At 75.2% G+C, this 57671-nt stretch carries 22 protein-coding genes (2 of these 22 cut by a window edge); 7 read left to right on the forward strand and 15 right to left on the reverse strand.

Going from position 1 to position 57671, the window contains the following annotated elements; genetic code table 11:
• From ACFY32_RS21740 to ACFY32_RS21755, 4 genes are all read right to left on the reverse strand, one after another.
• Nucleotides 1-16988: the 5' portion of a non-ribosomal peptide synthase/polyketide synthase gene (locus ACFY32_RS21740; RefSeq protein ID WP_390675004.1), read on the reverse strand. Its footprint begins 2938 nt before the window's first position; 16988 of the gene's 19926 nt are visible here — the first part of the coding sequence; the start codon lies at nucleotides 16986-16988; its stop codon lies off the left edge, out of view.
• A gap of 13 nt (nucleotides 16989-17001) precedes the next feature.
• A complete protein-coding gene (locus ACFY32_RS21745) occupies nucleotides 17002-35688 on the reverse strand; it encodes a non-ribosomal peptide synthase/polyketide synthase (RefSeq protein WP_390675005.1) in 18687 nt (6228 codons plus the stop codon).
• Between the two features lie 354 nt (nucleotides 35689-36042).
• On the reverse strand, nucleotides 36043-37398 hold the full coding sequence (locus ACFY32_RS21750; RefSeq protein ID WP_390675006.1) for a serine hydrolase domain-containing protein: 1356 nt from the start codon (nucleotides 37396-37398) through the stop codon (nucleotides 36043-36045).
• Nucleotides 37399-37486: 88 nt separating this feature from the next.
• On the reverse strand, nucleotides 37487-38611 hold the full coding sequence (locus ACFY32_RS21755; protein WP_390675007.1) for a cytochrome P450: 1125 nt from the start codon (nucleotides 38609-38611) through the stop codon (nucleotides 37487-37489).
• Between the two features lie 1724 nt (nucleotides 38612-40335).
• Between ACFY32_RS21755 and ACFY32_RS21760 the strand changes: the two genes are divergently transcribed.
• Entirely contained in the window at nucleotides 40336-41247 is a 912-nt protein-coding gene (locus ACFY32_RS21760; protein WP_390675008.1) for a YceI family protein, read from the forward strand.
• 28 nt (nucleotides 41248-41275) lie between these two features.
• Here the strand turns inward: ACFY32_RS21760 and ACFY32_RS21765 are convergent, their stop codons facing one another.
• On the reverse strand, nucleotides 41276-42157 hold the full coding sequence (locus ACFY32_RS21765) for an AraC family transcriptional regulator (protein WP_359195330.1): 882 nt from the start codon (nucleotides 42155-42157) through the stop codon (nucleotides 41276-41278).
• A gap of 129 nt (nucleotides 42158-42286) precedes the next feature.
• Here ACFY32_RS21765 and ACFY32_RS21770 point away from each other — a divergent pair, with 129 nt between their 5' ends.
• The 4 genes from ACFY32_RS21770 to ACFY32_RS21785 all read left to right on the forward strand — a co-directional run bounded on the left by ACFY32_RS21770 (nucleotide 42287) and on the right by ACFY32_RS21785 (nucleotide 45928).
• Nucleotides 42287-42883 carry a non-oxidative hydroxyarylic acid decarboxylases subunit B gene (locus ACFY32_RS21770; protein ID WP_390675009.1) on the forward strand — a complete coding sequence of 199 codons (597 nt, stop codon included), beginning with the start codon at nucleotides 42287-42289 and terminating at the stop codon, nucleotides 42881-42883.
• Nucleotides 42884-42943: 60 nt separating this feature from the next.
• The gene (locus ACFY32_RS21775; RefSeq protein WP_390675010.1) at nucleotides 42944-44368 is read left to right on the forward strand and encodes a non-oxidative hydroxyarylic acid decarboxylases subunit C; all 1425 of its coding nucleotides are present in this window, start codon (nucleotides 42944-42946) and stop codon (nucleotides 44366-44368) included.
• A 26-nt stretch (nucleotides 44369-44394) separates the two neighbouring features.
• Entirely contained in the window at nucleotides 44395-44640 is a 246-nt protein-coding gene (locus ACFY32_RS21780) for a non-oxidative hydroxyarylic acid decarboxylases subunit D (protein WP_390675011.1), read from the forward strand.
• Nucleotides 44641-44989: 349 nt separating this feature from the next.
• Nucleotides 44990-45928, forward strand: a complete 939-nt coding sequence (locus ACFY32_RS21785) for a TauD/TfdA dioxygenase family protein (RefSeq protein ID WP_390675012.1) — start codon at nucleotides 44990-44992, stop codon at nucleotides 45926-45928.
• Here the strand turns inward: ACFY32_RS21785 and ACFY32_RS21790 are convergent.
• From ACFY32_RS21790 to ACFY32_RS21825, 8 genes are all read right to left on the reverse strand, one after another.
• Nucleotides 45922-47088: an alanine--tRNA ligase-related protein gene (locus ACFY32_RS21790; RefSeq protein ID WP_390675013.1), complete on the reverse strand. Its 1167-nt coding sequence runs from the start codon at nucleotides 47086-47088 to the stop codon at nucleotides 45922-45924. The two genes, ACFY32_RS21785 and ACFY32_RS21790, sit on opposite strands and share 7 nt — an antisense overlap.
• 268 nt (nucleotides 47089-47356) lie before the next feature.
• Nucleotides 47357-48907 (reverse strand): carboxylesterase/lipase family protein, encoded by a 1551-nt coding sequence (locus ACFY32_RS21795; RefSeq protein WP_390675014.1) that lies wholly within the window; start codon nucleotides 48905-48907, stop codon nucleotides 47357-47359.
• Nucleotides 48908-49115: 208 nt separating this feature from the next.
• Nucleotides 49116-49319, reverse strand: a complete 204-nt coding sequence (locus ACFY32_RS21800) for a cold-shock protein (protein ID WP_190203608.1) — start codon at nucleotides 49317-49319, stop codon at nucleotides 49116-49118.
• A gap of 183 nt (nucleotides 49320-49502) precedes the next feature.
• The gene (locus tag ACFY32_RS21805; RefSeq protein WP_359195313.1) at nucleotides 49503-50471 is read right to left on the reverse strand and encodes a threo-3-hydroxy-L-aspartate ammonia-lyase; all 969 of its coding nucleotides are present in this window, start codon (nucleotides 50469-50471) and stop codon (nucleotides 49503-49505) included.
• Between the two features lie 10 nt (nucleotides 50472-50481).
• Nucleotides 50482-51120, reverse strand: a complete 639-nt coding sequence (locus ACFY32_RS21810; protein ID WP_359195310.1) for a PAS domain-containing protein — start codon at nucleotides 51118-51120, stop codon at nucleotides 50482-50484.
• A gap of 140 nt (nucleotides 51121-51260) precedes the next feature.
• Entirely contained in the window at nucleotides 51261-52262 is a 1002-nt protein-coding gene (locus tag ACFY32_RS21815) for an MASE1 domain-containing protein (protein WP_359195306.1), read from the reverse strand.
• Between the two features lie 163 nt (nucleotides 52263-52425).
• Nucleotides 52426-53262 carry a PP2C family protein-serine/threonine phosphatase gene (locus ACFY32_RS21820; protein ID WP_390675015.1) on the reverse strand — a complete coding sequence of 279 codons (837 nt, stop codon included), beginning with the start codon at nucleotides 53260-53262 and terminating at the stop codon, nucleotides 52426-52428.
• A 132-nt stretch (nucleotides 53263-53394) separates the two neighbouring features.
• Entirely contained in the window at nucleotides 53395-53835 is a 441-nt protein-coding gene (locus ACFY32_RS21825; RefSeq protein WP_359195300.1) for a hypothetical protein, read from the reverse strand.
• Between the two features lie 543 nt (nucleotides 53836-54378).
• Here ACFY32_RS21825 and ACFY32_RS21830 point away from each other — a divergent pair.
• Together ACFY32_RS21830 and ACFY32_RS21835 are read left to right on the forward strand one after the other, a co-directional pair.
• On the forward strand, nucleotides 54379-55254 hold the full coding sequence (locus ACFY32_RS21830) for a helix-turn-helix domain-containing protein (protein WP_390675016.1): 876 nt from the start codon (nucleotides 54379-54381) through the stop codon (nucleotides 55252-55254).
• 93 nt (nucleotides 55255-55347) lie between these two features.
• Complete coding sequence (locus tag ACFY32_RS21835; protein ID WP_359195294.1) at nucleotides 55348-56163, forward strand: SAM-dependent methyltransferase; 816 nt, start codon at nucleotides 55348-55350, stop codon at nucleotides 56161-56163.
• Nucleotides 56164-56185: 22 nt separating this feature from the next.
• On the opposite strand, the gene ACFY32_RS21840 is transcribed toward ACFY32_RS21835, so the two are convergent.
• Nucleotides 56186-57043, reverse strand: a complete 858-nt coding sequence (locus ACFY32_RS21840; protein WP_359195291.1) for an MBL fold metallo-hydrolase — start codon at nucleotides 57041-57043, stop codon at nucleotides 56186-56188.
• Nucleotides 57044-57085: 42 nt separating this feature from the next.
• Nucleotides 57086-57671 carry the 3' portion of an ANTAR domain-containing protein gene (locus tag ACFY32_RS21845; protein ID WP_359195288.1) on the reverse strand. It continues 260 nt past the right edge of the window, so only the last 586 of its 846 coding nucleotides appear in the window; its start codon lies off the right edge, out of view; it ends in the stop codon at nucleotides 57086-57088.

The following is a 57671-nucleotide window of genomic DNA, read 5'->3' on the forward strand; positions in this document are numbered from 1 at the left end:
CGCTCGGGGCCGACGCCCCGGGCGATGAGGTGGTGTGCCAGCCGGTTGGCGGCGCGTTCGACGTGTGCGTACGTCAGCTCCCGGCCGTCGGCGTCGGCCAGGGCGACGGCGTCGGGGGTGCGGGCGGCCTGTCGTTCGAACAGCTCGGGCAGGGCGGCCGGCGGGACCGGGCGGGCGGTGGCGTGCCCCTGGTCGAGCACGGCCTTGAGCGTCTCGTCGGTGGCCAGGGGCAGGGCGCCCAGGGGCCGGTCGGGGTCCTCGGCGACGGCGGTCAGGAGGGTGCCGAGCTGGTCGGCCATGCGTTCTGCGGTGGCCGTGTCGAACAGGTCGGTGTTGTAGGTGAGGACGCCGTGCAGTTCGCCGGTGTCGGTCTCGGCGAACTCCAGGGTGAGGTCGAACGCGGCGTGCCGCAGCTCGGTGTCGACGTCGGTGACCTCCAGGCCGGGCAGGTCGAGGGTGGCGGCCGGGGCGTTCTGGAGGACCACCATGACCTGGAACAGCGGGGTGCGGCTGGTGTCGCGCACCGGCTGGACCTCGTCCACGACCTGCTCGAACGGTGCCTCCTGGTGGGCGAAGGCGTCCAGGACGGTCTCGCGGACCTCGTCGAGGAACTCGGGGAACGGGCGGCCGGGCGTGACGCGGGAGCGCAGCACGAGGGTGTTGACGAAGAACCCGACGAGGTGCTGGACCTCGGCGCGGTCGCGGCCGGAGGTGACCGTGCCGACGGTGATGTCCTCGCCGCCGGTCAGGCGGGCCAGGTACGCCTGGGTGGCGGCGACCAGCGTGGTGAACAGGGTGGCCTGCCGTTCCCGGCCCACCCGGGCGAGGCGGCGGGTCGTCCCGCGGGGCAGGGCGAGCCGCACGGAGGCGCCCTGGTGGGTGCGCACCGCGGGACGGGGCCGGTCGGTGGGCAGGTCCAGTGTCTCCAGGCCGGCCAGGTGCTCCTTCCAGTACGTGAGGTGGTCGTCGGTGCCCCGCCCGCGCTGCCAGTGGGCGTAGTCGGCGTACTGCACCGGCAGCGGCGGCAGCGTGCCGGTCTCCGTGCCGAGTCGGCTCCGGTAGAAGTGGGCGAGGTCGCCGGTGAGCACGCCGGTGGACCAGCCGTCGGTGACGATGTGGTGCAAGGTCAGCGTCAGGACGTGCTCGTCGTCCGTGAGCCTGATCAGGCCCATGTGCAGGAGGGGGCCGCGCCGCAGGTCGAAGGTGCGGGCGCGCTCGGCGTCCAGCAGGTCGGCGAGCCGGGCGTCGCGTTCACCGCCGCCGAGCTGCGACAGATCGTGCAGGGTCAGCGGCACGTCCCCGGCCGGGTGGACGATCTGCACGCCGCGGCCGTCGACCGCGTCGAAGGTGGTGCGCAGCGTCTCGTGCCGCTCGACCAGGGCGTGCAGGGCCGCGGTGAGGGCGGGCATGTCGAGCCGGCCGCACAGCCGCAGGGCCAGCGCGGTGACGTACTCGCCGCTGCCCGGCGCGAACTCCTCCAGGAACCAGAGGCGTTGCTGGGCGTGCGACATCGGGGCGGGCGTGTCGCGGGCGACGGGGACGATCGGCGCGGGCGTGGTGCCGGCGGGGCGTTCCTCGGTGAGCAGGGCGGCGAGGGCCTCGGGGCTCGGGTGGGTGAACACCGCGCGTGGGGACAGCTCGGTGCCGAACGCCTCGGCGAGACGGACGGCGAGGCGGATGCTGAGGATGGAGTCGCCGCCGAGCCGGAAGAAGTCGTCCCGCACCCCGGGGCGCGGCACGGACAGGACGTCGGCGAAGATCTCCAGCGTGCGGCGCTCGGCGTCGGTGCGCGGCTCGGCCGGCGCGTCCTGCGCCGCGCCGCTCGCGGGTTCCGGCGCGGGCAGGGCCGCCCGGTCGACCTTGCCGTTGCGGCTGAGCGGCAGCGCGGGCAGGACGACGAACGCCGACGGCACGAGGTAGTCCGGCAGGGAGCGCCGGGCGGACTCCCGCAGCGACGTGACGTCATCGGTGCCGACCACGTAGGCCACGAGGCGGCGGCTGCCGGGGCGGTCCTCGCGGGCGAGCACGGTCACGTCGGTGACGCCGGGGTGCGTGGCGAGGACCGCCTCGACCTCGCCGGGTTCGACGCGGAAGCCGCGGATCTTCACCTGGTCGTCGGCGCGGCCCAGGAACTCCACGGTGCCGTCGGGGCGGCGGCGGGCCAGGTCGCCGGTGCGGTACATGCGACCGCCGGGCGGGCCGGCCGGGTCGGCCAGGAAGCGGGCCGCGGTGTCGCCGGGGCGGCCCAGGTAGCCGCGGGCCACGCCCTCGCCCGCCAGGTACAGCTCTCCCGGGCAGCCGGGGGGCACGGGCCGCAGCCGGCCGTCGAGGACGTGCACGCGCATCTCGTCGAGCGGGTGGCCGATGGGCACGGTGTCGGGGACGGTGGCCGCGTCGGTGAGCGGGAACGACGTGGCGAACGTCGTCGTCTCGGTGGGGCCGTAGCCGTCCACGACGGTCAGGTCCGGGCAGGCGGCCAGGACGCGGCGTACGGCCGCGGCGGGCACGACGTCGCCGCCGGTCCACACCTGGCGCAGACCGGTGAAGCAGTCCGGCGCGTCCTGTGCCAGCAGCCGGAACAGGCCGGCGGTCAGCCACAGCGTGCTCAGGCCGGTGTCGCGGACCAACCGCCGCAGCACCGCGGCGTCCAGCGGCCGCGAGGGGGCCACGACGACGCAGCCGCCGGTGAGCAGCGGCGCCCACACCTCGAAGGTGGCGGCGTCGAAGGCCACCGGGGAGTGCAGCAGCACCCGGTCGCTCACGCCCGCGGTGAAGCGGCCGTCGGTGGCGAGGGCGGCCACGTCACGGTGGCGTACGGCGACCGCCTTCGGCTCGCCCGTCGACCCGGAGGTGAACATGACGTAGGCGAGCCGGTCGGGGTCCGCCGGTACGGCGACGGGCGCGTCCGGCACGGGGACGCGGGCGGCGGTGACGTCCTCGGCGGACAACCGGACCGTGGCGCCCGCGCGTTCGATCAGCGTGCCGCGCCGGTCCTCGGGGGCGCGGGTGTCCACGGGCACGTAGGCGCCGCCCGCCTTGAGGACGGCGAGCTGGGCGACGACGAGGGCGGCGCAGCGGTCCATCAGCAGGGCCACCCGGTCCTCGGCGCGCAGTCCGCCGGCCACGAGCCGGGAGGCCACCGCGTCGGACCAGTCGTCGAGTTGGCGGTACGTCAGTTCCGTGTCGCCGTCGCGCAGCGCGGTCGCCCCGGGGGTGCGCCGGACCATCTCGGCGAAGAGGTCGACGGGGCTGCGCGGTTCGGTCCGGCGGGCGGTGGTGTTCCACCGCTCCAGCAGGGCGCGGTCGTCCTCGGTCAGCGCGTCCAGGCCGGTCGCGTCGGCGTCGGTCTCCAGGGCGTCGGCGAGGGCGCGCAGGACGACCGTGAGGCGGTCGGCGAGGCGGTCGGCGGTGTCCGCGTCGAACAGGCCGGCGTCGTAGGCGAGGTCGAGGCCGAGGCGGTCGCCGAGGTGGGCGCGCAGGCACAGCGGGAAGGTCGGCGCGTCCTCGGCGCGCACCTCCTCGACCTGGACGCCCGTGCGGGCGGTGGCGGACTCGTCGACGGGGTAGTTCTCGAACACCACCATGCTGTCGAACAGCGCCTCGCCCGCCGGGATCTCGCTCAGCGCCTGGATGCGGGGCAGGGCGAGGTGGTCGAAGCGCCGGGTGTCGCTCTGGTGCTCCTGCACCGCGCGCAGCCAGGACGCCGCTCCCCCGCCCGTGACCCGGACGCGGGTGGGGACGGTGTTGATGAACATGCCGATCATCGACTCCACGCCGGGCAGTTCGGCCGGGCGTCCGGAGACGGTGGTGCCGAACACGACGTCGTCGCGGCCGCTGTGGCGGGCCAGCAGCAGCGCCCAGGCGCCCACGATGACGGTGTTCACCGTGAGCCCGGCGCGGGCGGCGCTCCGGCGCAGTCGCGCCGAGAGGTCCTCGTCCAGTTGGCGGCCGGTGAGGGCGGCGGCGCGGGCGCGGTGCTCCTCGGCCGGGGTGCGGTCGTAGGGCAGCGGGGTGCGGGCGGGGAAGCCGTCGAGGGTCTCGGCCCAGTGGGCCTCGGCGGCGGCCTCGTCCTGGTCGTGCAGCCAGCGCAGGAAGTCGGCGAAGGGGCGCCTGGCGGGCGCGGGGGCGGCCGGGCCGCCGGTGAGGGCGGCGTAGCGTTCGCACACCTCGGTGAGGAGCTGGCCGGTGCTCCAGCCGTCCAGGATCAGGTGGTGGGAGGACCACAGCAGCAGGACCTCGTCCCCGGGCAGCGCGGCCAGGGTGACGCGGGTGAGGGGTGCGGTGGTCAGGTCCATGCCCGCGGCGCGGTCGGCGGCCAGCAGGTCCTCGGTGGCCGCCGCGCGCTCCTCGGGCGTGAGCCGTCGCCAGTCCAGGTGGGTGACGGGCAGTTCCACGTGCCGGTGCACGACCTGCACGGGGTGCGGCAGGCCCTGCCAGTGGACGCTGGTGCGCAGGGCCTCGGTGCGGTCGGCGACCTGCTGCCAGGCGGTGGCGAAGCGCCGCGGGTCGCTCACCCCGGACAGGCGGACGGCCACCCGGTCCGAGTAGGCGCCCGCCATGTCCACCAGGCCGTGGAAGAGCATGCCGGCCTGCAACGGGGTCAGCGGCAGCACGTCGGCCACGTGCCGGCCGTCGCCCACCAGGCGGTCCAGCTCCGGCTGGCCGAGCCCGGCCAGCGGGAAGTCGGACGGGGTGCGGCCACCCGCCTCCGGAGAGGCGCAGTGGGCCGCGATCTCGCGCAGCGCCGCGCACATCTCCTCGGCCAGCGTGCGGACGGTGGACTCGTCGTAGACGGCCGGCGGGTAGGTCCAGCCGAGTTCGAGCCGGCCGTCCTGCACCACGCCGGTGATGTCCAGCAGGTAGGGGCGGGGGGCGTCGGGGTCGGTGTCGGAGCCGGCCGGGGGCAGGGCGGCGGCGTACAGGCCGTCGCCGCCCGCGTCGGCGTCCCACCGGCCGTGGTAGTTGAAGCCGACCCGGGGTGCCGGGGCGCCGGCCAGCGGGCTGTCGGGCAGCAGGTGGCGCAGCGCGCCGTGGCTCAGGCCGTGCAGGGGCACCGCGCGCAACTGCTCCTTGACCGAGCGCAGGGTGTCGTGCCAGTCGGCGTCGGGGGCGGCGGTCAGCGCGAGCGGGAACTCGGCGGTGAACCAGCCGACCGTCCGGGACAGGTCCAGGTCGTCGAAGAGGTCCTCGCGGCCGTGGCCCTCCACGCCGACCAGCACACTGTCACGTCCGCACCAGCGGGCCAGGGTGCGGCCGAGGGCGCTGAGCAGGACATCGTTGACCTGCGTGCGGTAGACCTCGGGTACCTGCCGCAGCAGGGCCTCGGTGGTCTCCGGCTCCAGTTCCACGGTGACCGTGGCGGCGGTGCCGTGGGTGTTGGGGCCGGTCCGGCCCGCGGGCAGGCCGGCGGGGGCCTCGGCGGTGCGCCGCCAGTGGCCGAGATCGCCGTCCAGGGCGCCGGAGCGGGTGTGGGCCTCCAGCCGGGCCGCCCAGTGACCGTAGGCGGTGGTGGCCGGGGGCAGCTCGACGGGGTGTCCGGCGGCGGTCTGCCGGTGCGCGGTCTCCAGGTCGCCCAGCAGGATGCGCCAGGAGACCCCGTCCACGACCAAGTGGTGCACGATGAACAGCAGTTGGGCGGGCGCGTGCGGGCCGCGGTCGAGGAGGAGAACGCGCGCCACCCGGCCCTCGGCGGGGTCGAGGGCGGCGCGGGCCTCGTCCGCGAGACGGGCCGCCCCGGCCTCCAGGGCGGGGCCGTCGAGGCCGGTCATGTCGTGCCGGGTGACGGTGCCGTCCGGGACGCCGGGCAGGACCTCCTGGCGCCAGCCGTCCTCGGTGCGGCGGAAGCGGGTGCGCAGCGCCGGGTGGTGGCGTACGACGGCGTCCGCGGCGGTGCGCAGGGCCGGCAGGTCGGTGCCGGGGGCGAGTTCGAGGCGCTGCGACATGGTGAAGCGCAGCGGGTCGCCGGGGGCGCGGCCGTCGAGGTACCAGCGCTGGATGGGCGTGAGCGGTGCCTCGGCGGGGGCGGTCGTGCCGGCGGCGACCGGCGTCGACTCGGTGACGCGCAGGGCGAGTTCGGCGACGGTCTGGTGGCGGAAGACGTCCTTGGTGGTCAGCGCGAGACCGGCCCGGCGGGCCCGGGAGACGATCTGGATGCTGAGGATCGAGTCGCCGCCGAGGGCGAAGAAGTTGTCGCGTGCGCCCACCCGTTCGACGCGCAGCACGTCGGCCCAGATCGCGGCCAGCGCCTGTTCGGTGCCGGGGCGGGGTGCCACGTAGCCGGTGGTGGTGTCGGGCTGGGCGGGCGGGGCGGGCAGGGCGCGTCGGTCGGTCTTGCCGCTGGTGGTGCGCGGGAGCCGGGTCAGCGGCACGAACGCCGCGGGCACCATGTGGTCGGGCAGGGTGCGGCGCAGCGCGAGACGCAGCGCGTCGGCGGCCGGTGCGGTGTCCCCGGCGGGCACCAGGTAGGCCACGAGCATCAGGCGGCCCGCGTGGTCGCGTGCCGTGACCACGGCGTCGGCGACGTCCGGGTGGGCGAGCAGCGCGGCCTCGATCTCGCCGGGTTCGACGCGGAAGCCGCGGATCTTGATCTGTTCGTCGGCGCGGCCCAGGAACTCCAGCAGCCCCTGTGCGTCGCGGCGGGCCCGGTCGCCGGTGCGGTACATCCGCTCCCCCGGCGCGCCGAACGGGTCGGCGAGGAACCTGGCGGCGGTCAGGCCGGGGCGGCCCAGGTAGCCGCGGGCCACCTGGGCGCCGGCGAGGTACAGCTCGCCGGGCGTGCCGGGCGGTACCGGGCGCAGGGAGCCGTCGAGGACGTAGGCGCGCAGGTTGGCGCCGGGCCGTCCGACGACCGGCCGGTCGGGGCGGTCGGTGACGCGGCCGTAGGTGGCGTCGACGGTGCACTCGGTGGGGCCGTACATGTTGTAGGCGGTGACGCCGAGGTCGGCGGCGGCGCACAGCTCGCGCCAGGTGTCGGGGCCGGTCGCCTCGCCGCCGACGAGCAGGACGCGGGGGTGGTGGCGGCCGGGGGCGAGGAGGCCCGCGGCGAGGAGTTCGCGCAGGAAGGACGGGGTGACGTTGACCAGGTCCAGGTTCCGTTCGGCGATCTGCGCGCAGAACGCCTCGGGGTCCAGGCGCACGTCCTCGTCGATGAGGTGCACCTCCTGGCCGAGGGCGAGCAGCAGCGGGCCCTCCCAGGAGGTGTCGAAGGAGAACGAGGCGCTGAGCGCGGCGCGCAGCCGCCGCCCGTCCGCGGTGTGCGGGGCGACGAGCCCGTCGCGGTGGTCGTGGCAGAGGTTCACCAGGTGGCGGTGTTCCACGACGACGCCCTTGGGGCGGCCGGTGGAGCCGGAGGTGTAGATCATGTAGGCGGCGTGCTGCGGGAGCAGCGGGGCCGGGCGGTCGCGGTCGGTGGGGTCGTGGGCGGGCAGCCGGTCCCACGGGGTGGCGCGCAGCGTGTCGGTCGTGAGCACCAGGCGCGGGGCGGCGTCCTCCAGAAGCCCGGCGGCGCGTTGGGCGGGCAGGTCGGGATCGAGGTGGAGCAGGGTGGCGCCGGCCTTGGCGACGGCGAGGACCGCGACCACCAGTTCGGAGGTGCGCGGCAGTCGGACGGCGACCACCCGCTCGGGGCCGGCGCCCAGGGCCAGCAGGTGGTGGGCGAGGCGGTTCGCGCGGTCGTTCAGGGCGGCGAAGTCGAGGGTGGTGTCCCGGGCGACCAGCGCGGTGGCGTGCGGGGTACGGGCGGCCTGGGCCTCGAACAGGGCGGGGAAGGTGGTGTCCGGGACGGTGAGGCGCGCTCCCCGCCCGTCCTCCAGCACCCGCCGCCGCTCGTCGGCGGTCATCAGCTCCAGCGCCCTGACGTCGCGGTCCGGGTCCCGCACCGCCGCTTCCAGCAGCAGGCGCAGGCGGGCGGCCAGGCCGCGGACGGTGTCCTCGTCGAACAGGGCGGTGTCGTACTCCAGGTGGCCGGTGACGCCGCCGTCGCCCTCCACGAAGTCGAAGGCCAGGTCGAAGGTGGCGTGCCGGACCGGCGGCAGCAGCGGCTCGGCGTCCAGGCCGGGCAGCGCGGGTGCTTCGGCGCCCAGGTTGTGCAGGGCGACCATGACCTGGAACAGGGGGGTGCGGCTGGTGTCCCGTTCGGGCTGGAGGGCGTCCACCAGCCGTTCGAAGGGCACGTCCTGGTGGGCGAAGGCGTCCAGGACGGTGCCGCGCACCCGGGCGAGCAGCGCGCGGAACGACGTGCCGGGCCGGACCTCGTTGCGCAGCACCAGGGTGTTGACGAACATGCCGACGACGTCGTGCAGTTCGGGGCGCTCGCGGCCCGCGGTGACGGTTCCGACGGCGAAGTCGTCCTGGTCGGCCCAGCGGGACAGCAGGACCGTGCAGCCGGCGAGCAGGGTCATGTAGAGGGTGGCGTCGGCCTCCCGGCCCCGCTCGCGCAGCCGGTCGGTCAGCTCGGCGGGCAGGGTGAAGGTCACGAGCGCGCCGTCGCGGGTGCGGACGGCGGGACGCGGCCGGTCGGTCGGCAGCTCCAGCGGCGGTACGCCGGCGAGCTGCTCGCGCCAGTGGGCGAGTTGCCGCTCGACCTGGTCGGTGCGGGCGCGCTGCCAGGCGGCGTGGTCGGCGTACCGCACGGGCAGGCCGGGGAGTTCGGGCCGCCGGCCTTCACGGGCGGCCCCGTACAGTTCACCGAGGTCCCGGCCGAGGACGCCGAGCGACCAGCCGTCGGTGACGATGTGGTGGACGGCGAGGGCCAGGACGTGTTCGTCGGGTGCGGTACGGGCCAGGCGGGCGCGCAGCAGCGGTCCGGCCGCCAGGTCGAAGGGCGTGGCGGCCTCGCGTTCCAGCAGCTCCTCCAGCGCGGCCCGCGGATCGGGGGCGGCGGTGAGGTCGTCCGCGGTCAGGGCGGCCGGGTGCGGCGGGTGCACGATCTGCCGGGGCTGTCCGTCGTGTTCGGCGAAGGTGGTGCGCAGGGCCTCGTGGCGGGCGACGAGGCCGTCCAGGGCGGTGCGCAGGGCCGGCTCGTCCAGTGGGCCGCGCAGGCGCAGCACGGACAGCGTCGTGTACTCGGTGCTGCCGGGCTCGAACCGGTCGAGGAACCACAGGCGTTGCTGGGCGTACGACAGCGGCGCCGGGGCCCCCGGGGCGGTCGCCGGGATCGCGTCGGCGGGCGCGGCGGGGACCTCGCCCACCGGTTCGCCCAGTTCGGTGGCGAGCGCGGACACGGTGCTGTGGGTGAACAGCACGCGCGGGGACACCTCGGGGCCGAACGCGGCGCGCAGCCGCGCGGTGACGCGGACGGCGAGGATGGAGTCGCCGCCGAGTGCGAAGAAGTCGTCCCCGGCGAACACCTCCTCGACGCCGAGGACGTCCGACCAGGCGGCGGCGACGGCCCGTTCGGCGGGGGTGCGCGGTGCGGTCCGGGCGGTGTCGGCGGCGTATCCGTCCGCCGTCGGGGCGGGCAGGGCGCGGCGGTCGAGCTTGCCGTTGACGGTGAGCGGGAGGGCGTCCATCGGGACGTAGGCGGCGGGCACCATGTGGGCGGGCAGCAGCCGCTCCAGGTGGGCGCGGAGTTCGGCCGCCGGGGGTGTCGCGCCGCCGGTGCCGACGACGTGCGCCACCAGGCGGCGGGTGCCGGAGGTGTCCTCGAACACGCCGACGGCGGCCTCGGCGACACCGGGGTGGGCGTGCAGGGCGGCCTCGATCTCGCCGGGCTCGATGCGGTAGCCGCGGATCTTCACCTGGGCGTCCGCGCGGCCCAGGTACTCCAGGGTGCCGTCGGGCCGCCACTTGGCCCGGTCGCCGGTGCGGTACATGCGGCTGCCGGCCGGGCCGAACGGGTCGGCGAGGAACCGGGTCGCGGTCAGGCCGGGGCGGCCCAGGTAGCCGCGGGCCAGGCCCTCCCCCGCCACGTACAGCTCGCCGGTCGCGCCCGGCGGCAGGGGTGCCAGGTCCGCGTCGAGCACGTACACCCGGAGGTCGGGTATCGCGACGCCGATGGGGCTGGCGGGGCCGTGCGCGGCGGTGGCGGGGTCGAGCGGGGCGTGGGTGACGTGGACGGTGGTCTCGGTGATGCCGTACATGTTGACCAGGCGCGGGGTGTCGGCCGGGTGGCGGGCCCACCAGTCGGTGAGCCGGCCGACGTCGAGGGCCTCGCCGCCGAAGATCACCGTGCGCAGGGCGAGGCGGTCACCGGTGTCGGGGAGTTCGGCGTCGGCGCGCACGAGCGGGTAGAACGCGGACGGCGTCTGGTTGAGGACCGTGACCCCTTCGTCGGCCAGCAGCCGCAGGAAGTCCTCCGGGGAGCGGGCGGTCCCGTCGGGCACGACGACGAGCCGGCCGCCGTGCAGCAGCGGGCCCCACAGCTCCCACACGGAGAAGTCGAACGCGTAGGAGTGGAACAGCGTCCACACGTCGTCGGGGCCGAAGCCGAACCACGGGCGGGTGCGGGTGAACAGGCGCACCACGTTGGCGTGCGGGATCACCACGCCCTTGGGGCGGCCGGTGGAACCGGAGGTGTAGATGGCGTAGGCGGGGCTCTCCGGCAGGGGGCGGCGGGCCGGTTCGGGTCCGGTCGCCGGGCGCCGGGCCAGGCCGGCCTGCTCGTCCGGGGCGTCGAGGAGGACGACGGGCACACCGGTGCCGTCGACGCGGGCCGCGGTGCCGGTGGTGGTGACCAGGGTGACGGGGGTGGCGTCGGCGAGGAGGTGGGCGATGCGTTCGGCGGGCGAGTTCGGGTCGATCGGCAGGTAGGCCGCGCCGGTCTTCAGCACCGCCAGGACCGCGACGACCTGGTCGGTGGAGCGGGGCAGCGCGAGGGCGACGAACCGCTCGGGTCCGGCACCGAGTCCGGCGAGCCGGTGGGCGAGGCGGCCGGCGCGGGCGTCGAGGCCCGCGTAGTCCAGGTGCTCGGTCCCGCAGGTGACGGCGACGGCACCCGGAGTGCGGGCGGCCTGCGCCTCGAACAGGTCCACCAGCGTCTCGGCGGGACGGCCGGACGCGGTCCCGTTCCAGTCGGTGAGGATGCGGTGTCGTTCCCCGGCCGTCGTCCAGGCCAGGGCGCGCAGCGGCCGGTCGGTGCCGTCGGCGAGCCCGGTCAGGAGCAGGCGGAGCCGGTCGGCGAGGGCGTGCACGGTGGCCGCGTCGAAGAGGTCCGGGTCGTAGGCGAGGTCGAAGCCGAGGCGTTCGCCGTGGTAGGCGCGCAGGACGAGGGGGTAGTTGGTGGCGTCGCGGGAGGACACGTCGGCCAGGCGGACCCCGGACCCGGCCGTGCGGGCCTCGTCGAAGGGGTAGTTCTCGAAGGCGACCATGCTGTGGAAGAGCGGGCTGCCGGACGGCACGTCGCTGAGCTGGGTCAGCTCGGCGAGCGAGGCGGCGGCGAACCGTCTCGACTCGGCCTGCGCGTCCTGGAGCCCGCGCAGCCAGTCCCCGGCGGGGCGGGCGGGGTCGACGCGGACGCGGGCGGGCACGGTGTTGATGAACATGCCGACCATCGACTCGACGCCGGGCAGGTCGTCGGGGCGCCCGGAGACGGTGGTGCCGAACAGCACATCGTCCTGGGCGGCGTAGCGGGACAGCAGCAGCGCCCAGGCGCCCTGGACGACCGTGTTGAGGGTGAGTCCGGCCTCGCGGGCGGTGCGCGCGAGGCGGGCCGACGCCTGCGCGTCCAGGCCGGCCGTGTGCACGGCGGCGGAGCGGGCCCGGTGGGCCTCGCGCAGGGGGCGGTCGGCGGGCAGCGGGGTGGGTTCGGCGAACCCGGCGAGGACGCCCTGCCAGTGGGCGCGGGCGGCGTCGGGGTCCTGGTCGGCGAGCCAGCGCACGTAGTCGCCGAAGGGGCGCCGCAGCGGCGGCCGGGCCTCGGTCCCCGCGGTGAGCGCGGCGTACTCCTCGCACACCTCGGTCAGCACCTGGGCGAGGCTCCAGCCGTCCAGGATGAGGTGGTGCGACGTCCACAGCAGGTGCAGGCGGGCGTCGGGCAGCCGGACCAGGGTGAGCCGCATCAGCGGCGCCGCGGCGAGGTCGATGCCCCGGGCCAGGTCGTCGGCGCGCAGCCGGGTCAGGCGCTCGGCGCGTTCCACCTCGTCCAGCTCCCGCCAGTCGAGGTGGGTGACCGGCACCCGTACGTCGCGGCACACGACCTGGAGGGGCACCGGCACGTCCTCCCAGACGACGCGGGTGCGCAGGGCGGGCGTGCGGTCGGTGACGCGCTGCCAGGCGACGGCGAAGGCGTGCGGGTCGGCGACGCCGTCGAGGAGCAGACCGGCCTGGTCGACGTAGACGTCGTCGGGGCCGCCGACCAGCCGGTGGAAGAGCATGCCCTCCTGGAGCGGGGTGAGCGGCAGCACGTCCTCCACGTCGCGGCCGTCGCCGACGAGGCGGTCCAGGCGGTCCTGGCCGAGGCGGGCCAGCGGGAAGTCGGAGGGGGTGCGGCCGCCCGCGCCGGGCTGGGCGCAGTGCTCGGTGATCGCGGCGAGCGCGCCGGTCATGCCGTCGGCGAGGGCGCGGACGGTGGCCTCGTCGTGCACCTGGTCGCTGTAGTGCCAGGTGAGGTGGAGTTCGCCGTCGGTGACCACGGCGGAGACGTCCAGCAGGTGGTCCAGCGGTGTGTCCGGGGCGATGTCGCGGCCGGGCGTCTCGCCGGCCGGGGCGAAGTCGCCGCCGTCGGCGGCCTCCCACTGGCCGTGGTAGTTGAAGCTGATCTGCGGCAGCGGTACGTCCCGCAGGGCGCGGGCGGCCGGGTCGGGCGAGCCGAGGCGGGCCAGGGCCTCGTACGTCAGGCCGTGCCGGGGCACGGACCGCAGCTTCTCCTTCACCGCCTTGAGGGTGGCGCCCCAGTCGGGCGCGCCGGACGGCCCGGCGGGCGCGAGGGTGACGGGGTACTGGGCGGTGAACCAGCCCACCGTGCGGGACAGGTCCAGCGTGTCGTCCTCGCGGCCGTGGCCCTCCAGCAGGACGGTCACCCGCTCGGCGCCGGTCCAGTCGGCGAGGACCCGGCTCAGCGCGCCGAGCAGCACGTCGTTGACCTGGGTGCGGTAGACGGCGGGCACCCGGCGCAGCAGCGCCTCGGTGGTGGCGCGGTCCACGCGGGTGCCGAGGGTGCGGACCGAGCCGGCCGGCGGGGTGCCGGGGCGGTCCACGGGCAGCGGGGTGCGGGGCTCGGCGGCCTCGGCCGTCCAGTGCGGCAGGTCGGCGTCGAGGGCGCCGTCGCGGACCCGGCGCGCGAGGTGCGCGGCCCAGTCGGTGAACGGCGTGGCGACGGGCTCCAGTCGGACCGCCGCTCCCCCGGCCGCCTGCCGGTACGCCGCGGCGAGGTCGGCGAGCAGTATTCGCCAGGAGACGCTGTCCACGGCCAGGTGGTGAGCGGTGACGAAGAGCCGGGGCCGCTCGCCGGAGCGGGTGAACAGGGCGGCGCGCAGCAGGGCGCCGGTCTCGGGGTCGAGTGCGGCGCGGGCGGCCTCGGCGGCCCGTTCGCGCTCCGCCGCCGGGTCGGCGGCGCCGGAGAGGTCGTGGCGGGTGAGCAGCCCGGTGGCCGGGCCCTCGCCGGGGTGCTGCCGCCAGGTGTCGCCCGAGCGGGCGAACCGGGTGCGCAGCGCCGGGTGGTGGGCGGCGAGCGCCTCCAGGGCGCGCTCCAGTGCCGGGGCGTCGAGGTCGTACGGCAGGTCCAGCAGCATCGACATGGTGAAGTGCCGCAGCGGGCCGTGGGTGGCGAGGAACCACTCCTGTACGGGGGTCAGCGGCGCCGGGCCCTCCGCGGCGGGCGGCCGGGGCGCGGGCTCCCGCGCGGTGCGCACGGACGCGGCGGCGGCGAGGTCGGCGACGGTCTGGTGGCGGAAGACGTCCCGCGAGGTCAGGTGCAGCCCGGCCGCGCGGGCCCGGGAGACGGCCTGGATGCTGAGGATGGAGTCGCCGCCCAGCTCGAAGAAGTTGTCCGTCACGCCGACCCGGCGCGCGCCCAGCACCTCGGCCCAGATGCGGGCGAGGGTCTCCTCCTCGGGGGTGCGCGGGGCGACGAACTCCCGTTCCCGTTCGGCGCCTTCGGGGTCGGGCGCGGGCAGGGCACGCCGGTCGACCTTGCCGCTGACGGTCATCGGCAGGGCGTCGAGCACGGTGAAGGAGGACGGCACCATGTGGTCGGGCAGCACCTGCCGCAGGGCCGTCCGCACCTCGCCCGCGGCGGGCCGGGCGCCCGGGTCGGCGGGGACGAGGTAGGCGGCGAGCCGGACGTGGCCGTGCGGGTCGGTGACGGCGACGACCGCGGCGGCGGCGACCTCGGGCAGGTCGGTCAGGGCCGCCTCGACCTCGCCGGGCTCGATGCGGTGGCCGCGCACCTTCACCTGGTCGTCGGCGCGCCCCAGGTAGTCCAGGCGTCCGTCGGCGCTCCAGCGGGCCAGGTCGCCGGTGCGGTACATGCGGGTGCCGGGCGGGCCGAACGGGTCGGGCAGGAACCGGGCGGCCGTCAGTCCGGGCCGCCCGCTGTAGCCGCGGGCCAGTTGCACCCCGGCCAGGTACAGCTCGCCGCCGACGCCGGGCGGGACGGGCCGCAGGCGGTCGTCGAGGACGTAGGCGCGCACGTTGGGCAGCGGCCGGCCCACGGTCGGCCGGCCGTCGCCGGCTATTCGGCAGGCCAGCGCGTCGACGGTGCACTCGGTGGGCCCGTAGAAGTTGTACGCGGCCACGTCCCGCCGTGCCGCCAGCTCCCGCCACAGGGCGGGTCCGACGGCCTCGCCGCCGAGCATCAGGACGCGCGGGTGGTGGCGCGGATCGGTGAGCAGCCCGGCGGGCAGGAGCTGGCTCAGGTAGGTGGGGGTGAGGTCGAGGAAGTCGATGCGGTGCTCGACGACGTACTCGACCAGGGCGGCGGCGTCCAGCCGGGTCGCCTCGTCGACCAGGTGCAGCGGGTGGCCGTCGGCCATCAGCAGCACGCCCTCCAGCGAGGTGTCGAAGGAGAACGACGCCGTGAGGGCCACCCGCAGGGGCCCGCCGCCCGCCTCGGCGACGAAGCCCTCGCGGTGGCCCGCGAGCAGGTTCGCCAGGGACCGGTGCGCCACGGCGACGCCCTTGGGGCGGCCGGTGGAACCGGAGGTGTAGATGACGTACGCGGTGGTGTCGGGGTGCGGTGGCGCCGACGGGCCGTCTTCGACGCCGGCTCCGGCGTCGCCGGCCTCCCGCAGCGCGGCCTCGTCGAGGACCAGCGCGGGGCGCGCGTCGTCGAGCAGGAACCGCACCCGGTCCTCGGGCAGCGCCGGGTCCAGGGGCAGGTAGCCGGCGCCGGCCTTCCAGACGGCGAGGATCGCCACGATCATGTCGGCGGTGCGCGGCAGCCGGAGGGCGACCAGGCGTTCGGGGCCCGCGCCGCGCGCCACGAGGTGACGGGCGACGCGGTCGGCGTGCGCGTCGAGCGTCGCGTAGTCGAGGCGTACGTCCCCGGCGACGAGGGCGGTGGCGTCCGGGGTGCGGGCCGCCTGCCGGGCGAACAGCTCGGGCAGGGTCTCCTCGGGGACCGCGAGCGCGGTGGCGTTCCAGTCGTGTGTCACCTGCCGCTGCTGCTCGGGCGAGAGCAGGGGCAGGGCGCCGAGCGGCCGGTCGGGGTCGGCGGCGGCGCCGTCCAGGGTGCGCAGGAGCTGGTCCGCCATGCGTGCGGCGGTGGCCGCGTCGAACAGGTCGGTGCGGTACTCCAGCAGGCCGGTGAGCCCGTCGCCGTCGGGCACGAACTCGACGCTCAGGTCGAAGGTGGCGGCCCGCCGGGGCACGGCTACCGGGGAGGCGGCCAGGCCGTGCGGGTCGGGTGCGGTGGGCGGCGCCGGGTGCAGCAGGACCATCACGTCGAACAGGGGGTTGCGGCCGGCCTCGCGGGGCGCGCCGACGGCCTCCACCAGCCGCTCGAACGGCGTGTCGCCGTGGGCGAAGGCGTCGTTGACGGTGTCCGCGGCGGCGGTGAGCAGGTCCCGGAAGGAGTCGCCGGTCCCGACGCGGGTGCGCAGCGCGACGGTGTTGACGAAGAACCCGACGGCCCGCTCCAGGTCGGTGCGGCCGCGCCCGGGGGTGAGCGAGCCGACGGTGATGTCGTCCTGTCCGGACCAGCGGGCCAGCAGGGCCTGGCAGGCGGCGACCAGGGCGGTGAACAGGGTGGTGTGCCGGTCGGCCGCGAGCTGCCTCAGGCGGACGGTGGTGGCGGCGGGGACGGTGAAGGTGTGCACCGCGCCCGCGCCGGACTCCTCGCCCCGGCGGGGCCGGTCCAGCGGCAGTTCGGGGGCGACCGCCCCGGACAGGTGCTCCTTCCAGTACGCCAGGTGGCGTTCCAGCCGGGCCCCGGAGAGCTGCTCGCGCTGCCAGACGGCGAAGTCCGGGTACTGCGTGGCCACCGGCGCCGGCGCGGGGCTCGCGCCCTGGACGAGGGCGTCGTAGGCGGTGCACAGCTCATCGAGCACGACGCCCATGGACCAGCCGTCGGTGACGATGTGGTGGGCCGTCAGCAGCAGGACGTGCGCGTCGGGGGACTCCCGCAGGAGCAGGGCGCGCAGCAGCGGCCCGGCCGCCAGGTCGAAGGGCCGCTCGTACTCGGCGAGCAGCGCCGCCTCCAGGTCGGCTCCGGCCGCTCCCGTGAGGTCGCGCACGGGCAGCGGGAGCGGTCCGGCGGGGTGCACGGTCTGCGCGGGGGTGCCGTCGTGCTCCTCGAACGTGGTGCGCAGCGCCTCGTGCCGCGCCACCACGTGCTCCAGCGCGGCGGCCAGGGCGGCGCGGTCGAGGGCGCCGGTCAGGCGCAGCGCGACGGCGCTGTTGTAGCGCGGGTCGCCGGGGCGCAGCCGGTCCAGGAACCACAGGCGCTGCTGGGCGAAGGACAGCGGCAGCGGGCGGGTGCGGTCGGCGCGCGGGACGGCCTGCCGGGCGGCGCCGGGGGCGCCCGCGGCGGCCCGTCCGGCCAGCCGGCGACGGAGTGCTTCCTGGAGGTCCTGCGGGAGGGCCTCGGCACGGTTTCGCTTCGAAGACGTCATGGTCGTCCGGTCCTCACCGTTCTTCGTGGTCGCTGTCGCCGCGTGCGGCGTCTTCGAGTTCGCTCAGCACCTGTTCCTCCACCAGGTCCGCCAGGGCGGCGACGGTGCGGTTGACCAGGACGTCGCGGGGCGTGAGGTGCACGCCGAAGGCGTCGTTGGCGCGGGAGGCGATGAGCAGGGCGCGCAGGGAGTCGCCGCCCAGGGCGAAGAAGTCGTCCTCGGCTCCCACGGTGGTCTCCAGGGCCTCCTCCCACAGGGCGGCGACGGCCTCCTCGGTGGGGGTGCGGGGCGGTACGTGCGCGGCGTCGGGCCGCCGGGTCTCCGGGGCGGGGGCGGGCAGCGCGGACCGGTCCGTCTTGCCGTTCTCGGTGAGCGGGAAGCGGTCCATCGGCACGAACGCCGAGGGCACCATGGGGCCGGGCAGGGTGCGGGCGGCGAGGGCCCGCAGGTCGGCGCCGGCGGGCGGTTCGGCGCCGGGGGCGACGAGCACGTGGGCCACCAGGCGCGGCAGCCCCGGCTCGTCCTCCCGCACGCTCACCACGGCGTCCAGGACGGCCGGGTGGCGCACCAGGGTCGCCTCCACCTCGCCGGCCTCGATGCGGTGACCGCGCAGCTTGAGCTGGTGGTCGGTACGGCCGAGGTAGTGCAGTTCGCCACGGGTGTCGCGGCGGACCAGGTCGCCGGTGCGGTACATGCGGGCGCCGGGCGGTCCGAACGGGTCGGCGGTGAAGCGGGTCGCCGTCAGGCCGGGGCGGCCGAGGTAGCCGCGGGCCAGGGCCGGTCCGGCGAGCCACAGTTCGCCGGGCACTCCGTCGGGGACGGGGCGCAGGCCGGCGTCCAGGACGTAGACGGCGGTGGCGGGCAGGGCGCGGCCGACGGGCGGGGCCTCGCCGTCCGGTGTCAGCGGGTCGGACCAGGTGGCGACGACGGTGGCCTCGGTGGGCCCGTACGAGTTGATCATGCGGTGGTGGGGTGCCCAGCGGGCGACCAGTTCGGCCCGGCAGGCGTCGGCGCCGACGATCAGGGTGTGCAGGTCGGGCAGGGTGCCGGGGGTGTCCGGCGGGAGGGTGGCGAGCGCGGCGGGCGGCAGCAGGGTGTGGGTGATGCGCGCGTCGCGCAGGACGCCGGCGAGTTCGTCGCCGAGCAGCGGTCCGGGCGGCGGTACGACGAGAGCCGCGCCGTGCGGCAGCGACATGCACAGCTCCAGTACGGAGGCGTCGAAGCTGGGCGTGGCGAAGGCCAGCACCCGGTCCCCGGCGCCGACCTGGTAGTGCGCGGCCTCGGCGGCGGCGAACGCGGCCAGTCCCCGGTGGGTGACGACGACGCCCTTGGGGGTGCCGGTGGAGCCGGAGGTGTAGATGACGTACGCCGGGTCGTCGAGGTGCAGCGGGCGGACGCGGTCGGGGTCGGCGGGGCGGTGGTCCGGCGTGCCGTCGGGCGGTGCGGCGAGCAGTCCGGCGACCTCCTCGGCGGTCAGGGTGACGGCGGGCCGCGCGTCGCGCAGCATCAGCGCGACCCGCTCGGCCGGGTAGCCGGGGTCCACCGGGAGGAACGCGGCGCCCGCCTTGGCCACGGCGAGCTGGGCGAGGACCATGTCGGCCGAGCGCGGCAGGACCAGCGCGACGATGTCACCGGGCCCCGCCCCGCGGGCGATGAGCCGGTGCGCCAGCCGGTTGGCGCGGGCCTCCGCCCGAGCGAAGGTGAGCGTGGACCGCCCCGTGTCGAGGGCGGGTTCGCCGGGCCACCGGTCGACGGCGGCCTCGATCAGCGCGGGCAGCGTCGCGGGGGGCGGCGGCGCCTGCTGCGGGCGGGCGGGCCCGTGCAGCAGCCTGTCGCGTTCGGCGGGCGGCAGTACGTCCACCGCCCGCAGCGGCTGCTCGTCACCGGAGGCGGCCAGGGCGGTCAGGGTGTGCATCAGCCGGGCGGCCAGGGCGTCGGCGGTGGCCTCGTCGAAGTACCGCGGGTCGTGGCCCAGTTCCACGGTCAGCTCGTCGCCGGGCGAGATCACCACGGTGAGCGGGTAGTTGGTCGCCTCGCGGGCGTCGAGGCCGTGCACGCGCACGCCGTGCGCACCGGCGGTGGCGTCCCCGACCGGGTAGTTCTCGAACACCAGCAGGCTGTCGAACAGCGGCGTGCCGGCGGGCAGTCCGCTCCACTGGTGGAGGTCCGTGAGCGGTACGTGGTCGAAGCGCCGGTCCTCGGCGCGGGCGGCCTGCAACTCGCGCAGCCAGGCGGGGCACGGCGTGGACTCGTCCACGGTGATCCGCGCGGGCAGGGTGGTGATGAACAGGCCGGTGATGGTGTCCGCGCCCGGCAGGTCGGCGGGCCGCCCGGAGACCGTGGTGCCGAAGCACACGTCCCGCTCGCCGCCGGAGCGCGCCAGCAGCAGCGCCCAGGCGCCCTGGACGAGGGTGTTGAGGGTGAGCCGGTGGCGGCGGGCGAAGCCGGTCAGCCGGGCGGTGCCGGCCGCGTCGAGCCGCCGCGACAGCCAGGTGCCCGACCGGGCGGCGGCGCCCGGGGCGGGCCTGCGGTCGTACGGCAGCGGGGTCGGTGCGGCGTACCCGGCGAGGGCGGCCTTCCAGTGCTCCTCGGCGGCGGCGCCGTCCCGGCCGGCCAGCCAGGCGGCGTAGTCCGCGAAGGGCCGCCGGGCCGGGAGGCGCGGCTCGGTGCCGGCGGCGAGCGCGGCGTGCGCCTGGAGGACGTCGGACAGCACGTGGAAGACGCTCCAGCCGTCCAGCAGGACGTGGTGGAAGGTCCACACCACGCGGACCTCGTCCGGGCCGAGCCGGATCAGGGTGACGCGCAGCAGCGGGGGGCGGCCCAGGTCGATGCCGCGGGCGCGGTCCTCGTCGAGCAGGCGGCGCAGTGCGCCCTCCCGCTCCGCCGGGCCGAGGCCGCTCCAGTCGAGCCGGGCGACGGGCAGGGCCACGTGGCGGTGCACGGTCTGCAGCGGCACCGGGACCCCGGTCAGGGCGACGGCGGTGCGCAGCACGGGCGTGGCGTCCACGACGTGCTGCCAGGCGTCCGCGAGCAGCGCGGGGTCGCGCACGCCGTCGGCGACGAAGGTGATCTGCTCGACGTACAGGCCCTCGCCGGGCTCGTCCATGCCGTGCACGACCATGCCGGTCTGGGTGGGGGTGAGCGGGTAGACGTCCGTCACGTCCCGGCCGTCGCCGGCGAGCCGGTCGACGGCGGCCTGGTCCAGAGCGGCCAGCGGGAAGTCGGACGGGGTGCGGCCGCCCGCGCCGGGCCCGGCGCAGTGCGCGACGATCCGGCGCAGTTCCTCCGCCGTCTCCTCGGCCAGGCGGGCGACCGTCTCCGGCCGGTGCACCGCGCGGGAGTACGACCAGGTGAACTCGAGGCGCCGGCCGGTGACCCGGCCGAGCACGTCGATGAGGTGGGGCCGCTGCGCCGAGCGGTCCATGCCGCCGGTCAGTCCCTCGTGGGGCGCCCGCAGCAGACCGTCCCCGGCCGCGTCCCGGTCCTGCCGGCCGAGGTAGTTGAAGCCGATCTGCGGCAGGGCGGGCAGCGCGGCTCCCGCCGTCGGGTGCAGGTGCCGCAGCGCGCCGTAGCCCACTCCCCCGCGCGGTACGGCCCGCAGGTTCTCCTTGACGGTCTTGAGCGCGGTGCCGAGGCCGGCGTCGCGGGGCACGTCGAGGCCGACGGGGTACATGGTGGTGAACCAGCCGACGGTGCGGGAGAGGTCGACGCCCTCGAAGAGGTCCTCGCGGCCGTGTCCCTCCAGCGCGACCACCACCCGGTCCTGTTCCGTCCAGCGGGCGAGGACCCGGCCGAGCGCGCACAGCAGGACGTCGTTGACGCGGGTGCGGTAGGCGTCGGGCACCTCCGTCAGCAGGCGCCGGGTCTCCTCGGCGCCCAGGCCCACGGTCACGGTCTCCTCGTCGGCGGCGGTGTTGCCGCCGGGGAGGTCGGCCGGCAGGCCGGTGGGGTGCAGGGCGCTCCAGTGGGCGACCTCGTCGTCGAAGCCGCCGCCGGCGGTGTACCCGGCCAGGCGCCGGGCCCAGTCGCGGAAGGACGTGGTCTTCGCTCCCAGGTCGGGGGCCTCGCCGGCGCTCAGCGCCCGGTGGGCCGCCTCCAGGTCTTCGAGGATCACGCGCCAGGACACCGCGTCGACGACCAGGTGGTGGGCGGCCAGCAGGAGGACGGACGGCCGGCCGCCGTCCCGGTGGCACAGGGCGGCCTTCAGCAGCGGCCCGCCGGCCAGGTCGAACGCGGAGCACAACCCGGCGGCCACGTCGGCCGGTTCCTCCGGGGCGCGGTGCACCTCCAGGTGGGGGGCGGCGCCGGGCGGGGCGCCCGTCTGCCGCCACCGGCCGTCGCCGCCCGGGGGCTCGTAGCGCATGCGCAGCGCGTCGTGCTGCTCCAGGACCGCCGCGAGGGCGGCGCGCAGCAGCGCCTCGTCGGTGTCGGGCGCCACCTCGAAGGAGACGGCCTGGGTGAAGCGCGCCGGGTCACCGGTGAGGGTGTCGAACAGCCAGTGCTGTACGGGGGTGAGGGGGACGTCGCCGACGACCGGGCCCTGGTCGGCCGTGGCGGTCGCGGGGCCGGCCGGTGCGGTGTCGACCGCGGCGGCCAGCTCGGCGATCGTCTGGTGGGCGAACAGGTGACGGGGTGTCAGGGTGATCCCGGCGCGGCGGGCCGCGGAGACGATCTGGATGCCGAGGATGGAGTCCCCGCCGAGCGCGAAGTAGTTGTCCGTGGCGCCCACTTCGGGCACCCCGAGCACCTGCGCCCAGATCGCGGCGAGCGTCTGCTCGGTGGCGGTGCTCGGCGGGCGGGTGTCCTGCGGGGTGACGGCGGCGGACCACACCGGTTCGGGCAGGGCGCGCCGGTCCAGCTTGCCGGTGGCGCCCAGCGGCAGTTGCCCCAGGGGCACCACGGCCGCGGGGACCAGGTGGTCGGGCAGGGTGCGGGCGAGGAACGCGCGCAGCTCGGCCGGTGCCGGGAGGTCGCCGGCGCGGGGCACGGCGTATCCGACGAGGCGTTTGTGGCCGTCGTGCTCGACGACGCGGGAAGCTGCCGCGGCGACCTGCGGGTGCCGGGCCAGCGCGGCCTCCAGCTCGCCGAGTTCGATGCGGAAGCCGCGCACCTTCACCTGGTCGTCGGTCCGGCCGAGGTACAGCAGGTCGCCGTCGGCACTCCAGCGGACCAGGTCGCCGGTGCGGTACATGCGGCTGCCGGGCGGGCCGAAGGGGTCGGCGAGGAAGCGGCCGGCGGTCAGGCCGGGCCGGTTCAGGTAGCCGCGGGCCACCCCGGTGCCGGCGAGGTACAGCTCGCCGGGCGCCCCGACGGGCACGGGCCGCAGGCGGGCGTCGAGGACGTAGGCGCGGGCGCCGCCGACGGGCCGGCCGATGGGCGGCACCCGGTCGGGGTCGGCCGGGTCGCAGGTGAAGGCGGTGGCGTAGACGGTGGCCTCGGTGGGGCCGTAGATGTTCATCACCCGGCAGCCGGGGACCGCCGCCCGCACCTGCTGGACGGCGCGGGCGGGCAGGGCCTCGCCGGCCAGGACGACGGTGTCGGCGCCCACGTGCGCGGTGTCCTCGGCCAGCAGCCGGCCGAGGGCGGACGGCACGGCGCTGAGCAGCCCGGCCCGCCACGGCCCGGACCGCTCGGCGAGGGCCAGCAGGTCGCGGACGACCTCCACCCGGCCGCCCGCCAGCAGCGGCGAGAAGATCTCGAACACCGACACGTCGAAGTTGAGCGAGGTGGACGCCACCACGTGGGCGAGCCCGAGGCCGCCGAACTCGGCGGCGGCCCAGTCGGTCAGCGCCACCACGGAGGCGTGCGGGACGACGACGCCCTTCGGCCGGCCGGTGGAGCCGGAGGTGTGGATGACGTAGGCCGGGTGGTCCGGCAGCAGCCCGCCGCGCCGCTCGCCGTCGCCGACGGGCGCGGCGGACGCGGCGGCCAGCCGGGCGGCCCGGTCCGGGTCGTCCAGGGCGATCCGGGTGTACGGGCCCTGCGGCAGTCGTGCGGAGATCTCCACGCTGGTGATCACCGCGTCGGGGCGTACGTCCTCGAAGAGGAACGTGATGCGCTCCGCCGGGTAACCGGGGTCGACCGGCAGGTAGGCGGCGCCGCTCTTGAGGACCGCGAGGAGCGCCACGATCAGGTCGGCGGTGCGGGGCAGGGCCAGGGCGACGAACCGCTCCGGTCCGGCGCCGGCCTCGATCAGCAGGCGGGCGAGCCGGTTGGCGCGCTGGTCGAGCTGACGGTACGTCAGGTGGTCGGGGCCGGAGCTGACGGCGAGCGCGTCGGGGGTGCGGGCGACCTGGTCCGCGAAGGCGTCCGGGAGGGTGCGCCGCGGGAGCCGCGCCCCCGGTCCGGCGAGGCGGTCCACCAGGCGGCGTCCGTCGGCCGGTCCGAGGGGGGTCAGGTCGGCCAACCTGCGGTCGGCGTCGGCGGCGAACTGGGCCAGCAGGGTGCGCAGGCTCGCGCCGATCCCCTCGACGGTGGCCGCGTCGAAGGCGGCCGGGTCGTAGTCGAGGCTCACGGTGACGTCGTCGCCGGGGGCGACGACCACGCTGAGCGCGTAGCTGGTCGGCTCGACGTCGCGTTCCTGCTCGACGGCGAGTCCGTGCCGGGCCAGGGCGCCCGCGTCGAACGGGTAGTTCTCGAAGACGACGATGCTGTCGAACAGGCCGGTGCCGCCGGGGACCTCGCTCCAGGACTGGAGCTGGGCGAGGGAGACGAAGTCGTGGCGGCGCGACTCGGACTGGGCGGCCTGCAGTTCGCGCAGCCACTCCAGCAGGGGGCGCCGCCGGTCGACGCGCAGCCGGGTGGGCAGGGTGTTGATGAACAGGCCCACCATCGTGGTGACGCCGGGCAGTTCGGCCGGGCGGCCGGACACCGTCGTGCCGAAGACGACGTCGTCGCCGCCGCCGTAGTGGTGCAGCAGCAGGCCCCAGGCGCCCTGGAGCACCGTGTTGACGGTCAGCCCGGCCCGCTGGGCGGTGTCCCTCAGCCTCGCCGACACCTCCTTGCCGAGGACCACCCGCACGGTGCCCGACGAGGACGCGCCGTGGGTGCCGGCCGAGCGCCGGTCGCGGGGCAGTTCGGTGGGCACGGCGAACCCGGCGAGGGTGTCGCGCCAGTGCTGTTCCGCCCGAGCGGTGTCCTGGGCGGCCAGCCACTCCAGGTAGCGGGCGAAGCGGGCCCGGTCGGGCACCCGCGGGCGGCGGCCGGCGGTGCGGGCCGCGTACCGCTCGCACACCTCGTCGAACACCTGGGCGGCGCTCCAGCCGTCGAGCAGCACGTGGTGGAACGTCCACACCATGCGTACCCGGTCGGGGGCCAGCCGGATCAGGGCGAGCCGCATCAGCGGGGCCGTCCCGAGGTCGACGCCCGCCTCGCGGTCGGCGGCCAGCAGCGCCTCCGTCTCGCGTGCGCACCACTCGGGGGGCCGGCCGGTCCAGTCGTGGTGGGTGACCGGAACGGCGGCCCGCTTCTCCACCACCTGGAGGGGTTCGGCGGTCTCCTGCCACACCAGGCGGGTGCGCAGGATCGCGTTGGCGTCCGCCGTGTCCTGCCACGCCCCGGCGAGGGCGTGCGGGTCGGTGACGCCGTGCAGGACGACCTGCACCTGGTTGACGTAGGTGCGGCCCTGCGGGTCCATCAGGCTGTGGAACAGCATGCCCGCCTGCATCGGGGTCAGCGGGTACACGTCCTCGACGCCGCGGCCGTCGCCCACGACCCGGTCCACGGCGGCCTGGTCGAGCCGGGCCAGCGGGAAGTCCGAGGGGGTGCGGCCGCCGGCCCCCGGGGCGGCGCAGTGCGCGACGATCTCCTCCAGGGAGCGCAGCAGGCCCCCGGCGAGGGAGGCGACGGTCTCCTCGCGGTGGCGGCCGCCGCTGTAGTGCCAGGTGATCTCCAGCTCGTCGTCCTCGATCCGGGCCACCACGTCCAGCAGGTGCGGGCGCGGCGCGCCGGGGTCCTCCGCGCCGTCCAGGCCGCCGGGCACGGCCCGGACCAGCTCGGCGTCGGCGGCGGACCAGTCGAAGCGGCCCAGGTAGTTGAAGCTGATGCCGGGCAGCGGCGCACCGGCGAACCCCTGGTCGCCCGCGAGGTGGCGCAGGGCGCCGTAGCCGATCCCCCGGTCGGGCACGGCCCGGAGCTGTTCCTTCACGGCCTTCAGCGCGGCGCCCCAGTCGCCGTCGGGCAGGTCGAGGGCGACCGGGAAGAGGCTGGTGAACCAGCCGACCGTGCGGGACAGGTCGAGGTCGTCGAAGTGCCGGTCCTCGCGGCCGTGTCCCTCCAGCCCCACGGCGACGGTGCTCCGGCCGGTCCAGTCGGCCAGGACGCGGCCGAGGGCGGTGAGCAGGACGTCGTCGACGCGGGTGCGGTACACGCCGGGGACCTCGCGCAGGAGGCTCTCGGTGCGCCGCCGGTCGAGGCGTACGGTCACGGCGCGCAGGTCGGCGGCGGTGTTGCCGCCGTCGAGGTCCACCGGCAGGGGTTCGGCGCAGTGCCGGGAGACGTCGGCCCAGTAGGCGCGCTGTGCGGTGAGGCCGGCCTCGCCGGTGCGTGCGGTGAGCCGCCGCACCCACTCCCGCACGGACGTGGTGCGCTGCGGCAGTCGGACCGGCTCGCCGCTCCTGGCCTGGCGGTAGGCGGTCTCCAGGTCCTCCAGCAGAATCCGCCAGGAGACGCCGTCGACGATGAGGTGATGGGCCGTCAGCAGCAGGCGGGGGGGCCGGTTGCCGCCGGTGAACAGGCGCGCGGCGATCAGCGGCCCGGTGTCCAGCCGGAAGCCGGTGTGCGCCTCGTGGGTGAGGCGGGCCTCGGCCCGTGCGGCGGTGCCGGCGTCCTGGCCCCTCAGGTCGTGCGTGCGCAGCAGCTCCGGCACCTCGGTGTCCGCGGCGGTGTACTCCTGGCGCCAACTGCCGTCGGCGGCGCGGGCGAACCGGGCGCGCAGGGCGTCGTGGTGGGTCCACAGCGCGGCCAGGGCGGCGTGCAGGGCGGCGGGGTCGACGTCGTCGCCGGTCTCGACGACCACCGACTGGTTGAAGTACTCCGGGCGTGGCGGCTCGGCGTCGAGGAACCAGTGCTGGATCGGGGTGAGGGGCACTTCGCCCGCGACCGTGCCGGTGCCCGCGACGGTCGCGGCGGCGCCCGTCGAGGCGGCGGCCAGGGCGGCGAGCGTGGGGTGGCGGAACAGGTCCCGCGGAGTCAGCGCGAGCCCGGCGGTGCGGGCCCGGGAGACGACCTGGATGCTGACGATCGAGTCGCCGCCCAGCATGAAGAAGTGGTCGTCGACGCCGACCCGTTCCACGCCCAGCAGGTCGGCCCAGATACCGGCGAGCACCTGCTCGGCGCCGGTGCGCGGGGCGCGGTAGGCGGTGTCGGCCGCCGCCGACCACTCGGGTGCGGGCAGCTTGCGCCGGTCGAGCTTGCCGTTCGTGGTCAGGGGCAGCTCGGCGAGCGGGACGAACGCGGCCGGGACCATGTAGTCGGGCAGTTCCGCGGCCACGTGGGCGCGCAGCTCGGCCGTCTGCGGCACGGCGGCGCCGACGGCCGGCACCAGGTGCGCGACCAGGCGCTTGCGTCCCTCGTGCCGGGACACCGACACCACCGCCTCGGCGACCGCCGGGTGGGCGGTGAGCCGGGCCTCGATCTCGGCGGGCTCGACGCGGAAGCCGCGGATCTTGATCTGGTCGTCGGAGCGTCCCACGAAGTGCAGGTCGCCGTCGGCGCTCCAGCGCACGATGTCACCGGTGCGGTACATCCGTTCGCCGGGCGGTCCGTAGGGGTCCGCGAGGTAGCGGGCCGCGGTGGCGCCGGGGCGGCCGGTGTAACCGCGGGCCAGCCCGGCGCCGGCGAGGTACAACTCCCCTGGTACACCAGGTGGTTGCGGCTGGAGGGCGTCGTCCAGGACGTAGGCGCGGGTGTCGTCCAGGGGGCGGCCGATGGGCAGCGCCGCGGGCAGGACGTCACCGGCGCGGAAGGGCCGGCGGGTGGCGAAGGCGGTGGTCTCGGTGGGGCCGTACACGTCGACGACGGTGAGGTCGGGGCAGGCGTCCAGCACCCGTCGTACGGCGGCGCCGGGCACGGCCTCGCCGCCGGTCCACACCTCGCGGGCGCCGCGCAGGCAGGCGGGGTCCTCCTGGGCGAACAGGCGGAACAGGCCGATCGTCAAGAACACGACCCCGACGCCCTGTTCGGTGATCGCGTGGCGTACGGCGGCGGCGTCCAGCTCTCCCGGCGGGGCCAGGACGGCCGTGCCGCCGCGCAGCAGGGGCACCCACAGCTCGTAGGTGGACGCGTCGAAGGCGTGCGGCGAGTGCACGAGGACGCGGTCGTGGCTCGCGAAGGCACGGTCCAGGGCGAGGGCGGCGACGTCCCGCTGCCGTGCCGCCACGCCCTTGGGACTGCCGGTGGAGCCGGAGGTGAACATGAGGTACTGGACGTTCTCCGGGTGCACGCGCGGCACGGTGGCGAGGTCCGCGGTGGGCCCGTCGGTCTCCAGGTCCGGGCGCAGGACGTGTCCCTCGGGGAGGAGGTCCGCGGCGGTCCCGTGCCACTCGGCGTCCGTGAGCAGCAGGCCGGCGCCGGCCTCCGCGAGCATGGTGCGCAGCCGGTCCCCGGGGGCCCGGCCGTCGAGCGGGACGTACACGCCGCCGAGGCGGGCCAGCGCGAGCTGGGTGACGACCAGGGCGGTGGAGCGGTCCATGAGCACCCCGACGGCGACCTCCGGGCGCACCCCGAGCGCGGCCAGCCGGCCGGCCAGGGCGGTCGCCCGGGTGTCGAGGTCACGGTAGGTCAGCCGCTCGCCGCCGGCGATCAGGGCCACGGCGTCGGGGGTGCGTTCCACCTGCGCGGCGAAGAGGTCCGCGGTGGTCGTGACGGGAGTGCCGGTGGCCGTGTCGTTCCAGGTGTGCAGCACCTGCTCGCGGCGGGCGGCCGTCAGCAGGGACAGCCGGGCGGGGACGGACCGCGGGGCGGCGGCGAACCCCTCCAGCAGGACGGTGAGGTACTCGGCCATCCGCTCGATCGTGGCGGTGTCGAAGAGGTCCGGGTCGTAGCCGAGCCGCAGGGTGAGTTCGGGGCCGGGGTAGGCGACCAGGCTGAGCGGGTAGTTGGTGGTCTCGATCCCCTCCAGGCCGGTCAGCCGCAGGCCGTGCGCGGCGGCGAGGTCGTCGTCCACCGGGTAGTTCTCGAAGACGACGATGCTGTCGAACAGGGCGGCGCGCTCGGGCAGGTCGGTGTACGCGGTCATCCGGTGCAGCGGCACGTGGTCGTGGCGCCGGTCCTCGCTCTGCTCCTGCTGGAGCCGGGCCAGCCAGGTGAGCAGCGGCTCGTCGCGCGGCACCCGTACGCGGGTGGGCAGGGTGGCGATGAACAGGCCGGTGATGGCGTCGGCGCCGAACAGCTCGGGCGGCCGTCCGGACACGGTGGTGCCGAACACCACCTCGTCGCGGCCGGCCTGACGGCTCATCAGCACCGCCCAGGCGCCCTGGACGAGGGTGTTGACCGTCAGGCCCGCCGTCCTCGCCACGTCCAGCAGCGACTTGGTGACGGCCTCGGGCAGGGTGACGCGGACCGCCGCCGTGGACTCCGCGCGGTGGCTCTCGCGGGGCTCGCGGTCGAAGGGCAGGGCGGTGGTCTCGGCCAGCCCGTTCAGCCGGGCCCGCCAGTGCCGTTCGCCGTCGGCCGCCTCGGTGTGCTCGCGCAGCCAGGCGACGTAGTCGCGGAACGGGCGGCGCTCGGGCAGCACCGGATGTGCGATGCCGGACAGGCCCGCGTGACAGGCGAACACGTCGGACAGCACCTGGAACAGGCTCCAGCCGTCCAGGATCAGGTGGTCGAAGGACCACACGACGCGCACCGCGCCGTCGCTGACCCGGGCCAGCACCAGGCGCTGGAGCGGGGCGCGGGTCAGGTCCACGCCCCGGGCGCGGTCGCCCTCCAGCAGGTCGCGCAGCCGCTCGTCCTGCTCGGCGGTGGTCATGCCGCGCCAGTCGGCGAACTCCACCGGTACGGCGGCCCGGCGGTGCACCGCGAGCAGCGGCTCGGGCACGTCCTCCCACACGACCCGTGCGCGCAGCACCGGGGTGCGGTCGGTGACCCGCTGCCAGGCGTCGGCCAGCACCGCCGGGTCGGGCACGCCGTCCAGGACGAACGTCAACTGCTGGAAGTACACGCCGCGGTCGGCCTGGGAGAGCCGGTGGAAGAGCATGCCGGCCTGGGTGGGCGTGAGCGGGTGGACGTCCTCCAAGCCGGCCGGGTCCTCCCCCGCGACGCGGTCGACCTGGGACTGGTCGAGCCGGGCCAGCGGGAAGTCGGAGGGGGTGCGTCCGGCCGCGCCGGGACGGGCCGCGTGCCGGGCGAGACCGGCCAGCGCGCCGGCGTAGCGCTCCGCGAGGTCCGCGACGGTCGCCGGCCGGTGCATCCGGTCGGAGTAGAACCAGGTGAACTCCAGGCTGTCGCCGTCGAGCCGCCCCACCACCTCCAGGGGGTGCGGGCGCGTCGACGCGGGGTCGGCGTCCAGTTCCAGCGGGCGGGCCAGTCCGCGGAACAGCCCCTCCTCGGAGGTCTCGGACAGGCCGAACCGGCCGAGGTAGTTGAAGCTGATCTGCGCGCTGGTCGCCGGGAGCGGTGCGCCGTCACGGCCCGGCAGGGTCAGCGCGCCGTGGCCGATGCCGTGCCGGGGTACGGCGCGCAGGTGTTCCTTGACCTGCTTGAGCACGCCGTCCCAGTCCTTCTCGGGCGGGACGGCCAGGGCGACGGGGTGGCGGGTGGTGAACCAGCCGACGGTGCGGCTGGTGTCGACGTCGGCGAACAGGTCCTCGCGGCCGTGTCCTTCCACGTCGACCAGGACCCGCTCGTGGCCGCTCCAGTCGCACAGCACCCGGCCGAGCGCGGCGAGCAGGACGTCGTTGGCCCGGGTGCGGTAGGTCTCCGGGAGGGTCCGCAGCAGCAGGGCGGTGTCCTCGGCGCCGATCCGCACCGTGACCGAGCGCTGGGAGGCGTAGGTGTTGGCGCCCTCCCGGTCCGTGGGAAGGGCCGCCCGCGCGCCCTCTGTCTGCCGGGTCCAGTACGCCTTCTCCGCGGCGAAGCCGCCGGCGGCGGTGTGCGCGGCCAGACGCTCGGCCCACTGCCGCAGCGGGGCGGACTTGCGGGGCAGCGCGGTCGCGCCGTCCCGGCCCTCGCGGCGGGCGCGGTAGGCGTGTTCGAGGTCTTCCAGGAGCAGGCGCCAGGAGACGCCGTCCACGACGAGGTGGTGGACGGACAGGTGCAGCACGGGCGGCCGTCCGTCGCCCCGGTCGTGCAGGACGGCACGCAGCAGCGGGCCGTGCTCCAGGTCGTACCGGCCAAGGTGCGGGGTGTCGGTGTCCGGGCCGGTGTGGCGGGTGAGGCGGCAGCGCGCGGCCGGGCCGTCGATGAGCCACCGGACGCCCGCCTCGTCGGCGAGGAACCGGGACCGCAGCGCGTCGTGGTGGGCGACCACGTCGTCCAGGGCGGCCTGGAGCGCGCTCTCGTCGATGTCGGCGGGCAGTTCCAGCGACAGCGTCTGGGCGAAGTGCCCGGCCCGTTCGGCGGCGCTGTCGAGGAGCCAGTGCTGGATGGGGGTCAGCGGCGCGGTGCCGGTGGCCTCGACGGGGGCGGCCGGGGCGGCTCCGCGCAAGCTGCCGCTCTCGTCGGCGCGGCGGGCCAGGGCGGCGAGCGTCTGGTGCTGGTAGAGGTCCCGCGAGCTGATCGTCAGGCCCGCCTGCCGGGCCTGGGCCACGACCTGGATGCTGAGGATGGAGTCGCCGCCCAGCGCGAAGAAGTTGTCGTCCGCGCCGACCCGCTCGACCTGCAGTACGCCGGCCCAGATGGCGGCCAGGGCCCGTTCGGTGGCGGTGCGGGGCGCGACGTGGCGGGTGGCGCGTTCGGCGGGCGCCGGGTCGGGGAGCCGGCCGCGGTCCAGTTTGCCGTTGGGGTTGAGCGGCAGGGCGGGCAGCACCACGACGGCCGAGGGGACCATGTAGTCGGGCAGGGTGCGCCCGAGTGCCCGGCGTACGGCCTCGGGCTCCACCGTGGCGCCGGGGGCGGGGACGACGTATCCGGCGAGGCGGCGGTGGCCGTCGCCGTCACGGACCGTGGCGGCGGCCTCGGCGACGCCCGCGCAGTTGCGCAGCGCCTCCTCGACCTCGCCCAGCTCTATGCGGAAGCCGCGCACCTTGACCTGCTGGTCGACGCGGCCGAGGTACTGGAGCTGGCCGTCGGCGCTCCAGCGCACCAGGTCGCCCGTGCGGTACATGCGTTCCCCGGGAGCGCCGAACGGGTCGGCGACGAAGCGGGCGGCGGTCAGGCCGGGGCGGTGCAGGTACCCGCGGGCGAGTCCTCCGCCGCCGAGGTACAACTCGCCGGTGACACCCGGCGGCTGGGGGCGCAGCAGGCGGTCCAGGACGTAGGCGCGGGTGCGGGCGACGGGGCGCCCTATGGGCGGGGCCTGGTCGGGGACGGTGCCGCCGGCGAACCAGGCGGTGGCGTAGACGGTGGCCTCGGTGGGGCCGTAGATGTTCGCCACCTCGGCCGCGGGCATGGCGTCGCGGATGTCGCGGACGGTGCGGGCCGGCAGCGCCTCCCCGGCCAGGACGACGGTGTCCGCCTCCAGGGCGCCGGCGCCGCCGAACATCCGGGACAGCGCGGACGGCACGCCGCTGAGCAGTCCGGCCCGGCGCGGGCCCGAGCCGTCGGCGGGGGCGGGGAGGTCGGCCAGAGCGGTGAGGTCGGCGACGACCTCGACGCTGCCGCCGGCCAGCAGGGGGCACAGCAGCTCGAAGACGGACACGTCGAAGTTGAGGGAGGTGGAGGCGACGACGTGGTCGAAGCCGCGCGCCCCGAACGTGTCCCGGGCCCAGGCGGCCAGCGCGGCCACGCTGCGGTGGGTGACGACCACCCCCTTGGGCCGGCCGGTGGAGCCGGAGGTGTAGATGACGTAGGCGGGGTGCGACGGGTGGAGCGGTGCGGTGCGGTCGGCGTCGGTGAGATCGGCCTCTGTGCGGTCGGCCTCTGTGCGGTCGGCGTCGGCACCGGCCGGGTCCGCGAGGTCCGCCGCGGTGCCCGCCGTGACGTCGGTTTCATCGGTTGTGCCGGTGACGAAGGGGGCCACGTCCTCCAGCAGCAGCGGCCGGCAGTCCTCGGGCAGCGCGTGCGCGGTCTCCCGGGTGGCGAGGACGAGGGCGGGGGTCGCGTCGGTGAGCATGAAGCGGATGCGCTCGGCCGGGTAGGCGGGGTCGACGGGCAGGTAGCCGGCGCCCGACTTCAGGACGGCCCACAGCACCGGCAGCAGGCCGGTGGTGCGCGGCAGGCACAGCGCCACCAGGGACTCCGGTCCCGCGCCGCGCGCCGCGAGCAGACGGGCCAGACGGTTGGCGCGCCGGTTCAGGCCGGCGTAGTCCAGCCGGGCGTCGCCGCAGATGACGGCGGTCCGGTCGGGCGTCCTGGCCACCTGCTCCTCGAAGAGCGCGGGGAGCGCGGTGCCGGCGGCCGGGTCCCCGGCCGACGCGGGCGGGTTCCAGGAGTCCAGGAGCACCCGCCGCTCGTCGTCGGAGAGCAGCGGGAGGTCGGCCAGCGTCCGCTGCGGGCCGTTCGCCATCCCTTCGAGCAGGTGGCGCAGTTGCCGGGCCATCCGGGCCACGGTCGTCGCGTCGAACAGGTCGGTGTTGTACTCGACCGTCAGCTCGTGTCCGCCGTCGGCGCGCGGCGCGAACTCCAGCACCAGGTCGAAGCGGGCGGCCGGGCGCGGCAGCGGGTGGTCCTCGATGCGCAGTCCGGCGGCGGCCGGCGGCCGGGCGGGAGCCGCCTGCTGGACCACCATCGCCTGCACCAGGGGGGTGCGGCTGGGGTCGCGGGGCGGGGCCAGTTCCTCGACCACCCGGTCGAAGGGCACCCCGTCGTGGGCGAACGCGTCCAGCACGGTCGCGCGCATGGTCTGCACGAACCGGTCCACCGTGGCGGCGTCGTCGACCTCGCCGCGCAGCACGACGGTGTTGGCGAAGAAGCCGGTCACGTCCTCCAGTTCGCGGCGGTCCCGCCCGTTGGTGACGGTGCCGAAGGCGACGTCCCGCTGTCCCGAGTGGCGGGCGAACAGCACGGCCGCCGCCGCGGCGAACACCGTGAAGAGGGTGGTGTCGCGGCCCGCGGCCAACTGCCGTAACCGGTCCACCAGGTCGCGCGGTACGTCCTGGCGGTGGGCGGCGCCCGCCGTGGTGCGCACCCCGGGGCGCGGCCGGTCGGTGGGCAGGTCGAGCTGCTGGAGGCCGGCCAGGTGGCGTCTCCAGTACGCGAGGTCGTCGGCGTGGGCGCCGTCGGTGTGCCGACGGTTCTCCCACAGCGCGAAGTCCGGGTACTGCACGCCGGGTCCGGGCAGCCCGTCGGGTTCGCCGGCGGCCTCCGCGCGGTAGAGCGCGGCCAGGTCCCGGGTCAGGACGCCGACCGACCAGCCGTCGGTGACGATGTGGTGCTGGGCCAGCAGCAGGACATGGTCCTCGGGTGCCCGGCGGATGAGCAGCGTCCGCGTCAGGGGCCCGGTCGTCAGGTCATGGGGGCGGCGCAGCTCCTCGGTCAGCAGACGCTCTACGGCGCCGTCCCGCCGGTCGGCCGGCACATGCCCGACGTCGGCGGTGCGCAGCGGCAGGTCCGCCTCGTCGGCGACGAGTTGCACGCCTTGTCCGTCGACCGTGGCGAAGGTGGTGCGCAGGGAGTCGTGGCGGGCGGCGAGCCGGTGCAGGGCGCGTTCCAGGGCCGGCGTGTCCAGGGGGCCGCGCAGGCGCAGCGCCACGCCGGTGTTGTATTCGGTGCCGCCGCCGGAGAGGTCGTCGAGGAACCACAGGCGCCGCTGGGCGCTGGAGAGCGGGACGGGCTCCGAGCGCGGGGCGACGGGGACCGGCTCCGGCGGGGCGGCGGACGGCTCGGCGGCCAGCGGGGCGAGGGCGCCGACGGTCCGCGCGGTGAACACGTCGCGCAGGGTGAGCCGGACGTCGAACGCCTCCCGGATGCGGGTCAGCACGCGGGCCGCGAGGATCGAGTCGCCGCCCAGGTCGAAGAAGTCGTCGTCGAGGCCGAGGGTGTCGACGCCGAGGACCTCGGCCCAGATCGTGGCCAGGGTCCGTTCGCCGTCGGTGCGCGGTTCGACGTGCCGTTCGGTCGTCGCGGCGTCGGGAGCGGGCAGTGCCCTGAGGTCGATCTTGTTCTGCGGGGTGAGCGGCAGCGCGTCCAGCACGACGATCGCGGAGGGCACCATGTGCGCGGGCAGGGCCGCGGCGAGGGCGGCGCGCAGCCGGGCCGGCTCGGGTCTGCCGGCGGGGTCGGCGGGGGTGACGTAGCCGATGAGCCGGCCGCGGCCGGAGTCCTCGTCGCGGACCACGACGACGGCTTCGCGGACCTGCGGGTCCCGGGCCAGGGCGACCTCGATCTCGCCGGGTTCGATGCGGAAACCGCGGACCTTGACCTGCCGGTCGGCGCGGCCGAGGAACTCCAGCTCGCCGTCGTCGCGCCGGCGCACCCGGTCGCCGGTGCGGTACAGACGGGCGCCGGGCGGCCCGGAGGGGTGGGCGACGAACCGTGTCGCGGTCAGTCCGGGCCGGTTGAGGTAGCCGCGGGCCAGTCCGTCGCCGCCCACGTACAGCTCGCCCTCACCGCCGGCCGGCACCGGGCGCAGCGCCGCGTCGAGGACGTGGGCCTCGGTGCCGGGCAGCGGGCCGCCGATCGCGGGGGTCCCGGTGCCCGCGTTCAGGGGCCCGGTCCAGGTGGCGACGATGGTGGCCTCGGTCGGCCCGTAGGAGTTGATCATGCGGCGGCCGGGGGCCCACCGGTCGACGAGCGCGGCCGGGCACGCCTCGGCCCCGACGATCAGGGTGCGCAGCGACGGCAGGCCGCCGAGGTCCGCCGGGTCGGGCAGGGTGGCCAGGGCCGCCGGCGGTATGAGGGTGTGGGTGATGCGGTGTTCGGTCAGGACGGCGGCCAGTTCGTCGCCCAGCCAGGGACCGTGCGGCGGGACGACCAGGGCGGCGCCGGACAGCACCGAGATGAACAGCTCCAGTACGGAGGCGTCGAAACTCGGCGAGGAGAACTGCAGCACGCGGTCGCCGGGGCCGACGGCGTAGCGCTCGGCGGCCGCCGCGGCGAACCCGGCGATGCCCCGGTGGGTGACGGTGACGCCCTTGGGGGTGCCGGTGGAGCCGGAGGTGAAGATGACGTACGCGGCGTGGTCGGGGTGCACGCGGCTCGGGGGCGGGTCCGCCTCCTCGCGCTCGCCGTCCGCGCCGTCCAGGAGCGCCTTGACCCGGTCCACGTCGTCCAGGACGGCGGCGGGCGCGGCGTCGGCGAGCATCAGCGCCTGCCGTTCGGCGGGGTAGTCGGGGTCGACGGGGAGGAAGGCCGCCCCGGCGAGGGCCACGGCCAGTTCGGCGGCGATCAGTTCGACCGAGCGCGGCAGGACCAGGGCCACGGTCCGCTCCGGTCCGGCGCCGTGCGCGACGAGGTGGGCGGCGAGCCGGCCGGCCTTCCGGGCGAGTTCCCCGTACGACCAGGTGCGCCGGCCGTCGGTGACCGCGGGGGCGTCCGGGTCGCGCGTCACCTGCCGGGCGAACAGCTCACCGAGCGGGTGCCGGGCGGCGACGTGAGCGGGGTCCGGCGGGACCGTGCCGGCCGTCGGGAGCGTGGCGGGGCGCTGGGCGTGCAGGTCCGTCATCGTGGTGCAGTCCTTCGGGCGGGGGCGGCGCGCGGGCCCGCCGCGCCGCTTCCGGGCTGCCTGTGGGCACACCGGAGCGGGGCGGGAGTCCTTGCGTACGGGCGGGTGCGGGTGCGGGGCGTGACCGGGTCGTGCCGGTGAGCGCGAGCGGACGGTGCGGGTCCGGACGCGCGAGCGGACGGTGCGGGTCCGGACGCGCGAGCGGACGGTGCGGGTCCGGCGGACGGCCGGTTTCCACCGGGCGCACGGTCGGTCGGCGTGGATCGCGCGCACGGTCGGACGTCGCGTCCGCGGCGCTCGGCTCATCGGCGCGCCGGTCGGCGTGCGACGGGTCGGCGCCTGGGCGGCGCGCGTTCAGCCGGTGCCTGTCCGGCGCGCGGTGCGCCCGGATATCTGCAGGCGGTCGATGACGCCGGTGACCGGGTCGCGGTGGAAGCGGCCGCCTGGTTCGAGCCGGTCGGTGGACGGGTCCACGAGGTCGCAGGACAGGTCCGCGTAGCACACCAGCGGAATGGGGTAATCGCCGTCGACGGACAGGGTGGGCTTGCCGTCCCCGTCGAGCTTGACCGTGTACTCGATGCCCCCGTTGCGGTACGTACCGGCGCAGTCCGTGAGGGTCACGGCCGGTCCGTGGCGGGTGTCGGCGGACGGGCCGGTGGGCACGCGGATGCCGGTGACCCGGGCGAGTTCCGCGGTGATGTCGCGCCACAGGGCGGTGGCGGCGCCGGCGTTGCCGGTGAAGGCGACGACGATGCCGGTGCCGGGGTCGGCCCGCAGGTGGCAGGAGGTGCCCTGGGCGTTGCCGTCGTGGCCCCACCACTCCTGCCCGTCCTGCTGGAAGAGGGCGAGGCCCAGGCCCCAGGAGTCCGCCAGCGCACCGGCGTCGGCGGCCGGTTCGGGCCGGCGCATGCGGTCGGCGACGGCGGCCGGCAGCGCGGCCGACCGGCCGATCAGGGCCCTGCCCAGGGTGACCAGGTCCTCGGCGCTCGCCAGCAGGGCGCCGGCCGGGGCCTCCACCGGGGCGAGGTTCTGGTGGGCGGGACGCACCAGGCCGGTGGCCGTGTTGAGGGCGTGGCCGCTGGCGAGCGGCCGGGCGGGGGCGATGTCGCCGAGGAAGGCGGGGACGATGCCCAGGGGTTCCAGTACGAGTGCCGTCACCGCTTCCTGCCAGGTCATGCCCGTCACTTCGGACAGGATGCGGCCGGCCGCGACGTAACCGGCGTTGGAGTACGAGAATCCGGTGCCCGGCGCGAAGAGCGTGTTGCGGGCCGCCCAGACCGTGGAGAGGTAGCGGGCGGCGGTGGTGCCGAAGGCACTGTCGGAGTCGGGTCCGGTGGGGAGGCCGGCGGTGTGGCTCAGCAGGTGACGGACCGTCACGTCGGGCAGTTCGCGCGGCAGATCGGGCAGCAGGTCGCCGACGGGCTCGTCCAGGTGGATGTCGCCGTCGTCGGCCAGCAGCAGGACGGCCGTGGCGGTGGCGACCTTGGTGACGGAGCCCAGCGGGACGGCCGTCAGCTCGGTGAACGGGGTGCTCGCCAGGGCGTCGGCCGTGCCGGTGTGCAGGCTGATGAGGTGGGAACCGGTGTGGACGGCGAGTTGGGCGCCGGGCACGCGGTGGATGCGCGCGAGGGAGTCGAGGTGACCGCGCAGCTCTTCGTGCGAGGGGGCCGATGGCCGGTCTGTGGCCGGCGCGACTGTCGAGTAGGGCATGGGGACGTGGACTCCTGGTGAGAGCGGGTTCGGAAGAGCGGACGCACCGGCCCGCGGTGAGCGGTACGGGGAGGCGCGTCGACGTGCCTCAGGGCCTGGTGACGACGATCGGCAGGTGGCGTACGCCGACGATGACGGCCGGGTTCTGGTAAGTGACGTCGTCGTACGAGGGGACCGCGATGGTGGGGAAACGATCCATCATCATCTGCAGGGCGATACGCGCTTCCAGCCGGGCCAGGGGGGCGCCGAAGCAGAAGTGGATGCCGTGCCCGAAGGTCAGATGGGGGTTGGGATCGCGGGCGGGGTCGAAGACGTCCGGCGCGGTGAAGCGGGAGCGGTCGAGGTTGGCGGCGCCCAGGTGGACCATCAGCAGGGTGTCGGCCGGGATCTCATGGCCGCCGAGTTCCACGGTCCGGGTGGTGCGCCGGCCCAGCTCCGGGAAGGGCGGGAGCCAGCGCAGGACTTCCTCCACGGCGGCGGGCAGTCGGGCCGGGTCCTCCCGCAGCGCGGCGAACGTGCCGGGGTGCCGGTCGAAGGTGACCACGGCGTTGCCGAGCAGCGCGGTGGTGGTGATGTGCCCGGCGACCAGCAGCAGGGCGACGAAGCCGACGATCTCCTGGTCCTCCAGCCGCGTCCCGTCGACCTCGGCGGACAGGAGCCTGCTGGTCAGGTCGTCACCGGGGTCGGCCCGGCGGCGGCGGATGTGGTCCAGCACGTAGCCGTTCATCTCGCGCACGGTCGGGGCGATGGCCTCCAGCGCCCGTTCCAGGTCTGCCATGTCGAGGCTGTCGCCGAGCTGGTCGCCGCCGAAGAGGGTCGCGGCCCACTCCTGGAACAGCCGGTGGTCCTCGGCGGGGACACCGAGGAGTTCGGCGATCACGATGATCGGCAGGGGGTAGGCGAGGGTGTCGACCAGGTCGAAGCGGTCCCGGTCGGCGACACCGTCGAACAGCCGGGCGCAGATGGCCTCGATGCGCGGCCCGAGTCCGTGGACCACGCGGGGGGTGAACGCCTGGCTCACCAGGGCGCGGAGCTTGCGGTGCTCCGGCGGGTCCATGCCGACGAAGTTGCCCTGGGTGAAGGTCTCGAAGTCCTCCTGGGTCGGGGCGATCGGCGTCATGTCGGAGGAGTACGTCGCCGGGTCCGACAGGATCGCCGCGACGCCCTGGTGGTCCACGACGTGCCACTGCCGTCGCTCCTCGTCGTACGTCACGGGGCCCGCGTCGCGTAAGGACCGCCATCTCTCGGGTAACGCGTCGAGAGGTGATGCGGCCCCGGTCAGTTGTGAGCTTGTCACCGTTTCTCCTTGGGTGAGGACACGCGGGCCCGGCGGTGCGCCACCGGCTGTGCCGTGTCATCGGCCGCGGGCCGCGGCGGCCGTCACGGACCCGGCCGTCGGGTGGTGGCCCCGCGAGGTGGTGTCGCTTTGTGCCAGGTGGCCGGCCGGCGCGTGGCCCGGCCGGGTCGGCCGGCTGGGAGCGGCGGTCGGTCGCCGCCCGGACGTGGCCGGTCCGGCCGGTCAGCGGACCTGAGGGCGGGACGGGGACGGCGGGGCGGCGGTTCCGAGCGGTCCGGACGCCCGCCGGGCGGCGGACAGACCCGCACGTGCGCAGCCTGGCAACACGAGACCAGGACACCTTGCAGACACCACCACGTCCCCCCCAGTTCTCTCACGCAGCGGCCCTGCGCGAACTCCCCGGTCCCACGATGTACGTGTCAATAACGCGCTTCGACACAGTTCGTCCGGGCCGAGTGCGCCAACAGTTTTCACGTCGGGTCACCGGAAGGCAACCCCTCTAAATGGGAGCGGGTCGCCGTTCAACAACCCCCCAATGACCGCGTGTATCCCGCGGTTTCGCACTCAAACCCGGAGGAGCGGAAATTGGCGCGCGGCTCGGCATCCCGCCTGCCACCCCCGCTCCCGCCGTCCCGGCCGCACGCACCCGGCCGACCGCCCCCGACTCGGCCGGATCGGGGGATCGACAGCCGTGCCGTCCCCCGCCGACCGCCCTGCACGAGCAGGTCACGCCCTGCCGGAGCGCCGCCCCGGAATGCCAGCCGGTGGCACCGGGAGGAAGGGCCGGCCACGGCCGGCCCTGAAGAGGCGTCGGGTGACGTGCATTTTTCCGCCGGATGATGTAGCCGCGGATCATGCCGTCCCGCGGTCGCACTGATCATTCCGTCCAACTCCAAGTAGTACAAGAAGATGAATCGGTTTCGGCGCGGCGAGGAAAACGCTGCTGGTCGACCTGGAGACGAACACAAACGCTGTCAACTACCGCTCAGAAAACGATCTGAATCTCTTTCCACACGCTCAGATCCGACGGTAAGTGATCAATGTCGGTCGCTTTCCCGGCTCCTGCGCGGTAAAGACTCGGCAAGTGGCAGCAGAAGGGCCCCCACCCCGGATTCCGGACACTCGGGCGGCCGGGGCGAGCGGGTCGGCGCTCGACGATCCGTACCACGCCCACCACGCCCACCGGACGTGCGCCGAGCCGGCCTCGCGCCGGACCGGGACGGTCGCGGGGTCCGCGGCGCACGACCGCGCGGTTCCCGGTGCGGGGGGGGGCGCTCCGATGCCCGAGAGCGCCGTGGTGCGGGCCCCGGCTGTGCGACCGGGAAGCCGTGCGGTCTCTCGGCCGTGACGCGTCCCGTCGTGCCGGGCGGGCCCGGACCGTCGTCCGCTCGGTGCGGTGGGACCGCCGTTGAGCACGGGCGCGGTCGTGGTCGGGGCCCTCGCGGCCACCCGCCATGCGTCATGGCCATGAGGGCTCGTACACTGCCCTTGTCCTTCGAGGCGTTGCCCGTGCACACCGTCGATCCCGACGCCGGGCCGTCGCCGAACAGGGCGTCCTGACGGATGCTCGGACCCGCCCGCCCCCCTTTCGCTCCACGGGTACGTCCGAGTCTCTCCCCCCTCGTGAAAGGTGAACCACCATGGCCCTCGGGCTGCTTCGGCGTCGACGGCACCGGGCTGATGCCGCGCACGCGGCTCTCACGCTGCCCCTCCCGGCCGGCGCGGGCGCCGTCGGGCGTACGGTGCTGGACCCGGTCGACCAGCCGCTGGCCGGTGCCGAGGTCACGGTCACCGCGCTCGACACGCACCGGGTCGTCGCCCGCGGCACCACCGACCCCTACGGCCTGTTCCTGGCGGCGCTGCCGGCCGGGCGGTACAGCATGCTGGTCATCGCCGAGGGCCTGGAACCGCACCGCGAGAGCGTCGACATCACCGAGGGGGTCAGCGAGCCCCCGTCGACCGTCCGGCTCCAGCCCGCCCGGCAGCTCGCGCTCCCGCCCGCCGGCAACTGGGTGTTCGACCCGCCCCACACGGCGATCCGGTTCATCGCCAAGCATGTGGGCATGGCCCATGTGCACGGCCGTTTCGAGCGGTTCGACGGTGCCGTGCACATAGCCCCGGACATGTCGGGGTCGCGGGTGCAGGTGCGGATCGAGGCCGCCAGCATCACCACCGGCAACACCACCCGGGACAACCATCTGCGCTCCGCCGACTTCCTCGACGTGGAGCGCTACCCGTACATCGACTTCGTCAGCACGCGGTTCGCGTTCCGCGGCGGCAGCAAGTGGACCCTCAACGGCACCCTCACCATGCACGGCGTGACCCGCTCGGTCGCCCTGGACACCAGTTACCTGGGCACGGTCAACGGCGGCTACGGCGAGGAGCTGCGCTGCGCGGCCCTGGCGACGGCCGAGCTGCACCGCGAGGACTACACCCTCAACTGGCGTTCGATGCTGGCCCGGGGCATCGCGGTGGTCGGTCCGACCGTGCAGTTGGAACTGGACGTGCAGGCGATGTACCGCACGTCCGACACCCCGACGCCGCCGGAGTAGCCCTCCCCGGCCCGGCACGGCGGTCGTCTCACGCCGTTCCCCGCGCCGCCGCCCGGAACCGCAGCGGGGTACGGCCGTCGTGCCGGCGGAAGAACTTGCCGAAGTCGCCCGGATCGGCGAACCCGAGGTGCCGGGCCACGTCGGCGGCGCCGAGGTCGGTGTGGACCAGCAGCCGCTTGGCCTCCAGCACGATGCGCGCGTCGAGGTACGCCTTGGCGGTGGACCCGGTGGCGGCGAGGGTGGCGCGGGTGAGGGTACGGGTGCTGTAGCCGAGGGCCGCGGCGTAGTCGGCGACTCGGTGGGTGCGGGCGAAGTCCCGTTCCACGGCCGCCCGGAACCGCTCGAACGGGCCGTCCTGCCCGGCCGCCGCGACCGCCGCCGGGGGCGCCGCGCGGGTCAGGCGCAGCAGCAGCACCGAGAGCAGCGCCCGCAGCGCCTTGTTGTGCGCCTCCAGCGGCATCGCGCCCATGTCCGCGTACTCGGCGACGAGGTGTTCGCGGGCCAGGTCCACCAGGCGGGCCCGCGCGCCGTCCGGGACCACGGGTGCCGTCGCGTCGGGCGGGTCGTCGGGGACGAAGCCGGGGCGCCAGATCACGATGAGCCCGTCGGCGACCTCCCAGGGCCCCTCCGGCCCCGCCGCGTACTGGTGGACCTGCCCGGGGCGCACCCACAGCCAGCCGCCCGGCGGGACGGTGTGCCGGGTGAAGTCCACGGTGTGGTCCAGCGGGGGCGAGCCGGGGTGGACGTGGATGAGGTGGTGGAAGGACGGGCGCTGCGGCGCGGACAGGTCGATGCCCCGGCGCCGGCCGCGGGCCCGCAGCTCGGCGAAGTCGACCACGTCCATGCCGATCGGCGCGCTCAGCGCCGGCCGGAACGCCACCTCGGTGATCGTGACGGCGTCCCGTGCCATGTCTCCCGCACCCTTCGCACCTGACCGTTTCTGCCCATCGGTTGTCCTCAGCGTACCGCTCCTCGCCAGGAGTCTCTCCTAGCGTGAAGTGGAGACGGAGCGGGAAGTGACCGAAAAGGAGCAGGTGCCGTGCGGTTGATCGTGGCGATGACGGGGGCCACCGGCGCGCCCTTCGGGGTGAGGCTGCTGGAGCGCCTCGCCGACCTGCCGGACGTGCAGACGCATCTGGTCGCGAGCCGCTGGGCCCGGACCACCGTCGAGCTGGAGACCGGCCGCACCATGCGGGAGGTCGCCGCGCTCGCCGACGTGGCGCATCCGCCCGAGGACCAGGGCGCCACCATCTCCTCCGGTTCCTTCCGCACGGACGGCATGGTCGTCGTCCCCTGCTCCATGAAGACCCTCGCGGGCATCCGCGCCGGTTACGCGGACGGCCTGGTCGGCCGGGCGGCGGACGTGACGCTGAAGGAGCGCCGGCCGCTGGTGCTGGTGCCCCGGGAGACGCCGCTCAGCGAGATCCATCTGGAGAACATGCTCGCCCTGGCCCGCATGGGCGTGCGGATCGTCCCGCCTATGCCCGCCTTCTACAACCACCCGGCGACCGTCGAGGACATCGTGGAGCACATCGTCTCCCGCGTCCTGGACCAGCTCGGCCTGCCCGCCGACGGCGCCCGGCGCTGGGACGGCATGCGCGCCGCCCGCCTCGACGGCCCGCGCCGCGCCTCCTGACCCCGCGCGCCCGCGCGCCCCCGCGCCCCCGCGCCCCCGCACACAAGGAGACATCACCCCATGCCGTACGACGATCTGCGCTCGTTCCTGGACACGCTGGAGAAGGAGGGACAACTGCTGCGGATCACCGACGAGGTGCTCCCGGAGCCCGACATCGCGGCGGCGGCCAACGCCGCGGGCCGCATCGGCGAGGGCGCGCCCGCGCTCTGGTTCGACCGGGTGAAGGGCTTCACCGACGCCCGGATCGCCATGAACGTGCACGGCTCCTGGCGCAACCACGCCCTCGCCCTCGGGCTGCCGAAGGAGACCTCCCCGCGCGAGCAGGTCGAGGAGTTCGCCCGCCGCTGGGACGCCTTCCCGGTCGCCCCCGAGCGCCGCGCGCAGGCGCCCTGGACGGAGAACACCCTCACCGGTGACGACGTCGACCTCTTCCGCGTCCTGCCGCTGTTCCGCCTCAACGACGGCGACGGCGGCTTCTACCTCGACAAGGCGGCCGTGGTCTCCCGGGACCCCGCAGACCCGGACCACTTCGGCAAGCAGAACCTGGGCACGTACCGCATGGAGGTCATCGGGCGCGACCGGCTCGCCCTCCAGCCGGTGCCCGTGCACGACATCGCCCAGCACCTGCGCACCGCCGAGGAGAACGGCGAGGACCTGCCCGTCGCCATCACCCTCGGCAACGACCCGGTCGTCCCGATCGTCGCCGGGATGCCGCTGCGCTACGACCAGTCGGAGTACGAGATGGCGGGCGCCCTGCGCGGCGCCCCGATGCCCATCGCCACCGCCCCGCACACCGGCCTGGACGTCCCCTGGGGCGCCGAGGTGGTCATCGAGGGCGTCATCGAGTCCCGCAAGCGGCAGATCGAGGGCCCGTTCGGCGAGTTCACCGGCCACTACTCGGGCGGCCGGCGGATGCCGGTCATCCGTATCGAGCGGATCTCCTACCGCACCGACCCGGTCTTCGAGTCCCTCTACCTGGGCATGCCGTGGACCGAGTGCGACTACCTGGTCGGCCCGAACACCAGCGTGCCGCTGCTGAAGCAACTGCGCGCCGAGTTCCCCGAGGTGCGCGCCGTCAACGCGATGTACACGCACGGGCTGCTGGTCGTCATCTCCACGGCCAAGCGGTACGGCGGTTTCGCCAAGGCGGTCGGGATGCGCGCCATGACCACACCGCACGGCCTCGGGTACGTCTCCCAGGTCATCCTCGTCGACGAGGACGTGGACCCCTTCGACCTGCCGCAGGTGATGTGGGCGCAGTCCGCCAAGGTGAACCCGGAGGAGGACGTCGTCGTCATCCCGAACCTGTCGGTGGTCGAACTCGCCCCGGCCTCCCAGCCGGCCGGCGTCACCAGCAAGATGATCATCGACGCGACGACCCCGGTCGCCCCCGACGTGCGCGGCAACTTCGGCACCCCCGTCAAGGACCTGCCCGAGACCGCCGAGTGGGCCGCGCGGCTGCGCACCCTGCTCGCCGGCCGCTGAGCCCACCTTCTGGAAAGGACCGGAACATGTCTGCCCCGAACACCCCCGTCTGCCCCCGCTGCGCCGACGACGCCGTCACCACCGTCACCACCTCGCCCGTCCCCGGTGTCTGGGAGGTGCTCCAGTGCCCCCGCTGCCTCTACATGTGGCGGACCACGGAGCCCGAGCGGCGCACCAGCCGTGCGGCCTACCCCGCGCTGTTCCGGCTGACCGAGGAGGACATCGCCACCGCCTCGGAGGTGCCGGCGGTCCCCCCGCTGCGCACCCGCTGAGGCCGCCGCCCACCGGAGCCGGCGCCACCGGCCGACGCGGAACCTCGGCCGGAGCCGAGGCCGACCGCGCCGGACGCCCCGTCGACAGGGGTCCGGCCGGCGTGCCAGAATCGCCGCCATGACCACCCACTGGTTCGACTCGACGACGGGGCCGCTGTGTTGTCCCGGTCGAACCGGGTGCGAGCGCTCCGGCCGATAGCCGCCCGAGCGGACCGGCGTCCCTCTTTCGTGGACGCCGTGGAGCACATCTCACCTCATCTCACGTGACGCACCCACCCGGCACGCGCCGGCCGACGCCGTCCGCCGCCGCGTGCCGCCTGTTCGCCACCGGACGGAAAGAGAGGACTCCATGACCGTCACGGCCTCCGCACCGGCAGTGTTTCTCCGCGAAGCCCGCGTCCCCGGGGACGGCATCCACGAGGGGCGCCGCGTCCTGCGCCGGGTGCCCGAGGAGTGGGAGGAGCGGCCGTACGAACTCTTCCGGCTGGTCCCGCGGGCCCGCACGATCGGCGCCGAGATCCTGGGCGTCGACCTGTCGCGGCCGCTGACCGCGGCACTGCGCGCGGAACTCGACCGGGCGCTGCTGGAGTGGAAGGTGCTGTTCTTCCGTGCCCAGCACCTCACCTCCGACCAGCAGCGCGCCTTCGCCCGCGGCTGGGGCGGGCTGGAGACCAACCCGCTGCTGGCCACGGGGGCCGGTGAGGACATCGTCCGCTTCGACAAGGGCGATGCCGCCGCCCCGACGTTCGAGAACGTGTGGCACGCCGACGTCACCTTCCGGGAGCGTCCCGCGCTCGGTGCCGTCCTCCAGCTCCGCGAGGTCCCGCCGTCCGGCGGCGACACCCTGTGGGCGGACATGGCCGCCGCCTACGACAACCTGCCGCGCGAGGTGAAGGACCGGATCGACGGGGCCCGCGCGGTGCACGACTTCATTCCCGGGTTCGCCCGCTTCACCCCGCCGGAGCGGCTCGCCCCGTTTCAGGAGATGTTCCCGCCCGTGGAGCACCCCGTGGTGCGCACGCACCCCGGCACCGGGCGGCGCACGCTGTTCGTCAACGCCTCGTTCACCACCCGTGTCGTCGGCATGGACCGCGACGAGAGCGACCGGCTGCTGCGCTTCCTCTTCCAGCAGGCGCATGTCCCCGAGTACCAGGTGCGGTTCCGCTGGGAGCCCGGGGACATCGCCTTCTGGGACAACCGCGCCACCCAGCACTACGCGGTGAACGACTACGGCCCGCACCGCCGGGTCGCCGAGCGGGTCGCCATCGTCGGCGACCGGCCCTACTGACCGCGCAGGCCGCGCACCAGCTCCCTCGGCAGCCCGTGGGTGTCGTGCAGGTAGCGGTAGTCGTCCTCGCCGAGGGGCCCGCGGAACCGCGGCCGGTCCAGCACCCGCCGGCCGCGCTCCAGAAGCCGCCCGAACCGCCGTTCCTCGTCCAGCAGCACCTCCCGCACCGGTCCGGCGCCGGCCGACTGCCCGAAGCGGTCCAGGGTGTGGCCGATCAGCTCGACGGGCAGGTCGGCGAGGGTCCGTGACGGATCGTCACGCAGCAGGACGGTGAGCAGCCGCCGCACCAGCCGGCGCGGTACGTAGCCACGGCCGCTGTTGGCGGGCCGGACGCCGTCGCCGAGGACCACGACGGCGGCGCGCAGGTGGTCGCCGACCAGCCGGAACGACGGTTCGTCCAGGGGCCAGAGCGGCGGGACCAGGCGCCGCCAGGGCTCGAAGACGTCGCAGTCGAAGACCGAGTCCCGGCCCTGGAGGACGGCGGCCAGCCGCTCCAGGCCGAGGCCGGTGTCGACGTTGCGCTGCGGCAGCGGCATCAGCGAGCCGTCGTCGAGGCGGCGGTAGCGCATCGTCACGTGGTTCCACACCTCCACCCATCGTCCGTCGCGGGTGGGGGTGGACTCGGGCGGGGTGGTGCCGGTCCACAGGAAGATCTCCGAGTCCGGTCCGCAGGGTCCGGTGGGGCCGTTGTCCCACCAGTTGTCCTCGACGGTCCGCTCCACCGGGACACCGAGCCGTTCCCACAGGTCGAGGGAGGCGGTGTCGGGGCCGGTGCGGTCGTCGCCGCCGAAGACGGTGGCACACAGAAGCCGGGGATCGACGCCGAAGCCCTCGGTGAGCAGCCCGTACCCCCACTCCAGGCTGGTCGGGCCCTCGTAGTCGCCGAGCGACCAGGTGCCGAGCATCTCGAAGACGGTCAGATGGGTCCGGTCCCCGACCTCCTCCAGGTCGGTGGTGCGCAGACAGCGCTGAACGTTGACCAGCCGCCGCCCCAGCGGGTGCGGCCGGCCTTCGAGGTACGGGGTGAGCGGGTGCATCCCGGAGGTGGTGAACAGCACCGGGTCGCCGGGCGGCGGGAGCAGGGTCGAGCCGGTGACGCGGCGGTGGCCGCGCTGCTCGTAGTACTCGGTGAACGTGCGGACGATGCGCTGGGTGTCCATGGGGTGGCTCCTTCGCGGTCACAGCGGTGGAGGCACCGGAAGCCGGGTCCGCGCCGGGCCGGAACGGGGCGTGCACGCCACGGGTCCACCGGCGGGCCGTTTCCGGTCGCCGGGGAGAAGAGGGAAGGACGTCAGGCGGCGGCAACCGGCGAGCTGGTCGCTCGCGCGGTCGCGGTGAGGGTCCGGCCGGTGACGTTCATAGTCCGACGGTAACAGGGCGGACGGGGAGCGGGCACCCGCGTTTTCCGCGGGTGCCCGCCGTGCCCGGTCAGGTCGCGGGCGGGTTCCACAGGTCGCACTCGTGGCGCTCGGGGAAGGTGACCGGCGAGGTGATCGCCTCGGGCGCGAGCGTCTGGACCCGCGGATACGTGGGCCAGCGGGGCGCGTCGAGGGAGTAGGGGACGCCGGTGCGGGCGAAGGCGGTCCAGTAGTCCAGCATCCTGGCCGACAGGGCGTTCTGCTCGGGGGTGCCGGTGACGCCGCCGAAGACGTACCGGATCTCCGAGCCGTGCGGGGCGCCGATCGGGAAGCTGAGCGGGAGGTTCAGGTAGTCCATGGAGTGCCGGTCGGCGAACTCGTACTGGTAGGACCTGACGTAACGCCCCGCCAGGGCCGCCGTCCGGGACTGGGCGCAGGCGAACTGGGAGTCGGTGAGGATCGCGCCCAGCGCCTCGGCGGGCGTGCCGTACTCGGACAGCGGGTAGCGGGCCAGGACCGCGTCGGTCCGGTCGCCGTACAGCGCGCGGACCGCCGCCGGGTAGCCCGCCGCGGTGAGCTGCCGTCCGGCCAGGTCGTAGGTGGTGGCGACGGTGAAGTGGCCCTCGTCGGCGGTGGTGCCCTGCAGCACGGGGACGCGGTGGAAGCGGCCGCTCGCCAGCGCGTCCGTCACCTGCGCGGGGATGACCTCGCCGTCGACGTTGGGGACCCAGCGGGCGGTCGGGCTCTGCGCGGCGGTGAGCAGCCGGTCGGCGGGCAGGGCGCGCAGACAGGCGGTGTCGGCGCAGCCCAGGGAGTCCGCCCAGGCGGTGCCGTTCTGCTCCTGCGAGGCCCGGGTGGGCAGCGGGAAGCCGCAGCCGGACTGGGCGATGGCCCGGTCGAACAGGCCGAGGGCGCGCGGGGAGACGAGGTTCTGGCAGACGCTGCCGCCGCCGGCCGACTCGCCGAAGACGGTGACGTTGCCGGGGTCGCCGCCGAACGCGGCGGCGTTGTCCCGTACCCACTTCAGCGCGGCCTGCTGGTCGAGCAGCCCGTAGTTGCCGGAGACGCCCTCGGCGGACTCCCCCGTCAGACCGGGGTGGGCGAGGTACCCGAAGGCGCCGAGACGGTAGTTGAGGGTGACGACGATCACATCGCCTTCGGCGGCCAGGGTGCCGCCGTCGTAGAAGGTGCCGGAGCCGACGGTGAAGCCGCCGCCGTGCAGCCAGACCATCACCGGCCGCTTGTGGAGCGAACGCTGGGCCGGGGTGTGGACGTTGAGGTACAGGCAGTCCTCACTGGGGGTGCCGGGGCCGGCCAGGTTGCCCCACACGGTTTCCTGGACGCGCTGCATACAGGGGTTGCCGGGGCTGGTGGCGTCGCGGACGCCGGTCCAGCGCGCGGGCGCGGCCGGGGGGCGCCAGCGGCGCTCGCCGACCGGCGGGGCGGCGTAGGGGATACCGAGGTAGGAGTCGGCGCTCTCCCCCGCGGCTCCGCGCACCTGCCCGTACCGGGTGGTGACGGTGGGCCCGTCGGCCGCGGCGGCGGGGACGGACCAGAACATTCCAGCACAGAGCAGCAGGAGTACGCAGGACAGCAGCCCTGAATGGCGTGACCATGACATTCTGAAGGTCGCGGGATTTCGGGCGGACGCTACGGACATCGGCACCTCCGGGAGACGCACGGGACACGACGCCCGCAGTCTTCCGACGCCTCCCGCACCTGGCATCGGGTGAATCACCAGCCTCGGCCGGTCCGGGTGCGGAGAACACCGATGCCCGGCGCCCGGGAAGCGTGTGCTTCCGGGGCACCGGGCATCGGACTGTCACCGGTCAGGCGGGGGTGATGTTCTCCGCCTGCGGGCCCTTCTGGCCCTGGGTGATGTCGAACGTCACGGCCTGGCCTTCCTGCAGCTCACGGTAGCCATTGCCGTTGATGTTCGAGTAGTGCGCGAAGACATCGGGGCCGCCCCCGTCCTGCGCGATGAAGCCGAAGCCCTTTTCCGAGTTGAACCACTTGACGGTACCGCTGGCCATGCCTAGCCCTTTCGGTCAGTGTCGGACCCGCACCGCGCGGACCCGGAGGTGATCGTCTTGGTCTTCAGGCACTGCACAGCGAAAACGCCCGCACCGCGGCGCGGGCAGTACGGTCCAACCACGACATCTGCCTCTGACGCTACAGGGCGATGGGCAACCTCACCAGTGAAGTTCGCCGACAGATCAACCGGATACGATTTTCGTGAACCTCGGCGTGTCGATGTTGCCTCCGGAGGCGATCAGCCCTATGCGGCGCGGCAACCGCTCGATCCGCCCGGCCAGCAGCGCGGCCAGCGGGGTCGCGCCACTGGGTTCCAGCACGATCTTCAGCCGTTCGAAGGCGAACCGCATGGCGTGCGCGATCTCCTCGTCACCGACCAGCGCGATGGCGTCGACCAGGCGGCGGTTGATCGCGAAAGTGATCTCGCCGGGGGTGGCCAGGGCCTGGCCGTCGGCGATGGTGCGGGGCACGGGCACGGTGACGCGGTGCCCGGCGGCCAGGGAGCGCCGGGTGTCGTCGCCCGCCTCCGGCTCGACCCCGATCACCCGGACGGCGGGGTGCAGTGCCTTGGCGGCCGTCGCGCTGCCCGCGATGAGTCCGCCGCCGCCGACGGGTACGACCAGGGCGTCGAGTTCCCCGGTCTCCTCCAGCAGTTCCAGGGCGGCGGTGCCCTGGCCGGCGATGACGTCCGGGTGGTCGTAGGGCGGGATCAGGGCCAGGCCCCGGTCCGCGGCCAGGGCCTCGCCGAGGGCGGTGCGGTCCTCGGTGTAGCGGTCGTAGGTGACGATCTCGGCGCCGTACGCGGCGGTCGCCTCGCGCTTGGAGCGGGGGGCGTCCTCGGGCATCAGGATGACCGCGCCGGTGCCCAGTTCACGGGCGGCCAGCGCGACGGCCTGGGCGTGGTTGCCGGAGGAGTAGGCGGCGATGCCCTTGGCCCGCCGCGCGGCGGGGAGCAGGGCGGCGGCGTTGTAGGCGCCGCGGAACTTGAAGGCGCCGATCCGCTGGAAGTTCTCGCACTTGACGAAGACCTCCGCGCCGACCGCGGCGTCGAGGGTGCGGGAGGTGAGGACGGGGGTGCGGTGGGCGGTGCCCGCGAGGCGCGCGGCGGCGGCGCGGACGTCGTCGAAGGTCACGGCGGGGGCGGCGGCCATGGTCGGTCCCTCACTTGGTGTAGTTGTAGACGGTCGCCCGGGAGACGCCGAGCAGGTCGGCGATGGTCCGGGCGGCGTCGCGCGAGTCGAAGTAGCCGTCGTCGCGCAACTGGCGTACGAGCGCCCGCTTGGCCTCCCGGCTCAGCGACCGGGGGGTGCCGCCGCGCTCGGCGGCCCGGGACTCCACCGCCCGGCGCAGTTCGCGTGCGTTGCGATCGCGCAGGGTCTCCAGGGGCTCGGCGCGGTCGTCGGGATCGGTGGCGACGAGGCGGGACAGGGCGAGCGTGACGGGTGACAGCACGGAGACGTCGAGGTTCAGGCAGAGCGCCGCGATGTACTCGCCCGCCGGGTTCTTGATGCCGATCGAGGTGCTCTTGGCGGGGCGGCCGTCGGGGAAGCGGTTCGGGTAGTTCTGGATCACGCTCGGGTGATCCGGGTCGGCGATGCGGGCCAGTCCCAGTTCGGTCGCGGAGTCCCCGACCCGCCGTCCGGAGAGATTGTTCTCGATGACGCGGATGGCGTGGCCCGGGTCGCGCAGGTCGTGCAGGACCACTTCGCACAGGCCCGGGAACATCCGGCCGAGGGCGACCGCGATCTTCTCGGCTTCGCGAAGGAGATGGTCGTCGGTGGAGCGGTCCGAGTGTTCCATGGTGCTCCCGGGCTGCCTTCTGGACTCGAATTCCAGAACTGGACCCAAATGCTAAGCGGGGGGCGGCGGCGGTGTCCAGGACGGCCGCCGGGCTCACGGACGGGCCGGGCACCCGCGGGCGGGGAGTGACACGGCGCGGCTCACGGCGGCCGGTTCGGGTCGCCGCCGGTCAGCCGCCGGGGCGGGGAGTCCCCGGCGGTCAGGTGCTCCAGCGCCCCGACCAGTTCCTGGCACGCCTCCTCCACCGAGCGCCGGGTGTTGCGCTGTTCGGTGATCAGGGCGGACAGCAGGAGCGCGGTCAGGGCCATCGTCCCGTTGAACGCCTGGAGCTTCATCATCACCTCGACGTCCGACAGCCCCGCGAACGGCCCGGTCCCGTCCGTCGCCGCGACGGTGGCCATGACGGAGGCGAACAGGGCGCACAGCATGCTGCCCGCGAACCGGAACCGCAGGGCCGCCCAGGTCAGCAGCGGGAACACCAGGAACAGCACGCTGACGGAACTCCGCGTCGCCACGGGCACCAGGACGCCGGCGATCACGGTCAGCCCCGCGGCCTCCCCCCACCGCGCCGGCCGGGGCGGTGCCCGGCGCGCCCGGTACAGCAGGAGCAGCAGCGGGGTGACGATGACGACGCCCATCGCGTCCCCCACCCACCAGGCCAGCCAGACGAGCGGCAGCCCCGCCGCGTCGAGCTTGCCGGTCAGGACGAGCAGCCCGGTCCCGGCGGTGGCGCTGACCAGCATGCCGGTGAGCGCGCCCAGGAAGACCAGCAGGACCCCGTCGCGCAGCCTGCCCAGGTCGGTGCGGAAGCCGGACCTGCGCAGCATGAGGTAGGCGCACAGGGGCCCGGCGGTGTTGCCGAGGACGACACCGGCGGCGGAGGGCCCCAGCGGGCTGAGGGACACCACGACGAGGAAGGCGCCCAGGGCGATGCCCGGTACGCAGCGCGGTCCGAGGACCAGCAGACAGGCCAGGGCGACACCGGTGGGCGGCCAGACCGGGGTGACCACCGCGTCCTCGACGACGAGCCGGCGCAGCAGTCCCAGCCTGCCCGCCGCGTAGTAGCAGACCGCGACGGCCAGTGTCTCCAGGGCGAGGACGACGGGCCGGGGCCGTCCATGGATTCCCACCACAGCAGCCATGAGACACCGGCCCCGCCCGCTCGGCCAGGCGAACACCCCCGTCCGCCGGGGCCCGACCTCACCGCCCGCCCTTCCGCCGCCCCCGTCCGCCGGGGCCCGACCCCTCACCGCCCGTCCTTCCACGGCCCCGGCTCATGCCGCCCCACCCTCCGCGGCCCCCGGCTCACGGCCCGAGCCGGCCCTCCCGGTCGTCATGGGCGACGACCAGGACCGCCGCGTCGTCCTCGTGGCCGACGCGCTCGGCGTTGCGGATCACCGCGGCGGCCAGTGAACCGGCCTCCATGCCCGCGACGGCGGCGATCCCGGCGAGCCGGACGACCTGGCCGAGCCCTTCGTCGACGGTGAGCGCGGGGCCCTCCACCACGCCGTCGGTGAGCAGGATGAAGACACCGCCGGTGGTGAGCCGGTACCGGGTGACGGGGAACTCCATGCCCTCCTGGACCCCGAGCGGCGGCCCGCCCTCGTCCCCGGAGACACCGGACCTGCCGTCGGCCGTCGCCCACACGCAGGGGACGTGCCCGGCCCGCGCGCTCTCCACCAGGCCGGTGGCCGGGTCGAGCCGCATGAAGGTGCAGGTGGCGAAGAGGTCGCCGCCGAGGGTGAGCAGCAGGTCGTTGGTGCGGGCGAGCAGGTCGCCGGGGTCGCTGGTGATGGAGGCCATGGCCCGCAGCGCGACCCGGACCTGCCCCATGAAGGCCGCCGCGTCTATGGTGTGCCCCTGTACGTCGCCGACGGAGAGGCCGATCCGGCCGTCGGGCAGGGTGAAGGCGTCGTACCAGTCGCCGCCCACGTTGAGCCCCGAGTAGGCGGGCGCGTACCGCACGGCCAGGTGGAAGCCGGGGACGGCGGGCATCTCGCCGGGCAGCATGCCGCGCTGGAGGGCGACGGCCAGCTCCACCCGTGAGCGTTGCAGCTCGGCGTGGCGCCGGGCCTGGGCGGTCAGCGAGCCGAGCCGGGCCAGCAGCTCGTCGCCGTCGTGCGGGGAGCGCTTGCGGAACATCGGCCACTCCGGTGGATGAGCCCGCTCAGGACGTTAATCCGATCGGCGCCATTTGTCATCCTTCGCCCGGATCGGTGCCGGGTGCGGCCACCACCGCACGGGCACGAGCCCCGCGGCCACGCCGGTCCCGGCTCAGCCCACGGGATGCGGCGTCCAGCGCGGTGCGCTGCCGGCCAGGCGGCAGGTGAGGAAGTACAGCGGTATGGGGGGTGTGTACGGGGAACCGGCCCGGGGCGCGTGGATGAGGCGCGGCCGGTTCGCTTCCGGCTGGGGACGGTGGGAGTGGGTCCAGGACGGGTCGGTCAGGTGGCCGCCGACGGCGTAGGCGCTGCTCGGCGGCCAGACCACGCCGATGTGCGAACCGGAGGGGACGATCCACCACCAGCGCAGGTCGTCGCCGAACACGCAGCCGACGCGGGGCAGGCATTCCATCACCCGCCGGCCGTGTTCGCGGGGCAGGCCCACGGCGTCGTACCCGAGGGCGGTGGAGAACCGGGCGGGGATGCGGAGGCGGTCGGGCGGCAGGTGCCGCGGGCGGGGCAGGGCCGGGTCGGTGTGGTGCGGTCGGTCCATGAGGACGGTTCCTTCGGCCGAGTGGGGGATGGGCCTGGGACGGCGGCGGGCCGCCGGTGGTGCGGGGGCCGGGCGGTGGGGCGGCCCGGAAGAAGTGCCCGGAGGCGAGGCGGTCGGGGCCCGGGGGCCCGGGGAGTCGACCTGGCTGCTCGCCTCCGGGTGGTCGCGGCGGCCGAGCCCGTGCCGGTGGTCCACCGGACGGCTCGGCCCCGCGCGGCCGCCCGGCGCGCTCGGCCGGGGGGAGCCGAGGGGAGCGGCACGACTGGGGTGAGGTGCTCCGGCAGTCGGGGTGCGGGAGGACAGGGCCGCTCCATCGAACATGACCTTCCGCCCCAACTGCGTGTCCCGGTCCGGATCTTGGTCGGTGACCGGAACGGTGATCCCACTGTGACACCTGGTGAGCGTCGACCGCAACCGCCAAGTTGAAAATTGCAAGTAGCCCTGTGCATGCTGCTCACGGCAATCGCCCGACCGAATGTGTCCCTGTCAAACGAGCACATGAGACGGTGGGGACCGCGACAGCCTGGAGCAGAGGGGCGAGGTGTGACCGAGGAGACCGACTGGGGCGGCGCGCCCTCCGTCCTGCGCATGATCCTCGGCAAGCAGTTGGAGGAACTGCGGACCCGGGCCGGTCTGAGCTACGAGGAGGCGGGCGCCGCCATCGGGGTCAGCCACTCCACGATCCGCCGCATGGAGGCCGCGAAGGTCGCCCGGCTGCGGCTGCCGGACGCGGAGAAACTCCTCCAGGTGTACGGGGTGACGGACCAGCAGGAGATCGACACGTTCCTGAAGTCGGTCCGGGAGGCCAACAAGCGCGGCTGGTGGCACACCTACCGCGATGTGATGCCGGACTGGTTCGCCGCGTATCTGAGCCTGGAGCAGGCGGCCTCGCAGATCCGCGCCTACGAGCCGCAGTTCGTGCACGGGCTGCTCCAGACGGAGGCGTACACGCGCGCCCTGCTGAGCGCCGGGAACCCGCACGCCTCCGCCGAGGCGACCGAGCGGCGGGTGGCGCTGCGGATGCGCCGCCAGGAGCTGCTGGCGCGGCAGGCGCCGCCCAGGCTGTGGGTGGTGATGGACGAGACGGTGCTGCGCTGGCCGGTGGGCGGCGCGGCGGTGATGCGCGCGCAGATCGACCACCTCGTCGAGGTGAACCGGCTGCCGCACGTGACACTCCAGATCATGCCGTTCGCCAGCGGTCCGCACCCCGCCCTGCCGGCCGGCGCCTTCGACCTCTTCCGGTTCCGGGCCCGGGAACTGCCCGACATCGTCTACCTGGGCGGCCTGGTGGGCGCCGTCTACCTCGACAAGGGCGACGACGTCGTGGTGTACCGCGAGGCCCTGGACCGGCTGGGCGCGCAGGCCACCCCCGCCGCCCGGACCGAGGCCGTCCTCGGCCGGGTCCGCAGGGAACTGTGACCGCCCGGCCGGACCGGGCCGTCCTCGGCACCGAAGTGTGCTTACTTGGTTGAGCTTTGGCCAGCACTCCACGATCTGAAGGGGAGACCGACGGTGCCCGACAACGGATGGCCCGCCGACCGCATCGACACCGAGAACGCGCACTCCGCGCGGATCTACGACTACATCCTGGGCGGCAAGGACTACTACCCGGCCGACCAGGAGGCCGGGGACGCCATGGCCCGGGAGTGGCCCGCCCTCCCGGTCCACATGCGCGCCAACCGGGACTGGATGAACCGCGCCGTGCGCTGGCTCGCCGAGGAGGCGGGCATACGCCAGTTCCTGGACATCGGCACCGGCATACCCACCTCCCCCAACCTGCACGAGATCGCCCAGTCGGTGGCCCCGGACTCCCGGGTGGTGTACGTCGACAACGACCCGATCGTGCTCACCCTCTCCCAGGGGCTGCTGTCCAGCACCGCCGAGGGCAGGACGGCGTACATCGAGGCCGACTTCCGCGACCCGGCGAGCATCCTGGACGCGCCGGAGCTGCGGGAGACCCTGGACCTGCGGAAGCCGGTGGCGCTGACGGTGATCGCCATCGTGCACTTCGTACTGGACGAGGACGACGCGGTGGGCATCGTCCGCCGGCTGCTGGAGCCGCTGCCCCCGGGGAGCCATCTGGCGATGTCCATCGGCACCGCGGAGTTCGCCCCGCGCGAGGTGGGGCGGGTCGCCCGCGAGTACGCGGCCCGGAACATGCCGATGCGGCTGCGCACCCTGGACGAGGCGCACCAGTTCTTCGAAGGGCTGGAGCTGGTCGAGCCGGGCATCGTCCAGGTGCACAAGTGGCACCCCGACGGCACCGGCGAACAGGGCGTGCGCGACGAGGACATCGCCATGTACGGGGCGGTGGCCCGCAAGCCCTGACCGGGCGTCCCCGGTCCCGGGGTCAGTGGACGACCGGGACCGCGCCGGGGCCGGCGGGCAGCAGGGCCCGGCCGCCGTGGCGGCAGTGGACGACACGGTCGCCGAGCCCGAGCCGGTCGGCCTCGGCGAGGAAGTCGGACAGCGGTGAGCGCATCACCGTGTAGTCGCCGTAGTGCACCGGCAGCACCCGCCGGGGGTCGAGGCGGCGGGCGAGTTCGGCGCCCTGGGCGCCGTCCATGGTGGCCAGGAACCCGCCGGGCAGCGTGGTGCCGCCCAGGTGGAGGACGGCCAGGTCGGCGGCGGGGAAGCGCCGGGTGATCTCGTCCAGACCGTCGTACAGCAGGGTGTCGCCCGAGATGTAGAGGCGGGTGCGGACCGGTCCGTCCGCGGGGCCGAACTCCAGCATGCTGCCCATCACCGGGGGCAGCAGCCCGCGCAGCAGCGCCTGGCCGGCGTGCCGGCCGGGCAGGGCGGTGACCCGGACCCGCGTGCCGCCGCGCCGGAGGGTCAGCCCTTGCCAGGTCCGCAGGCCCGCGGTGCGCGGAAAGCCGTGCAGCACCCGCAGCCGGCGGGCGGCGTGCGGGGTGGTCAGCACCGGCACCGCGTGGTCCAGGTGCCGGCGGGCCCGCCGGTCCCAGTGGTCGCCGTGCAGGTGCGACAGCACGATCCCGTCGAGCCGGGGCAGTTCGCGGACGTCGAGGGCCGGTTCGGTCAGCCGCCTGCTCAGCAGCCCGTACCCGAGGTAGGCGTACTGGCCCCGGTGCAGGAAGTTGGGGTCGGTGAGCAGGGTGAGCGGCCCGTACGACAGCAGGACGGTCGCGTTGCCGACGAATCGCAGGTCGAGCGTGTCGTCGTCGGGGTGGTCCGTGGTCCGCGGCATGGTGATCGCCTCCCCGGCCGGGAGTACCCGGCCCGGGGCGGGTCACACGCCGGGGGCGGGGCGGCGGACGGTGGCGTGGATGCGTTCCAGGGCGTCCAGGACGACGGTGTACCAGTGCCAGGCCAGCCAGCGCCCGGTGTCCGTGCCGGCCTGGTGCAGGGCGAGGAGCTGGGCGCGGGTGAACCCGGCCAGGGGGCGTTCGTGGTGGGAGGAGACCATGCCGAGCACCCTGCCCCGGGCGCCGACCAGGGGGACGCTGTGGGCGGCCCGGCTGCCGGTCTGCAGGATGGCGTGCCGGGACGCCTCGTCGAACACCTCCGCGATCGCCACGTCCCGGACGGTGACCTGACGGCGTTCGGTGGCCGCCTGCGAGCAGGAGGTGGTCGGGGCGTCGACGAAGGCGAAGAAATCGGTGAAGTACTTGTTGAGGCCGGTGTGCCGGGCCAGGCGCAGCCGGCCGCTCTCCATGAGCTGGACATTGCCCATCGTGGTCTGGGTGACGGACAGCACCCGGTGCAGCAGGGCCCTCAGGACGGCGCCCTGGCTGCCGCGCGCCTCCTGGTCCAGCGGCAGGCCGGGCAGCCGGGGCGGGACGTGGCGCTCCCGGCCCGGGAACCACAGGGCGGCG

This window comes from Streptomyces sp. NPDC000134, from assembly GCF_042899225.1.
GTDB lineage: Bacteria > Actinomycetota > Actinomycetes > Streptomycetales > Streptomycetaceae > Streptomyces.

Coding starts and splice junctions, on each gene's coding strand:
- ACFY32_RS21745 (WP_390675005.1), bottom strand. CDS start 35,688: ATGACGGACCTGCACGCCCAGCGCCCCGCCACGCTCCCGACGGCCGGC.
- ACFY32_RS21750 (WP_390675006.1), bottom strand. CDS start 37,398: ATGCCCTACTCGACAGTCGCGCCGGCCACAGACCGGCCATCGGCCCCC.
- ACFY32_RS21760 (WP_390675008.1), top strand. CDS start 40,336: ATGGCCCTCGGGCTGCTTCGGCGTCGACGGCACCGGGCTGATGCCGCG.
- ACFY32_RS21765 (WP_359195330.1), bottom strand. CDS start 42,157: ATGGCACGGGACGCCGTCACGATCACCGAGGTGGCGTTCCGGCCGGCG.
- ACFY32_RS21775 (WP_390675010.1), top strand. CDS start 42,944: ATGCCGTACGACGATCTGCGCTCGTTCCTGGACACGCTGGAGAAGGAG.
- ACFY32_RS21780 (WP_390675011.1), top strand. CDS start 44,395: ATGTCTGCCCCGAACACCCCCGTCTGCCCCCGCTGCGCCGACGACGCC.
- ACFY32_RS21785 (WP_390675012.1), top strand. CDS start 44,990: ATGACCGTCACGGCCTCCGCACCGGCAGTGTTTCTCCGCGAAGCCCGC.
- ACFY32_RS21790 (WP_390675013.1), bottom strand. CDS start 47,088: ATGGACACCCAGCGCATCGTCCGCACGTTCACCGAGTACTACGAGCAG.
- ACFY32_RS21795 (WP_390675014.1), bottom strand. CDS start 48,907: ATGTCATGGTCACGCCATTCAGGGCTGCTGTCCTGCGTACTCCTGCTG.
- ACFY32_RS21800 (WP_190203608.1), bottom strand. CDS start 49,319: ATGGCCAGCGGTACCGTCAAGTGGTTCAACTCGGAAAAGGGCTTCGGC.
- ACFY32_RS21805 (WP_359195313.1), bottom strand. CDS start 50,471: ATGGCCGCCGCCCCCGCCGTGACCTTCGACGACGTCCGCGCCGCCGCC.
- ACFY32_RS21810 (WP_359195310.1), bottom strand. CDS start 51,120: ATGGAACACTCGGACCGCTCCACCGACGACCATCTCCTTCGCGAAGCC.
- ACFY32_RS21815 (WP_359195306.1), bottom strand. CDS start 52,262: ATGGCTGCTGTGGTGGGAATCCATGGACGGCCCCGGCCCGTCGTCCTC.
- ACFY32_RS21820 (WP_390675015.1), bottom strand. CDS start 53,262: ATGTTCCGCAAGCGCTCCCCGCACGACGGCGACGAGCTGCTGGCCCGG.
- ACFY32_RS21825 (WP_359195300.1), bottom strand. CDS start 53,835: ATGGACCGACCGCACCACACCGACCCGGCCCTGCCCCGCCCGCGGCAC.
- ACFY32_RS21840 (WP_359195291.1), bottom strand. CDS start 57,043: ATGCCGCGGACCACGGACCACCCCGACGACGACACGCTCGACCTGCGA.